The sequence below is a fragment of the Bradyrhizobium sp. ISRA442 genome (genome assembly GCF_038085055.1).
Classification (GTDB): domain Bacteria; phylum Pseudomonadota; class Alphaproteobacteria; order Rhizobiales; family Xanthobacteraceae; genus Bradyrhizobium.
The window spans coordinates 513,288-570,958 of sequence record NZ_JALGCN010000001.1; the positions used below are offsets into that span (position 1 = coordinate 513,288).

Consider the following 57,671-nt stretch of genomic DNA (forward strand, 5'->3'; position numbering starts at 1 on the left):
ATAGGTGGTGCCGGGATTGAGCAGCATGTCGGCGATGCGCGCCACCGGAATGAAATCGGCGACGCCATTGCGGCCCTGCCCCAGTGTCGGCCCCGGCACGTCGTTGACGCGGCGCCCGTAATAGCCGATCGCGCCGAGCGAATAGGCGTAGCCGCCGCCAGGCAGGCCGATCTGGCCGAGAGCTGCCGCCAGCACCATGCCCATCCACACCGGCTGCTCGCCGTGCTCGGCGCGCTGCAGCGAATGCGAGACCGTGATGAGCGCCCTTTTGCCGGCAAGGCGACGTGCCAGCTTGCGGATCATATCCGCATCGACGCCGCAGATCGCTTCGGCCCACGCGGCGCTCTTGGATTGCCCATCCGTCTCGCCGGTCAGATAGCGCAGGAAGACCGGCCAGCCTTCGGTGTAGCGATCGAGGAAAGCCTGGTCGTGCAGGCCTTCGCTCACAAGCGTGTGCACGATGCCGAGCATCAAGGCCGTGTCGGTGCCGGGCACGCACGTCATCCATTCGGCACCGGCCTCCTGAGGCAGATCGTCACGCAACGGGCTGACCAGGATGAACTCGCAGCCGCGCCGGCGCGCCGCTTCCATGGCGCCGCGCTCGACGTGCTTGCTGATCGAACCGCCGGCCACCATGGAGTTCTTCAGCGCCATGCCGCCGAACGCCAGCACGATTTCGCTCTCGGCCGCGATCTGTTCCCAGGTGACGTTGCGCTTGGTGATGTCTTCGTAGCCCGCCAGGATCTGCGGCAGCAGCACCGAGGACGCGCCCGAAGAATAGGTGTTGACCGAACGCACATAGCCGCCCATCGCAATGTTGAGGAAGCGGTGAACCTGGCTCTGTGCGTGATGGAAGCGGCCTGCGCTCGACCAGCCATAGGAGCCGCCGAACACCGCGCCGGGGCCGCACATGTCGCGGATGCGCGCCAGCTCGCCGCCTAAGAGGTCGAGCGCCTTCTCCCAGCTCACGGAGACGAATTCGTCGCGGCCGCGACGGTCATCGGGGCCGGGACCGCGCTCGAGCCAGCCGCGACGGATCGCCGGCTGGGCGATGCGCGCCTGGTGGCGCAACGCGCCAGGAAAATTGTCGATGATGCCGTTCGGATCGGGATCCCCTGCATAATGCCGAACCTCGAGCCCGGCATCGCCATGACGCGCCGAGAACACGCCCCAATGCGAGGTGTGCGGCTTGAAGCCGTCGGACAGGTCGAGGCCGGGCTCGGGGCAGCCAATTGCGTCGTCCATTGCGTGTTCCCTATGGTGGAGTGCCGATCGCCCCGCTGCCGTCGCAATCATCGGGACGATATATTGATGCGCTGTTCCGCATTACCAGAGAAGCCCGCCCCGACAAATGACCGAGGAAGCGAGGACGTCAGATCGCAGATGAACTCTCCGGCGACGGTGCTAGAATCAAGCCATGACTGAGATGATTCTCTTCATGACAACAGCCGGCGTCGCTCTCGTGGGACTGATCATCGGCTTGTTCGAGGCCCGGGCTGCGCTAGAGCGCAGGCGTCTCAAAAGGTAAGGCCGCCCCGATTGGCGCCCTGGCCGAGCGATCGAGCGGGCCCAGGACCAAGACGACCCAAGCCTCACCGGTACTGGTTCCGGACGCAGGGGGCTGTTCAGCGAATGCGCCTGCCGATTGCCGGTTTTCCCGGCTCCTGCCAATCGGTCATCGTTAAGAGACGTTCCAATCCGCAAATCTGAAGAGATTTCGCGAGGCATTGAACCTTGGCACAGCTTATGCAGACCAACCTTTACCGGGATTTTGCATTCCCTCTCGGGGCTGGAAAGCCGCCGCCTGCGGTCATTTAAGCAGGCGGCGTTTTTATTTCGGGAGTGAAAAAAGCCCCAGCTCCTTGGGGGCTATGGGGACGATGAGCTGGGGCCAACGAGCTGCCCTTGGGGAAGGGCACCGGGAAAACCTGGCAACAGCTCCCACGTTCCTGTCCCAATTCGATTCAGCCGACGCCCAAATCAGGACAGCACCAGCGCCTGAGTCCTGTCCCATTTCGGCGCTCTGCGCTCGAAGCTATTTGCGCCGCAGCATTCAAAAATGAGACTACCCGTCAAACCGAACGAGGTGCCCACGCATGCACCGCATCCGACTTCGGTTAGCCTCCCGGCAAAACCACGAGCCTCAAGAGCCACAGGCGGCGCCGGTTTGGCGCGGCGACAAATCGACGACACAGGGAGGAGCACAATGTCGAAATGCAGTGTGGGACTAATCGCGCTGAGCGGCCTGTTTCTTTCAGGCGCCGCACTCGCTCAGGAAAAGATCAAGGTGGGCGTCACCGCGACCCTCGAAGGCACCTACACGGTGCTCGGCGAGGACGGCATGCGCGGCCATCAGACGGCACTGAACGTTCTGGGCAAGAAGGTCGGCGACAAGGAGCTTGAATTCATCGTCGCCTCCACCGATGCAACGCCGGATTCGGCCGTGCGCGCCGTGCGCAAGCTGATCGAGCAGGACAAGGTGCAGATCCTGCTCTCGCCGCTCTCCGGCGATGAAGGCATCGCGGTGAAGAACTTCGCCAAGACCCACCCCGAGCTGACCTTCATCAATGCGGCATCCGGTGCGCAGGAAACCACCTATGTCGATCCCGCCCCGAACTTCTTCCGCTACAACATGGACGGCGCGCAGTGGCAGGTGGGCCTCGGCAAATATGCCTACGAAACCAAGGGCTACCGCAAGATCGCAACCGTCGGCGAGGACTATTCCTTCATTTACACCCAGGTGTTCGGGCTGGTGCTCGAATTCTGCGGACAGGGCGGACAGGTCACGAACCGGCAATGGGTGCCGCTCGGCACCAAGGATTTTGCCTCCGTCATCGCCGCTTTGCCCGACGACGTCGATGCCATCTATCTCGGGCTCGGCGGCGCGGACGCCGTCAACTTCCTCAACCAGTACCAGCAGGCCGGCGGCAAGGCGCATCTGATGGGCGGTTCCATCATGATCGACCAGACTATCCTCTCATCCAAGGGCAACGCGAAGAACGCGCTGATCGGCACCATCGCGGCGAGCGGCCAAGCCGATACCTGGGAGGATCCGGGCTGGCAGAAGTTCGTGAAGGCCTATCAGGACGCCTTCCCGCCCAACAAGCGCTTCCCGAGCCCGTCGCTCCTGGCCACCAACTATTACGGCTCGACCATGGCGCTGATCCTCGCGCTGCGCGAGGTCAATGGCGATCTCAGCGACAATCAGTCGAAGTTCAAGGCGGCCCTGGCGAAGATCGAGATCGACGCGCCGAACGGCAAGATCAAGCTGGATTCCAACCGCCAGGCGATCGGCACCAACTTCGTCACCGAAGTCGTCGACGACGGCAAGGGAGCGCTGTTCAGCAAGGTCGTGAAGGTGATCCCGAACGTAAACCAGACCCTCGGCTACGATCCGGCGGTGTTCTCGAAGATCGGGCTGCCGAGCCGCACCGTACCGGAATGTAAGAAGTACTGACGCATCACGTTTGCAACAGTGCAACCGGGGAGCGACTTGCTGACGCGGACGCTCTCCGCTCTTGCAATCTCTTCCCGGTTGTTGAACGCTGACGGAAAAGACAAGAACATTCGGGAGGGGAAGGCATGAGCCGGGCGCTCGCCGTCTTCCACGGCCGGTTCGGTCGGGCGACGGTTTATCAGTTGAACCGCCCTTTCAACATCCACGCGCATCGCGAAGGTCATCTGATCTTCCATGTCGGCGGCATGCCGGCATGCATCGATGTCTCCGACGGACATTACGATCTCACCGAGTCCTCCGTCGTCGCGGTCAACCCCTGGGAGCCGCACAATTTCCTGCCGAGCGACCTCGAGAGCGGCGCGATCTTCTTCGTGCTCTACGTCAACGCCGAATGGTTTGCGCCCGACGCATCCGGCGCCGACCGGCTGCGTTTCGGCCGCACCCAGTTCAAGCGCACGGTCGCACTCGACAAGCACATCAGGCGGACCGCCGCGCTCGTGTGCGGCGCACCATCGCTCTCCAGCCTCGATTCCGAGCTGCGGCGGCTGATCGACATCTGCTACGACGAAAGCTGGCAGCAGGCCGAGGTCACGCGCGATGCGCGGGCGAACGGCGCGGTGACCGATTTTCGCGTGCGCAAATGCATCAAGCTGATGTCGGAGAGTCCCGGGGCGGAAATGGAGCTCGATACGATCGCGCGGGAATCCGGCCTGTCGCGGCCGCATTTCTACCGGCTGTTCCGCGTCCAGACCGGCGTCACCCCGCATCTCTATCTCAACACGCTGATCATGGAACAGGCGCTCGAAGCGCTGGTGGCCGGTGAGACGCCGATCGCCGATATCGGCTTCGATCTCGGCTTCTCCTCGCAGAGCGGCTTCACCCGCTTTTTCGCCGCCAATGTCGGGATGGCCCCGACAGATTATCGCCGCGCAGCCAAGGTTTTGCGCGCCTGAGCTGTACGCGAAAAGATACTGACGATCAAACGCCTCCCTTGCCGCCCCGCTAGGATGTTGGCAACGCGATCCCAAGATGGTCGCGACCGACAGGGAGCGCATGTTCATGGCGAGGCTTGCAGCCGCCGCGAGGCTGTCTGACCTGCATTCGATTGGCCTTCAGCGTGCCGCCGGGACAAGCGGGCGGCTGCCATGACGCGCTTTGTCGAACGCCATCCCGCCTGGGCGCTGATCGTCATCATTGCCATCGTCATCGTGCTCTGGCTGATCTTCGCGGTCTGGCCGCCAGGCCTCGAAGAGGCGATCGGCCGTAAGCGCGTCTTCCTCAACGCCGTCTTCAACGGCATCACGCTCGGCGGCCTCTACTTCCTCGTTGCCAGCGGCTTTACGCTGATCTTCGGCCTGATGCGCAACGTCAACCTCGCTCACGGCTCGCTCTATCTGTTCGGCGGCTATGTCGGCTACGCCATCAGCGCCTCGACCGGCTCCTGGCTCCTCAGCTTCATCGTCGCCTTCATTCTGACCGCCCTGGTCGGCGTCCTGCTCCAGGTGATCGTGTTCCGCAGGATGGAGGGACAGGATCTCAGGCAGACCATGGTGACGATCGGGCTCTCGATCGTGTTTGCCGATCTCATGCTGTGGGCATGCGGCGGCGATTTCTATCAGATCCAAACTCCGAACTGGCTGATCGGCCCCGTGGATCTGCCGCTGATCACGGCGATCAAATCCTCGGGCGAGCCGGTCTATCTCCGATATCCGCTGGTGCGGCTCGTGATCTTCGCCGCTTCAGTGCTCATCGGTGTAGCGATGTGGCTCGCGCTGAACCGCACCCGGGTCGGCATGATCATCCGCGCCGGCGTCGACGATCGCGATATTCTGGCCGCGACCGGCGTGCGCATTCAGCTCGTCTTCGTGCTGGTGTTCGCGTTCGGCGCAGGGCTTGCCGGCATCGCCGGCGTCGTCGGCGGCACCTTCCAGTCGTTGTCGCCCGGTGAAGACATCCGCTTCCTGCTCGCCTCCCTCGTTGTGGTGATCGTGGGTGGCATGGGCTCGATCCCCGGTGCCGCGCTCGGCGCGCTCATCATCGGCCTCGCCGAACAGCTCGGCTCGGTCTACATCCCGACCTATGCCATCGTCGTGACCTTCCTGATCATGGTGCTGGTGCTGGCAATCCGGCCGCAAGGCCTGCTCGCGAGGCGATGAGATGTCGCTCGCTCACGACGCCCGCGTTGCCGTTCGCCCCGCCGCCATGGCACAGCGTCCCGCACGGGCATGGCCGGAGATCAACAATCCCGCCGCCTGGATCGTCGCGGCCATTCTCCTGATCATGCCGCTGATCGCCAACGGCTTCTTCCTGATCGAGATCTTCGCCACCACGCTGATCCTCGGCATCATGGCGCTGAGCCTGATGTTCCTCGCCGGCTATGGCGGCATGGTCAGCCTGATGCAGCTCACCATCGCGGGCTTCGCGGCCTACATGGTCGCCGTGTTCGGCGTCAGCGGCAACGCCAATATCAGCCTCGGCTGGCCGTGGTGGCTCGCAGTCCCGATGGCGCTGGCGCTGGCGACCGCCTTCGGCACGCTCGGCGGTGCGCTGGCGGTGCGCACCGAGGGCATCTACACCATCATGATCACGCTGGCGATCGGCGCGGCCTTCTACTATTTCACCAACCAGAACTGGGCGATCTTCAACGGTCACACCGGCATCAACAACGTTGCGACGCCGCATTTCTGGGGCGTGAACTGGCGCGCCGACATTCCTTTCTACTATGTCGTGCTCGCGGTCGCCGCGCTGTGCTACTTCGCCGTCGAGTACATCTCACGCGCTCCGTTCGGCCTGGCGCTCCAGGGCGTGCGCGACAATCCGCGGCGCATGTCCGCGCTCGGCTTCAACGTCAATGCGCATCGCGTCGCAGCCTACGCCTTCGCCTCCTTCGTGGCCGCACTCGCGGGCGTCCTGCAGGTCTGGAACTACCGCCAGATCTCGCCGGGCTCGGTCAGCGTCGGCGCCTGCATCGACGTGCTGATCATCGCCGTCGTCGGCGGCATCACGCGTCCGATCGGTCCCTTCATCGGCGCGCTGATCTTCGTGCTGCTGCGCACCTTCGCGCTCGACTTCCTGGTCAAGCTCGGGCTCGATGGCAACCGCTTCCGGCTGCTGATCGGGCTCGGCTTCCTTGCCATCGTATTCTGGTCGTCGGACGGCGTCATTGGCCTGTGGCGGCTCTGGCGCCAGCAGCAGCGCCGCACCGCCGACCGTTCCGGCGGAGGGCACCGCCATGGATAGCGTCGCGCAACGTCTCTCGGCCGTCGGCGCCGGGGCCGCACTCGAGCTGCGCGGCGTGACGCGGCTGTTCGGCGCGCTGGCGGCGCTGACCGACGTCACCATCACCGTGCGTCCCGGCGAGCGGCGCGCGGTGCTGGGCTCGAACGGCGCCGGCAAGACAACGCTGTTCAACTGCATTACCGGTGACTTCCCGCCCACCTCCGGCACCATCCGCTTCTTCGGCGAGGACGTCACGCACTTCCCGCCCTATGAGCGCATCCGCCGCGGGCTGCGACGGACCTACCAGATTTCGGCGCTATTCCCCGGCCTCACCGTGCAGGACAATGTCTATCTCGCCTGCCGCGGGGTTTCGCGCGGGCGCTTCTCGTTCCTGCGTCCCGGGCAGAACGATGCCTTGATGCATGCGGCCAACAACCTCGTGCAGGCCGTGCATCTGGCCGCAGTGAAGGACCAGCGCGTGGCCGAGCTCGCGCACGGCCAGCAGCGCCAGCTCGAGATCGCACTCGCGCTCGCCGGCGCCCCACGCTTCGTCCTGTTCGACGAGCCCGCCGCGGGCCTCTCGCCGACCGAACGGCTGGAGCTGATCGAGATCCTGACCTCGCTGCCGGCGCATATCGGCTACATCATCATCGAGCACGACATGGACGTCGCCTTGCGCGTGGTCGAGAGCGTCACGATGATGCATAACGGCCGCGTCTTCAAGGAAGGCCTGCCGCAGGAGATCCAGTCCGATCCCGAGGTGCAGGAGCTTTATCTCGGGGGCGGCCATGAATGAGGTCCGCCGCACCAATGCCGCGCTCGAAGTCCGCGGCCTCGACGTCTACTACGGTCACTCGCATGCGCTGCAGGGCGTCGACCTCGCGCTGGAGAGCGGCGTGTTCTCCGTGGTCGGCCGCAACGGCATGGGCAAGACCACGCTGTGCAAGGCGATCATGGGGCTGGTGGGCGTGAGCGGCGGATCGATCCGCGTCCGCGGCGAGGACATCACGCGGCGGCCGCCCGCCCACATCGCGCGGCTCGGCGTCGGCTATGTGCCGCAGGGACGGAAGCTGTGGCGCTCGCTCAGCGTCGACGAGCACTTGCAGCTTGCCGGCGGGATGCGGCCAGGCGCTTGGACCGTCGAGCGCATCTACGACACCTTCCCGCGGCTCGCCGAGCGCAAGGATCATGGCGGCGGTCAGCTCTCCGGCGGCGAGCAGCAGATGCTGGCGATTGCGCGCGCGCTGCTCACCAATCCGCATCTCCTGATCATGGACGAGCCGACCGAGGGACTTGCGCCCGTCATCGTGGCGCAGGTCGAGGAGATGCTGCTGCGGCTCGGCGAGGACGGCGACATGTCCGTGCTCGTGATCGAGCAGAACATCGGCGTCGCCACCGCGGTCTCGCGCAATGTCGCGATCATGGTCAACGGCCGGATCAACCGCATCATCGATTCGGTGCGTCTTGCCGCCGATCGCGAGCTCCAGCAGCGCCTGCTCGGCGTCGGGCTTCACGCCGAGCTCGAAGGCGACATCGACATGGCCGCCTCGGCCCCCGAAACGAAACCGGCGCCGCCACGCTCCAACGGGCCGATCCGCATCTATGTTTCCAACCCGACGCCGCCGACACGTTGGTCGCAGCCGGTCCCGATAGCCCGCATCGAGGCCGCAGCCCGCACAGTCTCGACCCAGATCGCGCGGCTCGAAGAGACGACGCGGCACAAGCGCGAGCCGGTGGCGGCGCAGACCGCAGGACCGCCTGTCGTGCTGGTGGTCGGTACGCTCGATACCAAGGGCACCGAGCTACGCTTCATCCGCGACATCATCGCTGCAAGCGGCCTGCGCACGCGCCTGGTCGACGTCTCGACCAGCGGCCGGCATTCGACCTGTGATGTCTCCGCGCAGGAGATCGCTCTCAACCACGGCCGCGGCGGGGCGGCCGTGTTCGGCCCCGATCGCGGCGCCGCCGTAAGTGCGATGGCCGATGCGTTCGCCAACTGGCTGCGGCGCCAGGGCAATGTCGCCGGCGTGATTTCGGCCGGCGGCTCCGGCGCGGCTTCGCTGGTTGCGCCGGGCATGCGCGCTCTCCCCGTCGGCGTGCCCAAGCTGATCATCTCCTCCGTCGCTTCCGGCGACGTCGGACCCTATGTCGGCCCCGCCGACATCACGATGATGTATTCGGTCACCGACGTGCAGGGTTTGAATTCGATCTCGCGCGCGGTGCTGGCCAACGGCGCCAACGCGCTCGCCGGCATGGTCAAGGCGCGGCTCGAAGCGCGTGCTGCGACGGTGCACGAGGCCGGCGGCCTGCCCTCGATCGGCATCACCATGTTCGGCGTCACCACGCCGGCAGTGCAGAAGATCGCGGCTGACCTGCGCGAGGACTTCGAATGCCTGGTCTTCCATGCCACCGGCGTCGGCGGCCGTTCCATGGAGAAGCTCGTCGAATCCGGCCAGCTCGCCGGCGTCATCGACCTCACCACGACCGAAGTCTGCGATCTTCTCATGGGCGGCGTGCTTCCCGCGACGGAGGACCGCTTCGGCGCGATCATCCGCAGCCGGCTGCCCTATGTCGGCTCGGTCGGCGCGCTCGACATGGTCAATTTCGGTGCGCCCGAGACTATTCCCGAGCGCTACCGCGGCCGCAAGTTTCACGTCCACAATCCGCAGGTGACGTTGATGCGGACCACCGTCGAGGAGAACGAGCGCATGGGCCGCTGGATCGGCGAGCGGCTCAACCAGATGGACGGCGTGGTGCGCTTCTTTCTGCCCGAAGGCGGCGTCTCTGCGCTCGATGCGCGCGGCCAGCCGTTCTGGGATCCGGACGCCGACGCCGCGCTGTTCCGCGCGCTGGAGCGCACGATGCGGCAGACCGGCAACCGCCAGCTCATTCGCGTCCCCAAGAACATCAACGATCCCGAGTTTGCCGCAACCATTGTCAGTGCGTTCCGAACCCTGTTCGGCCGTACCGGGGCGCGCCGAAGAGTAGCGAGGTGACCGATGGCCAGGTTTGAACGCGCAGCCCTCCTAAAAAAGTTTCGCGACATGGCAAGGCGCGGCGAGCCGATCGTCGGCGGTGGTGCCGGCACCGGGCTATCAGCCAAATGCGAAGAGGCCGGCGGCGTCGATCTCATCGTCATCTACAATTCCGGCCGCTACCGCATGGCTGGCCGCGGCTCGCTCGCGGGTCTGATGCCCTACGGCGATGCCAACGCCATCGTGCTCGAAATGGCCGGCGAAGTGCTTCCGGTGGTCAGCAAGACGCCGGTGCTTGCGGGCGTCAACGGCACGGATCCGTTCCGCGACATGGACGCCTTCCTCGACCAGTTGAAGGCGCTCGGATTTGCGGGGGTCCAGAACTTTCCGACTGTCGGCCTGATCGACGGCACCTTCCGCGCCAACCTCGAAGAGACCGGCATGTCCTACGCGCTGGAGATCGACATGATCGCGAAGGCGCACGACAAGGACATGCTGACCACGCCCTACGTGTTCAGCGAAAAGGAGGCCGCCGCGATGGCGATCGCCGGCGCCGACATCATCGTCTGTCACATGGGCCTGACGACCGGCGGCACGATCGGCGCGCAGACCGCGCTAAAGCTCAAGGACTGCCCCGCGCAGATCGACATCTGGGCGTCCGCCGCACTCAGCGTCAATCCGGACATCCTGGTGCTGGCGCATGGCGGCCCGATCGCAGATCCTGCCGATGCCGATTTCATCATGAAGAACACCCGCCATTGCCACGGCTTCTACGGTGCGTCCTCGATGGAGCGACTTCCCGTGGAGCGGGCGCTGACGGATCAGGTGCGTCAATTCAAGGCGATCGGCGCGCGATAGCGCCGGAAGGGTCTGAGGGAGGGAAAGATGTCAGGGATATTGGTCGGTGAATTGATCCTCTGGCTGATCGTCGCGATCATCGTGATCGTGGTTGGCGTCTATATCGTGAACTGGCTTTACCACCGCTCCTCCAAGGAGGTCTCGTTCGTCCGGACCGGCTTCCTCGGCGAACGCGTGGTGATCAACGGCGGCGCCTTCGTGCTGCCCTTCATCCACGACTACACGCCCGTCAACATGAACGTGCTGCCGATGGGCATCGTACGTTCCAGGCAGGATGCCGTGATCACCCGCGACCGCATGCGCGTCGACATCGAGGCCGACTTCTATGTCCGCGTGCAGCCGACCCGCGAAGCCGTCTCGATCGCGGCCGCGACGCTCGGCCGCCGCACCATGGAACCCGAGCAGTTGCACGCCCTCCTCGCCGGCAAGTTCATTTCCGCGATCCGTTCGGTCGCCTCCGAAATGACGATGGAAGAGATGCACGAGCGGCGCGGCGACTATGTGGCGCGCGTCAAGACCAATGCGGCGGAGGCCCTCGCCCAGAACGGCCTCGAGCTCGAATCGGTCGCGATCACCGATCTCGACCAGACCGACCTCGAATTCTTCAATCCCTCAAACCGGTTCGACGCCGAAGGTCTGACCCGCCTGATGGAGGACATCGAGGCGAAGCGGAAGCTGCGCAACGACATCGAGCAGGACTCGATGATCAAGATCCGTTCCCGCAATCTCGAAGCCGAGCGGCAGGCGCTCGAGATCGAGCGCGAGAGCGAGACCGCGCGCCTGGAACAGGAACGCGACATCGAGATGCGCCGCGCGCTTCAGCGCACTGAAGTCGCCCGCGAACGGGCATTGCGGGAGACCGAGGCCGAACAGGCGCAGATTTCCGCCCGCGAAGCCATCGAGCGCGCCCGTATCGCCAATGACCAGGCGATCGCTGAAGCCCGCATCGCGTCCGAGCGCGAGACCCGCCAGAAAGAGATCGAGCGGAGCCGCACCATCGAGGAAAAGGAGCTGCTCGCGCGCGAGGAGATCGAGAAGACAAGGATCGCCAACCAGCGCTCGATCGACACCACCCGCATCGCCTCGGAGCGCGAGGTCCGCCAGCGCGAGATCGAGCGGATGCGCACCGTCGAGGAAGCCGAGATCGCGGCACGCGAAGCCATCGAGAAGGCCCGCATCCAGCAGGACCGCGTCGTCACCGACGCCCGCATCGCCAATGAGGAGGAGACGAGGCGCCGCGAGATCGAGCGGACGCGCGCGGTCGACGAAGCGGAAATCGCCGCTCGCGAGGCGACCGAGAAGGCCCGCATCGCCCAGACCATGACCGTCAATGTCGAACGCATCTCCTCGGACGAGCGCACCCGCGCGCTGGAGATCCAGCAGGTGCGAACCATCCAGGAGGCCGAGATCGAGGCACAGCGCGCGGTCGAGGCCGCCCGCATCGCGCGCGAGCGGACGCTCGCCGCCGAGCGCATCGCTGCCGAGCAGAAGACGCGGCAGCTCGAGATCGAGCGCAATAAGGCGCTCGACGTCGCCGGCATCGCCGCGCGCGAGACGACGGAAGCCAGCCGCATCGCCCAGGAGGAGCGGGTTCGCTCTCTGGAGATCGCCCGCAACCGTGCCGTCGAGGAGGCCGACATCGCCTCCCGCGAGGCGATCGAGGCCGCGCGGATCGCGCAGGAAAAGGCGATCGCCGCCGAACGCATCCAGGCGGACCGGGAGACCCGCGCGCTGGAGATCGAGCGTACCGCCGCGATCGAGGCGGCCGATCTGAAGCGGCGCGATGCCATCGAACGCCAGCGCATCGGCGTCGATCTCGCGCTCGAATCGGAGCGGATCAACTCGTCGAAGACACGCGAGGTGCTGAACATCGAGCAGAAGAAGGCGGTCGAAATCGCCGACGAGGACCGCGTCATCGCACTCTCCGCCAAGCGATCCGCGCGCATCGACGCCGATCGCCAGGTCAAGCAGGCGGAGATCGTCGCACGGAAGGACGTCGAAACCACCGACGTGTCACGCGAGCAGGCGCTGGAAGCTGCCCGGATCGAACGCCGGCGTGCGATCGAGCAGCTCGAGGTCGCCCGCGTCCAGTCGCTGCAGGAGGCCGAGATCGCCTCGCGTGAAGAGGTCGAGCGCGCCCGCATCGCCTCGGACCGCGGTCTGGACGAGGCCCGTATCGGCCGCGAACGCGAGCTGCGCAAGCTCGAAGTCAATCGCGAGAAGGAGGTCGAGACGGTTCTGATGGAGAAGGCGATCGCGATCCATCAGAAGTCGCTGGAGGAATCCGCGGCACGCGCCGCTGCCGAAGAGGCTCGCATGCGCGCAACCGAGGCGGCGGAGCGCGTCGTCACCGCGCGCGAGAGCGAAATTGCAAAACGCCGCAAGACAGTCGAGGTACTGCTCGCGGAAAAACAGGCCGAGGAGACCCGCATCGCGGCCGAGGCCGAGCGCGTGCGCGCCGCCGTCGAGGCCGAGGCGCAGCGGATGCTCAACGAGGCCGAGAACGTCCTGACCGATCAGGCGCGCTACTCGCTGTTCCGACGGAAGCTGCTCGACCGCATCGAGGGCATCGTCCGCGAGAGCGTCAAGCCCATGGAGAAGATCGAGGGCATCCGCATTCTCCAGGTCGACGGCCTCAACGGCAACGGTCACGGCGGCGGCAATGGCGGCCGCAGCGCCACCGACGAGGTGATCGACTCGGCGCTGCGCTATCGCGTCCAGGCGCCGCTGATCGACTCGATCCTGTCCGATATCGGCGTCGAAGGCGGCAGCCTTGCAAAAATGCCGGGCCTGATCCGCGAGGCCCGCGACATGCAGGGCATCAAGGATTCGACGCGCAAGAGCGGCGGCAGCGACAAGCCTGCCGCCCCGCCCGCCACCGAAGGTGAGCCGCCGGCCGAGCGCGGGCCGAAGAAGAAAGGTTGAGGTCGCGCCATGGCCCGCGTCTACGTCTCCACCGTCGTCAACGCCCGCAACGACCGCGTCTGGGCGCGGGTGCGTGATTTCAATGGCCTGCCGAACTGGCACCCCGCCATCGCCGAAAGCCGCATCGAGGGCGGCGAGGCCTCCGACAAGATCGGCTGCGTCAGGGATTTCCGCCTGCGCAACGGCGACCGTATCCGCGAGAAGCTTCTCGGGCTCTCCGACTACGACATGTTCTGTACCTATTCGATCCTGGAGTCGCCGATGGGTGTCGAAAACTACGTCGCGACCCTGCGGCTCACGCCGGTCACCGACGGCGACCAGACCTTTGTGGAATGGACCGCGGAGTTCGACTGTGCGCCCGAGCGGGAGACCGAGCTCGTCAACAATATCGGCGGCGGTGTGTTCCAGGGCGGCTTCGACGCCCTCAAGCGCGTGTTCGGAGGCTAGGCGTGCCGCACATCGTCAAGAGCACGATCCTGAACGCACCGACCGACGTGGTGTGGAATGTGCTGCGCGATTTCAACGGGCACGACCGCTGGCATCCCGCGGTTGCGACCTCCTCAATCGAACGCGCGCAGTCCTCCGACAAGATCGGCTGTGTCAGACGATTTAAGCTCAAAGACGGCTCCGAGTTGCGCGAGCAATTGCTGGCGCTGTCCGACCTCGAACAGACCCTCAGCTATTGCCTGCTCGATACCCCAATCCCGATGTTCAACTACGTTGCCCATGTTCGCCTCTTGCCGGTGACCGACGGCGATCGGACCTTCTGGCATTGGGAATCTCGATTCACCACGAAGCCCGAGGACAAGGACCGCATCAGCCACATGGTCGCGGAAGACATCTACCAGGCCGGATTCGAGGCGATCCGCCGGCACCTGAAGGAGGCCGCATAGACATGGCCGTGACAGTGAAGACCTTTGCGAGCTCGAACGAAGCCGCCGCCGCTTTGTCATCGGATCGCGGCGCGCGCTATCTCGGCGGCGGCACGCTGGTGATGCGGGCGCTGAACGAGGGCGACGTCTCGATTTCGACCGTCGTCCGCGCGAGCGACCAGGCGCTGACCCGGATCGACGCATCCGGCCCGCGCATCACGCTGGGCGCCGGCGTCACTTTCGCGAGGATTCTCGGCGAGCGCGATCTTGCCTTCCTGCACGCCCCCGCCCGCTCGATCGGCGGCCCCGCGGTGCGCAACATGGGAACGGTCGGGGGCAACCTCTTTGCGCCCAATCCCTATGGCGATTTCACCGTGGCGCTGCTCGCGCTCGATGCCATGGTCGCGGTGCAAGGAAGCTTCGGCGCCCGCGACATCGCGATCGAGGAATTCCTGCAATCGCGAGAACGGCAATCCGGCGCGTTGGTGTTGTCGGTTTCCTGCACGCGGCCGGCCAGCACGGAGGCGTTTCGCTATCGCAAGGTTGCCCGCATCAAGCCGAAGGGCGGCTCGGTCATCACGCTCGCCGCGCACGTGCCGATCAGCGGCGGGCGCATCGCCGGCGCTCGCATTGCGCTCGGCTCGATGGCGCCGACCCAGATTCGCGCCAGGGCAGCGGAGCGTGCGCTGGAAGGAAGCATCCTCGATGCCGCGACCATCGCTGCGGCCGCCTCCGCGGCAACCGAAGGAACATCGCCCTCCGACAGCGCCCTCGGAAGCGCCTGGTATCGCCGCGAGATCGTGGGCGTGCACCTGCGTCGCCTCTTGTCCGGCCAGGAATAGATAGAGAATAGACAAGGGATAGACCGCCATGTCGAAGACCCCCCTGCAATTTCGTCACAACGGCCGCGACGTCGCGATCTTCGTCGATGGCGGCACCAGCCTGCTGGTTGCGCTGCGTGAGCTGATCGGCGACATGACCCCGAAATTCGGCTGCGGCCAAGGCGGCTGCGGCACATGCAGCGTGCTGATCGACGGCGAACTCCACCTCTCCTGTCTGACGCTTGCCGAGACGGTCGCCGGCCGTTCCGTCGAGACGCTCGACGGTCTCAAGCAGGGGCCGAACCTGCATCCTCTCCAGCGCGCGTTCGCCGACAATTTTGCCGCCCAATGCGGCTATTGCACGCCGGGCATGCTGATGGCCGCAAAAGCGCTGCTCGACCGCAATCCCTCCCCGAGCCGGGACGAGGTCGTCGAGGCCATCTCCGGCAATATCTGCCGCTGCACCGGCTACGAGCCGATCATCAACGCCATCCTCGCCGCCACGGGCGGCCGGGCCAGCGCCTGAGGCCTCACCATGTTGGAACTACGCAAGGACATTTTTGCTGACGAACGCGACGACAATCTCAAGGAGATCGGCAAGGGCACGCAGCGCCAGGACATGCTCGGCCACATCACGGGCACATCGAGCTATTTCAACGACCACAAGCTCCAGGGCATGCTGCACCTCAAGGTCGTTCGTTCGACGCACGCGCATGCGCGGCTCCGCCGCATCGACACCACGGAAGCAGAACGCTCGACCGGCGTGCGGCGAATCATTCGCGGCGCCGACGTGCCGCGCAATCTCAACACGCTGCTCAGCCTCATCAACTTCGGCAAGGACGATGAACCGTCGCTGGCTGTCGACAAGGTCCGCTACAAGGGCGAGCCCATCGTCGCCATCGTCGCCGACAGCGAGCGCGAGGCCTTCGAGGCGATCGCGAAGGTACGGATCGACTACGAGCCGCTACCGACCGTGTTCGATGTCGAAGATGCCCTGAAACCCGGTGCGCCCGTGGTCAACGAGACCTATCCGAAGAACGCTTTCATTTATCACGACGTCTACGATCACCAGAGGCTGCGCTTCGGCGATGCCGATGCGGGGCTCGCGACCGCCGACCACGTGCTCGAACAGCGCTACCAGATGTCGCCGATCGAACACGCGCCGACGGAGACGAATGGCGCGATTGCGGCGCCCGACACCAACGGACGCTATGTCGTCTACACCTCGACGCAGGCGTTATTCTTTTCCGTCGACACCTGCGCTAAGATTCTGGACGTGCCCTCCAATACCTTCCACTTCATCGGCGGCACGGTCGGCGGCGGGTTTGGCGGCAAGGTGGATACCTTGACCGAGCCGCTCGCCATCTTAGGGGCGATGCTGACGGGACGCCCGGTGCGCTACGTGTTCGGACGCGAGGAGGAGATGCAGTACGGTCCGCCGCGCGGCGCCGAGCGCATCTACATCAAGGACGGGGTGATGCGCGACGGCCGCATCGTCGCGCGAAAGATCCGCGCCTATTTCGATAGCGGTGCCTATACGCGGCTGTCCAGCTATGCCGCCGTGAAATGCGCCGCCCATCTGCCGGGCCCCTACACCATCCCGAACGTCTACGGCGACGTCTACTGCGTCTTCACCAACCGGACACCTGCAACCGCAATGCGCGGCTTCGGTGTCACCGCGATGGACTTTGCCATCGAATGCCAGATGGACAAGCTCGCAAATCTCGTCGGCATGGACCCGATGGAGTTCCGCATCGTCAATGCATATCGCGACGGCGACATGAAGGCGCACCGGCGCGAGGCCAAGAACACGGCGCTGATCGAATGCGTTCAGGTCGCGGCCGAAAAGGCCAAGTGGCCGATCCGCGACGAGTTCAGACGCGCTTCCTCGCGCAAGGATGGCGGCGGCAGCCGCGCCGTGATCCCACCGACGCCGACGGAATCGCGCGCGCGGCCGGCGGCGCCCGTCCAGCAGCGCACGACCTATGATCGCGCCCCCGTGACTGCGACGAGAGAGCCGCCGCGCGAGCCGCCTCCGCCGGCACCGCCACCTCCGCCGCCGCGCCCGGCCGCACCATCACACGGCGCGACCCGGTTCTCGTCCGTGTTCGGGACAAGGAGACGCTGAGATGACCAGGCATCGCGGACGCGGCATGGCGTCGATCAATTATCCCATCGGCATGAATCTCGGCGGCGATCCCAGCCAGGCGCTGGTCCACTCCAATCCGAGCGGCAAGTTCACCGTGGCATTGTCGTCGATCGACCTCGGTCAGGGCATGAAATCGGTGACGCGGCAGATCTGCGCCGAGACACTCGGGGTGCCCGTCGAGGACGTCTATGTCGACACCGCGGACTCCGACACCGGCCCGCACTGCATGGGTTCGTTCGCCTCGCGCGGCACACACCGCGTCGGCAATGCGGTCATGGCCGCGGCGCGAGAGGCACGCGGCGTCATGATGGAGGCCGCCGCCGAGGAGCTCGAGGTCAACGCCGCCGATCTCGAGACCGACGGCCGCGGCAACATCCATGTCAAGGGCGCACCGCACCGCTCGATCTCTACCAAGGATGTCGCGATCGCTGCACAATTCAAGCAGGGCAAAACCATTTCCGGCCGCGGCATCTTCCTGGTGCCCCTGTCCGACGTCGACCCCGAAACCGGCGAGATGTCGCCGGCGACCTGCTACGCCCATGCCTGCCTGGTCGCCGAGGTCGAGGTCGATGACGAGACCGGCGAGGTCGCTATGGTGCGCATGGACTCCGCCTATGAGCTCGGCCGCGCGCTCAACCCGCGGCTCGTCGAGCAGCAGCTCGTCGGCGGCGCCTGGATGGGTATCAGCCACGCGCTCTACGAGACGCCCGAGCCCTATTATCCTGACCCCGCTCACGGGCCGCGCGATTTCGTCGAGTATCTCATGCCCGGCCCCGGCGACATCTGTCCGCACGATATCGCCGTGCTGGAGCGTCCTGCGCCCGATGGTCCCTACGGCGCCAAGGGTCCCGGCGAGATGTGCGCCAACCCCGTGCTGCCGGCGGTTGCCAATGCGATCTTCAATGCGGTCGGCGTGCGCATCGACGATCTCCCGATCACCCCCGAAAAGGTGCTGCGCGCAATCAAGGCCCAGGGCGGCGCGCGGCCGCAGGCGCGGCGCTAGAGGTTTCGTCGTGGCGGTTCGCGGCAACATCGTTGGCATCGACAGCCCCGAGGCGCTGGAGAAGGCGCTTCGGGCGGCCTATTACCTCGCAGACGAGGGACTGGCGACCGCGGCCTATCTCGGCCTCGCGCTCGGCAAGCCGCTGCTGCTGGAAGGCGCGCCCGGTGTCGGCAAGACCGAGGCCGCGAAAGCCATTGCGGCCGTGCTCGGCCGCCGCCTCATCCGCCTGCAATGCTACGAGGGAATCGACGCCGCCGCCGCGCTCTACGAGTGGAACTACCCGCGCCAGATGCTCGCGATTCGCCAGGCCGGCGACGAGAGCATCGACATCTATGGCGAGACGTTCTTGATCGAGCGGCCGATGCTGGCGGCGCTTCGCGCGCCCGACTCCACCGTGCTGCTGATCGACGAAATCGACCGCGCCGACCAGGAGTTCGAGGCCTTCCTGCTCGAATTCCTCTCCGACTTCCAGATCTCGATTCCCGAGCGCGGCACGGTGCGCGCCGCCGAGCGTCCCGTCGTCGTGCTGACGTCGAACCGGACGCGCGACCTGCATGAAGCCCTGCGCCGCCGCTGCGTCTATCACTGGATCGATTACCCCACCGCCGAGCGCGAGGCGCGGATCATCATGATGCGCGCCTCCAGCGTGGCCGAAGCCACGGCACGCGCCGTCGTCGCAGCCGTCGAAAGGCTCCGGCGCGAACCGCTGAGCAAGGCGCCGGGGATCGCCGAGGCGGTCGACTGGGCCGAGGCCGCGACGTTGCTGCACAAGGGCGGCGCGCGCTGGCCGGATGCGTTCAAGCGCTCGATCGGCGTAGCGCTGAAGGACGAGGAGGACCTGCATTTCATCTCGCCGCGGCTCGACGCAATGCTCGCAGAGGCGACCGCATGAGCACTGAGCCGCAGCTTCCACGCGCCGCCCGCACCTTCGTCGCCTTCGTTTCGCTGCTGCGCGCGAACGGCTTTGCCGTAGCGCCGGAACAAACGACGACGTTCTTGGCGGCGATCGGGCTACTCGGCCCAGGCAACATTGACGATGTCCGGCAGGCGGCCCTGGCGACGCTGGCTCCACCGCCCGAACGCCGCGCGACCTTTGACCGGCTGTTCGATCTCCACTTCCGCGGCAGCGAGGCGATCGAGCGCGACGATGAGGGCGAAGACGACGAGACGGTCCGTCTCCAGGAAGAAGGCCGCGGCGACGAGGAGCCCATGCTCTCCGACGAGGCTAGCGAGTCAGGCCTGACCGCGAGCCGAACCGAGGCACTGGTCGAGCGCCGCCTTGCCGTGACCTCGATCACCGGCGCCCTGCGCCGCCTCGCCCGCGAGGCGCCGCGACGCCTGCCGCGACGACGCGGCCACCGCCGCATGCGCGCGCGGCGCGGGCCGTTTGCGGATCTGCGCCGCACCTTGCGCGAGACCGTCCGCAACGACGGCGAAATCCTGCGGCTGGGGCACCTGAAGCGACGGCAGCGCCCGCGCAAGATGCTGCTGCTGATCGACGTCTCCGGTTCGATGAAGAGCCGCACCGAAGAGAACATGAAGCTCGCGCATGCACTGGTGCAGGCCGCGTCCAATGTCGAGGTCTTCACCTTCGGCACACGGCTGACCCGCGTCACCCGTCCGTTGCGGCTGAAGCGCCGCGAGCAGGCATTGAACGCCGCCGCGCATCTGGTCAGCGATTGGGACGGTGGCACCCGTATCGGCGACGCGCTGCAGGCGTTCCTGGCGGTGCCGCGATTCGGCGGCTATGCGCGCGGCGCCGCCGTGGTCGTCGTCTCCGACGGACTCGAGCGCGGCGAACCCGACGCACTTCGCGGCGCCGTCGCAAGATTGTCGCGGCGGGCCTGGCGTTTGAGCTGGCTGACGCCGCTCGCGACGAGCCCCGGCTTCCGCCCGCAGACTGAAGCGCTCATCGCCATCGAGCGCTTCGTCGATGATCTCGTGGATGGCGGATCGAGCGCGTCGATCGTCGCGCACATTCTGGCGTTGGGACGAAGGAGAGCGGCGTGACCGAAATTGTCGATGGCCATCATCACATCTGGCGGCAAGCCGACCTGCCCTGGCTGACCGGTCCGATGCAGCCACGGATCTTCGGCCCTTACGAGCCGATTCGGCGCGACTATCCGATCCAGGAGTATCTCGACGACCTCAAGGGCACCGGCTTCACTCGCTCGGTCTATGTGCAGACCAACTGGGCCAATGAGCGCTTCGAGGACGAGGCGGCCTGGGTGCAGCAGACCGCCGATGAACACGGCTGGCCGCACGCGATCATCGCCTATGCCAATTTTGCCGTCGAGGACGTCCGGCCGCAGCTCGATCGCCTGAGCCGCTATTCCCTCGTGCGCGGCGTTCGCATGCAGCTCCACTGGCACGAGAATCCGCTCTACCGCTTTGCAGCCCGCCCGGATCTTTGCGTCGACCCCATGATCCGCCGCAACGTCGCGCGTCTTTCCGACTATGGCTGGAGTTTCGATCTGCAGGTGTTCACGCCGCAAATGCCGGATGCTGCAGAACTTGCCGAGGCTTGCCCCAAGGTGACCTTCATCCTCCAGCACGCCGGCATGCTCGAAGACCTCTCGCCGGCGGGACGAGCCGCCTGGCGCGCCGGCATGGCCCGGCTTGCGACATGTCCGAACGTAGTCTCGAAGCTCTCCGGGCTAGGCACCTTCATCCATCGCAACGATCCCGCACATATCGCCGCCGTGCTCGCCGACACGGTGGCGATCTTCGGCGCGGAGCGCTGCCTGTTTGGCTCCAATTTCCCGATCGAGAAGTTGTGGACCAGCTATCGCGAGCTCGTCGGCGCGTTTCGCGCGGCGGGCTCGCCGTTCAGTGCAGAGCAGCAGGATGCGATCTTCAACGCGACCGCGACGCGCGTCTACCGGCTCGGGCCGTAGCGATCACAGACAAGAAGCGGAAACAGGGAGGGAAACGAATGGCGCTGGAGATCAAGATCCTGGACTATGGCGATATCGAGTTGGAATCGAGCTTTCTGGTTCTCGGCCGCGACTGCGGCCGCACTCGCCGCGTCCTCACCCTCGGCTTCCTGATCCTCGGCGGCCCCTATCCGGTGGTGGTCGATACCGGGTACCGCTCCAACCAGATCATGGAAACGCTGGGCATGCGCGGACTTCAGTACCATGAGAACATGATCGAAAACCAACTCGCGCGTCACGGCGTACGCATGGGCGACGTCCGCTTCGTCTGCCACACCCATTTGCACATCGACCACGCCGGCAAAGACGATCTGTTCCCGATGAACACCACCGTCGTGGTCAACCGCCGCGAGCTCGAATATTCCGTCTCCGGCCTGATGCATCCGCAATATCCGGCACCCGACGTCAAGCACCTGATCGATCGCCTACACACCAGGAGCGCGCTACGCTTCCTGGATCTCGAGATCACGGGGCCGATCGAGCTGATGCCCGGCGTCTATTGCGACGCCGCCAACGCCCACACCGAGGGCTCGATGAACATCATCGTCCACACCGCCGACGGCATCGCGACCATCTGCGGCGACGTGATCTATGACATCAACGACCAAATCGTCACGCCGTTCAACGAAATCCACGATTGGGAGCCGCGCACCACCGGCAACCACGGCACCACCAAGCGTGCGGAGAAGGCGGCGATCAAGAAGCTGTTGAGCAACTCGCGCTACCTCCTCCCCGTGCACGATCGTCCCGCGAAGATCGAAGGCGGCAACGTCGTCGGACGCCTGCACGACCAGGTGCCCGGCCCGATCGTCCAATCCCTGCCGCAGCGGAACTGGTTCCCGGCCTGAGGATCGACCGATGACGCATGTCACTTTGCGAAGTGAATTCGAGGCCCTGATCGATCCATACGCACCGGTCGCGCAGGTCGGCACCGGCTTCGACTTCACGGAAGGACCGATCTGGCATCCGGTCGATCACTATCTCCTGTTCTCGGACATGCCGGGCGACGTGCGACGGCGCTGGGATGCACGGCGCGGCGTCGTGGAGGTCAAGCGTCCCTCGAACAAGTGCAACGGCATGACCTACGATGCCGAGCTCAATCTGATCGTCTGCGAGCACGCGACGTCATCGCTGATCCGCGAACGGCCGGACGGGCGGCGCGAGGTGCTCGCCTCGCATTTCCATGGCCAGGAGCTCAACAGCCCCAACGACGTCTGCGTTCATTCGTCCGGCGCGATCTATTTCTCCGATCCCTGGTATGGCCGCATGCCGGTCTATGGCGTCGAGCGGCCGCGCCAGCTCGGCTTCCAGGGCGTCTATCGCCTCGTGCCAGGCGGCGAACCGAAGCTCGTGGTCGATCGCAACCTGTTCGACCAGCCGAACGGGCTGTGCTTCTCGCCGGACGAGAAGCTGCTCTATGTCAACGACACCGTGCAGACGCTGATCCGCGTCTTCGACGTCGATGCGGACGGCGCGCTCGCCAATCAACGCGTGTTCGCAAGCGGCATCCACTCCGAGCTCGAACCAGGTGTGCCCGACGGCATGAAGTGCGACCAGCACGGCAATGTCTGGGTTACCGCGCCTGGCGGCGTGTGGGTCTACTCACCGAGGGGCGAGCTGCTCGGCAAGGTCCGCGTGCCCGAGCTGGTCGCCAATCTCGCCTGGGGCGGGCCGGATTTCCGCACGCTTTATCTGACGTCGACCCGCTCGGTCTACGCGATCCCCACCAAAGTCGGTCCGCGCCATGAGCCCTATATGAGCGGCAAGCGCAGAGGCGGCACCGACGCGAGCGCCGCGCCTGCGGCACCGATCCTTAACCAGGACGAGATGCGGCTCGATCCCCATCGCTGCGCCATGATCATCCAGGACCTGCAGAACGACGTCATCATGGACGGCGGCGCCTTTGCCGATTCCGGCTCACCGGTTCACGCGCGCCAGCAGCACGTCGTGGACAACGTCCGCCGCCTGGCCGAGACCGCGCGGGCCCGCGGCGTCGCGATCATCCATGTCTGGTTCATCGTCGAACCCGGCGCGCCCGGCGTGACGCTGAATGCGCCGTTGTTCGAGGGATTGGTCGACAGCAAGGCGATGGTGCGCGGAAGCTGGGGCGCCGCGCCCGTGTCCGGGCTCGAGCCGCGGCCCGGCGATTTCGTGGTCGAGAAGATGCGCATGAGCGCCTGGGAAGGCACACGGCTGGAGACGATCCTGAAAGCCACCGGCCGCGACATGATCATCAACACCGGTGCGTGGACCAACATGTCGGTCGAACACACCGCGCGCACCGGCGCGGACAAAGGCTACTTCATGATCGTGCCCGAGGATTGCTGCTCGACGATGAATGCCGACTGGCACAACGCCTCGATCAACTTCGCCATGCAGAACGTCGCGGTCGTGACCAGTGCGGATACCGTCATCAGAGCGCTGGGATGACGGCCGGTGCCAAAACTTCTGCATTTGTCTTGCTCGCCACGCCCCGACTCCGAATCGAGCGCGGGCGCGCGCACCTTCCTTGAAGCCTTCCGCCGAGCGCATCCCGATTGGGACATCGATCTCATGGACCTCTGGCGGGAGCGGATGCCGGAGTTCGCTGGCCCCATCGTCGAGGCCAAGTACGCCCGCATGAAGGGGCAGGCCTTCAACGATCCGCAGCGCGACAGCTTTGCCGAGGCCGAGCGCATGGCGATGCGCATCTCGCTCGCCGATCGGGTGTTGATCTCGACGCCGATGTGGAATTTCGCCATTCCCTACAAGCTCAAGCAGTGGTTCGACATCATCGTCCAGCCCGGGCTCACCTTTCGGTTCGCCCCCTCGGAAGGATACCTCCCGCTGCTGAAGGACCGGCCGACACTGGTGATCCTCGCCAGCGGCAGCGATTTCGCCACCGGAATGAATCGCGGTCGCATCGATATGGCAACGCCCTACCTGCGGGAGATCTTACGCTTTATAGGAATCAACAATGTACGTTTCGTCCTGATCGGGCCAACCACCGGACCGCAGCAACCCATCGAGGCTGCCCGTGAAAGGGCGCATCAGCGCCTTGCCACAATTGCTGCGAACTTCTGACGCGCCTACGACCACTTCTCTTGCCCCAAGTGATCTGCGCAAGTTGACGATTACTTGGCAGCAGTTGTCCGTCCCGCGGGCAAGGGTTGCACCGAGTCCGCCAAATCGATGAAGACTGGCTGATGATCGGAGGCGTCAGTCGTGCCGTTGACACCAACGCAGCGGACGCGATCCGCCAGATCCTCCGTCACGAAAATGAAGTCGCGACAGTCGGGCCCCTCCGTCCACTGCGCATGATCGTATAGTCCGCAAGTCGGTTCGCGCGGCCGGTCGGGACGACCGATCGTCCAGGCATCGCGATAATTGAGGCCACGCCGGCCCGATCGATCGATCAACGCATGTTGCGGGTCGCTGACGTCGAAGTTGAAATCGCCGCACATCACGCTCGACGCCGCGACCGTCTGACTCCCGTACGGCTCCTCATGTTCGGCGGTTGCCACCTTGGGGCTGGTCGACGACTTCTCCTGCAAATCCAGGAGACGCCCGATCTGCGCTTCTCGCTGACCGGCTGAATGATACTCGAGATGCGTATTGACGATGCGCACCGCGCCGAAGGCCGCCTGCACCGTCACCTCCAAGGCATGGCGTCGCATGCTGCGCACGGTGCCCGCTCCCGGCCAGGGCAGTAGGTGATTGGCGATCTGCATGACCGGCAAGCGCGACAAGGTCATGTTGCCGAACCGATGCGGCCGGCCCGCCCGATCTACCGTTTCGATCGCCGGCCGAAATATAGGGGTGTAGCCGGGAAGCAGAGTGGCGAGTTGCGCGCTTTGATCGGCGTTCCCGTCGAGCTCGGAGAAGTTCGAGCTCACCTCCTGGAAGCATAGGACGTCCGCGTCGACAGTCTGCTTTGCAACCGCGACGATTCTCGCAAGATCCGTCGCGCCGTCGCAGCCTTTGCCACACTGAATGTTCCAAGTCAGAAGCCGCATTAGCGGATACCTGCACGCATGAATGATTGAACGAACTGCCGCTGGAAGAGAAGAAAGGCAATCAGCAACGGCGCCATCGTCATGACGGTCGCTGCGGTGATGACCGACCAGTCCACTCCGGTCTCCGGCGCCCCGAACACCGCAAGACCCACGGTGAGTGGCCGAGCTTCCACGGAGTTCGTGACGATCAGCGGCCACAGGAAGTTATTCCAATGGTAGCTGACGGAAACAAGGCCGAAGGCCACATAGGTCGGACGCGCCAGCGGAACATAGACCCGCCAGAGAATCCCGAGCGGCCCTGCCCCCTCGACTCGGGCCGCCTCGACCAATTCCTGCGGGACGCTCTTGAAGGTCTGCCTCAGGAGGAAAATGCCAAACGCGCTTGCAAGGTAAGGAAGCGCGATCGCGGGGATCGCGTCCAGCAGCCCCAGCTTTGCGATCGCGCGATAGTTTTCGACGATCAGCACGTCAGGCATGATCATCAGTTGGAGCAGAACGAGAGCAAAAGCGATACCGCTGCCCCGGAATTTGAAGCGCGCAAAGGCATAGGCGGCGAGCGTCGACAGGATGAGCTGCCCGATCAGGATCAGCGTGACGAGGACGACCGTGTTGAGATAATAGCGGGCGAACGGCGCCTGCTTCCACGCCCGGGCGAAATTCTCCAACGTCCACGGCGCGGACAGGCTGAACGACGTTGCGTAAGCGGCGGGATGCAGCGCACTCCAGAATGCATAGGCCAGCGGCGCGAGCCAGATCAAAGCCAAGAACCACGCTGCGACTGCCTCGAAGGGATGTGTCCGCCCTCTCATTGATAGTGGATCCTGCGATCGAGGTAGCCGAACTTGATCAGCGCAAGCGTGCTCAGCAGCACGAGAAGCACGACCGTTAGCGTTGCCGCGTAGGACGAATCCTGGAATGTGAAGGCGACTTCATAGATATAGTAGAGCAGTAGCGTACTGGCGTTGTTCGGACCACCCTTGGTCATGATCACAAGGTGATCTACCAGCTTGAACGAGTTGATGACCGCGTTTATCGCCACGAACAGCGTGGTCGGCATCAGCAGAGGGAACGTAATCCGGCGGAAAGTATACCATCGGCTCGCGCCTTCGATCGCCGCGGCTTCATCGAGATCAGGTGAGAGCTGCTGAAGGGCTGCAAGGTAGAAGATCATGAAGAAGCCTGCCTCCTTCCAGATCACCATGACGATCAGGCATCCCATCACCGTCGAGGGATCGCCAAGCCAATTCCAACCGGCGAGACCGAAAAGTGCACGCAACTGATCAAGCAGGCCATAATCCGGAGTGTAGAAAAACAGCCAGATGTTGGCGACCGCGATCATCGGCAGCACGGTCGGCGTGAAGTAGGCCAGGCGCAGGAAGCCGCGGCCGCGCATGTTGCGATTGACCCAGATCGCCATCATCAGGGCCAGGGCAATCGACGTCGGAATGGTGCCGAGCGCGAACCAGAAATTGTTGACCAGTGCCCTCCAGAAGATCGGATCGGCCATCATGGCCTGGTAGCTCTCGAGGCCGACGAAGACCTCGGTGCCGTTCCGGCGCGTGATGAAGAGCGAATGCCGGATCGTCGCCAGGATCGGAAAATGGGTGAACGCGATCAACAGGACGGCCGCCGGCAACAGCAGCAGCCAAGCGTTCACGGCATTCCACCACGCCTGCGATCCGGCGCGGCGCGTCGCAATGGGCGATGAGGCGGCGTAATCCGACATTCGTGAGCCGGCGGGCTGGCGGCTGCCCCGCCATCCCGCCATTTCCCTATTTGTAGGCGCGCAAGACGCGGTCGGCCTGCTGCTGCGCGGCGGCCAGCGCCTCCTGCGGCTTCTGCGCGCCGGTGACGGCGGCCTGTACGGCATCTCCGACAAACTTGTAGATGCGGCCGTTTTCGTGGACGGAGAGCTCCGGCACCGCATGCTCGAGCTGATCGCGCGCGACCGTGGCCTGTGGGAAGCCCTTCGCGTACTCCTGCATCGCGGGCGTCTTATAGGCGGCCGGCGACACGGCCACGTAGCCGGTCTTCATGCTCCATTCGGCCGCGCGTTCCGGAGCCGTCATCCATTGAATGAACTTGACGGCCGCCTTCTGCTGTTCGGGTGACGCACTCTTGAAGATGTAGAAGTTGCCACCACCGGTCGGCGAGCCCCGCTTCTCCTTGGCCGGCAGCATGGCAACGCCGAACTGGAATTTCGCGGCGTCCTTGACTGCCGTCAGATTCCCGGTCGTGTGCCACATCATCGCCGTCTTGCCCTCGAGAAAATCGGTGCGCAGCGTGGCCCAGTCGATGCTGCCCGCCGGCGCCACATTATGCTTGCGCGACAGGTCGACCCAGTATTCGAGGGCGGCGACTGTTTTCGGTGCGGTCAGATAAACCTCGTTGCCGGGCTCGTTCATCATCTTCTGGCCGTTCTCGATGGCGAGCGCCTGCAGCATCCAGTAGGCGTAGCCGGTCGAGGGAATTTCGACGCCCCAGCGCGTGGTGTTTCCGGCGCCGTCTTTCTTGACGAGCTTCTTCGATATCTCGACCATTTCGTCCCAGGACGCCGGCGCCTTCTCGGGATCAAGACCGGCCTCCTTGAAGGCCTCCTTGTTCCAATAGAGCACGATCGTCGAACGCTGGAACGGCACGCTCCAGGTCTTGCCGTCGATCTGTCCGTTCGCTATGAACGCCGGATAGAATTCCTTGAACCACGATTTGTCACTGACGAGACCGTCGATCGGCACAATGGCGTTCTCGTCCATGAGCGTGAACACGTCAGTGGACAGCAGCACCGACAGTTGCGGCGGCTGCCCGCCCTTCATGGCCGTCATCGCCTTGGTCATCGTATCCGTGTAGTTGCCGGCATAGACCGCCGTAACCTTGATGTCCGGGTTGTCCTTCTCGAAGCGCGAGACCATATCGTCGATGATCTTCGTGACCGGCCCGCCGACGGCGACCGGATAGTACATCGTCAGATCGACCGCAGCGGCAGGACGGGCACCCACGGACAGCGCAGCGAGTGCGGCCGCCATCAATATCGTTCGTCGCGCAATCATCTTGTCAATCTCCCTCGTTATCCCGTTTTGGCTGAAACAGTCGCTGCTATTGGCCGGATGCCGCCAGCTTGCCCTCTTTGACGATGGTCTCGAATCGGCGCTCCGAATTCGGCTCGAAGCGATGCTCGTGCTCGGGCTCCCACGCTATCCGGATGTCCTCGCCTGGCTGAACCTTGCTGAAACCGTCGAGTCGCACCGAGATCGGCTGACCATCGATCTCGCACAGAACGATGCTGTCGGCGCCGAGATGCTCGACGGCCTTTACGCGCGCGACATGATTCCCACCCGGCACGATGCGGATGTGCTCCGGCCGGATACCGATGAGATGATCGCTCCGGCGCAACAGATTCATCGGAGGCGTGCCAATGAACCGCGCCGTGAACGCCGTCGCCGGACGGTTATAGAGCTCCTCCGGTGAGCCGTTCTGCTCGATACGACCGTCGCGCATCAGTACGACGCGGTCTGCCATTGTCATGGCTTCCGTCTGGTCGTGGGTCACGTAGACCATCGTCATTCCGAGACGCTGTTGCAGCGCCCGGATCTCCGTCCGCATCTCGTGCCGCAGCTTGGCGTCCAGATTCGAAAGCGGCTCGTCCATGAGGCAGACTCGCGCTTCCGCGATGATGGCCCGTCCCAGCGCAACGCGCTGGCGCTGCCCCCCGGAAAGCTGCGACGGCTTGCGCTCAAGCAGATGCGCGAGGCCAACGATGTCGGCCACACGGCGGAGCCGTTCGTCTCGCTCGGCGCGCGACACGCGCCGCACACGCAAGCCGAAAACGATATTCTCGGCCACGCTCAAATGCGGAAACAGCGCATAGGATTGAAAGACCATGGAGATCTTCCGTTGCGCCGGAGTGAGATGGGTCACGTCGACGCCGCCGATGGCAATCGTGCCGGCATCGGCCTCCTCAAGGCCGGCAATCAATCGAAGCGTGGTCGATTTGCCGCATCCGGAAGGCCCAAGAAGCACCAGCAACGAACCCTCGTCCGCCGTCAGACTCACGTCATCGACGGCGCGCATCGCTCCCCAGGACTTGGAGACGTGACTCAGCGTAATCGCCGACATGGCTCGTTCGCTCTTGGCTGCGGAGGTCTGTGCAGGGTGCGGGCGTAACTACGTATGCGGGCCGCGTCTTGCTCCGGCAGAGCAGCCCAAGTCCGGTCATCACAAGCAGACCGATTCATGCCGTCCCTCCCATGACCACGCAATTCATCGGCGCGGCGATTATTATGTTCATATGAACATAGTGTGACGACATATGAAACAGAAAATTGCGCGTTCGGTGTTCAAATGATACTTTCGTTGAAACGGACAGCTCATGCTCAATACCGCCACGTCACGTCAGGCCCACATATTGGAGATCGTGCGCGAGGAAGGCTTCGCCTCGATCGAGCACCTTGCGACGCGTTTCGACGTCACGCAGCAGACCATCCGGCGCCTCGTGAACGCACTGTGCGATCAAGGACTGCTCCGGCGAATCCACGGCGGCGTCAGCCTTCCCGTCCAGAACCAGAATCTCGCCTACGGAAGCAGACAGGGGTTGAACGCCAACGCCAAACGGCGCATCGCGCATGCGACTGCCAGGTTCATTCCCGACGGGGCCTCGCTCATGATCGGGCTTGGCACGACGCCTGAATATGTCGCGCAGGCGCTATCCCGCCGTCAGGATCTGCGCGTGATCACCAATAATCTGAACGTGGCCGCAGCGTTCGCACAAAATCCCGACGTGGAAATCACGATCGCCGGCGGCACGCTCCGCCCGCTCGATCGGGATATCGTCGGCGAAGCGGCCGCACGCTTCTTCTCGGGCTTTCGAGCCGATTACGGGATATTCGGCGTCGGAGGCGTCGATCAAGACGGCACGCTGCTCGACTTTCACGTCGACGAAGTTCAGGCGCGGCAATCCATCGTCGCCAATTCGCGAACAGCCGTGCTTGTCGCCGACACAACCAAATTCGGCCGCAATGCCACGGTGCGAGGCGGTCATCTCGAAGACTGTCACCACCTCTTCACCGATGGCCCGTTACCGCCGGCCTTTCAGCCGATCGCCGCCAGCTTCGCCGATCGCATTCACGCAACGGGCGAGGCTCGCGCTGATTCCGAGCGACTTCGCGACACCTAGCCGACCTCGGCAGATCCTACGCTCTTGCCCAGATCGATCGCCCGCTCTCATGCAAGTGGGTGCTCGTCATCGGCCCCGCGCCCTTGCCGATGATCGCGCGGAACGGGCTCCGCATGGTCCACTTTGCCACGGTTGACTGGGGCTTTCCGGTCAACGCCGGCGCTGCCGGAGAAGAAAAAGAAGGCGACTTGGCTGTTATCCAGTGAGCTCGAACGCCGAAACCAGGAACTGTGTTTCCGGTGAGGCCACCGCGCTAGGGGCGAAGATCCATGTCGATCCGCACGAAGTCGCCCCGATAGGTCACTTCGCCGAGATAGATGACGGTGCGGTCCTTGGTCGTGAAAACCCGGCGGACTTCAGCAACCGGCGAATTCAGGGGAACGCGGAGCAGCCGTGCCGCCTCGATATCCGCGGTGCCGATCGTAAGCGTCTGACGTGCGCTGGCGATCGCCGGATCCTTGAGGTCATTGAGGATCGGGATCACGGTCTGGTTGCGAAAGCGCTTTGGATATCTGCGGAAGATCTTCTCATCGAGATAGATGGAAATCACGCAATAGGGCTGCTTCTCGCGCGAATGAAGACGCCGCATGAAGACGTATTTCTCGGCGGGCCTGCCGTCTTCCGGAAACAGCGGCGCATCGCTGCGACTCTCCGAGATATTGATGATCTCCGGCGACGTGTCGCGGTACATGTCGGCGAGGTCGGACAGGGTCGTCTCGACCTTGAGCCACCGGTCCTGCCGCACGGTCCCGGTCACGAACGTGCCGCGCCCCTGCTGCGCCTCGATGACTCCATCGCGCGAGAGCAGGTCGACGGCCTGCCTGATCGTGACGCGCGAAACGCCAAACTCGGCCGCCAAGTCCTCATTGGCCGGTAGGCGAAAGCCCTTGGTCCAGATGCCACGTGCGATCCGCTGTCGGAAGATATCGGCAATCTGCGCGTATTTTGGGACGTGACTGTCGGAACTCAATTCCATCTCGCCCTCCCAGGATCAGGCCGCCCGGTCACGACATGACAAGCGCGGCGCCGCGCTCGCCAATCATCAGGCTGGTCGCATTGGTATTCGCCGAGGTGATCTGCGGCATCACCGAGGCATCGATCACACGCAGTCGCTCGACGCCGCGCACCCGAAGCTGAGGATCGAGCACCGCCCGCGCGTCGCGGCCCATGCGACAGGTGCCCACGCAATGAAACACCGTGCCACCGGTGTTGCGCGCAAACTCCCATAAGGCGGCGTCATCGCGCGCGGCTTCGCCGGGGACCATTTCAACGTCCCAGAGCGGACGAAATGCCCTCTGGCTATAGATCTCGCGCAGGATCTTCAGGCCGGCAACGATCGTCTTGCGATCCAGCTCCTCGGCAAAATAGTTGGGCGCGATCCGGGGCTGGTCGAAGGGATCGACCGAGCGGATCGCAAGTTGTCCCCGCGATCGGCCGTGGCACTGCCAGACCGAAGCCGTGAAGCCGGAATAGCGGTGCAGGGGATCGCCCGGCTTGTCGACCGAGAGCGGCATGACATTGAACTGCACGTCGGGACGGCCATCGACCGCGTACTCCGTGCAAGCCGCGCCCCCCACCTGTCCTGCGCCGACCGTCAGCGGGCCGCTGCCGGCCAGCATCCATTGCAGCCCCATCTTCGCTAGCTCGACGGGATGGCGGACCTGGTCATTGAGCGAAATCCGTTCCTTCAGGCGCACGATCAACCGCGCCTGATAGTGATCCTGCAGATTGGCGCCGACTTCAGGAGAATCCACAACGACGGGAATACCGAGTTCACGAAGCAGACCGGCCGGACCAACACCAGAGAGCTGGAGGATCTGCGGCGATTGCAGCGCACCTCCGGACAGGATGACCTCGCGATCGGCCCTCGCACCGTGCATCTGTCCCTTGCTGACCCACTCGACGCCGGTTGCCACCCGTCCCTCGAACGTGACCTTGCTGACTTGTGCCTGCGTGATCATCGTGAGGTTGCGACGGTCTGCGATCGGGCGAAGGAAGGCAGATGCCGAGCTGGTCCGCCAATGTCGTCCGATGCCGAGTTGATAAGTGCCGACGCCAAAGGTGGTTTCACCATTGAAGTCTGGGTTGCGCGGCAGGCCGAACTGTACGCCGGCCTCCACCCAGGCGGCCGAAGCAAGATTGTCGTTGCGGAGGTCGGAGACCTCGAACTCGCCGAGACCGCCGTGAAACTGGCTCTCGCCGCCCCTGTAGCGCTCGTAGCGCCGGAAGTAAGGCAAGACGTCACGATAGCTCCAGCCATCGGCGCCGAGACGTTGCCAATCGTCAAAATCCTCGTGCTGACCGCGGATGAAGATCAGCCCGTTGATCGACGACGATCCGCCCAGCACGCGGCCGCGCGGCCAGATGATCGCACGACCGCCGCTCCCTTCAGACGGCTCGGTCTCGAACAGACGCGAGAAGCGCTCGTTGTAGATGGTCCGGTAATACCCGACCGGAAGCTTGAGCCAAAAGTTCCGATCCGATCCACCTGCTTCCAGCAACAGCACGCGGCAGGACGGATCCGCCGACAACCGGTTTGCGACCACGCAGCCGGCAGACCCCGCCCCGACGATGATGTAATCGTAGGCGCGACGTGACATCAGGCAGTCCGATATTGCTCGATCGACGCAAGATCAGGCACAATCCCGAGACCCGCCTCGTCGCCAAGCTCGATCATTCCATCCCGGACATTCAGCACGGGACCGCAAAACCGATCCCGCAGCGGATTCTCGTTGCAATCGACCTCCAGCAGCCCGTCTCCCCCGACGCCGGCCAGCAGATGCGCCGATGCCAGCAGGCCGATCCCAGCCCCCAGATAGTGCGGACAGAACATCTTGCCCGACTTCAGGATGTCGCGGGCTATACCTGCGCAAATCGACAGCCCGCCCCACTTCGCAATGTCGGGCTGGACCACACCGAGAACTTGCTCGCCGAGCACCTCGGCAAAGCCGGCACGGCTTGCGATGTTTTCGCCGGCCGCAAGCGGAAAGCGTATGGCCTGACGCAAGGTTTTCCATTCCTGCTGCGGGCGGTCCGCACGGATCGGCTCCTCGAGCCAGGCAAGGCCGAACGGCTCGAGCTGCGGCGCAAGTTCGAGAGCCTGTGCGATCGTCCAACCCTGGTTGACGTCGGTTGCAAGCATCCCTTCGCCCACGAGGCGCCGCAGCGCTGCGAGATTGGAGCGGTCAGCCGCCGGATCGAAGCCGATCTTCAGCTTCAATGCGCGGTAACCGCGGCCAAGGGCTGCTTCCGCCGTTCGCTCTGCGCCGATCGGATTGATGCCACTGGCGTAGACCCTGATCCGGCTCCGCGATCCACCAAGGAGCTTCCACAACGCGACATTCTGCCGCCGTGCGTGAAGGTCCCAGACGGCAAGATCGATTCCAGCGATTGATTGCGCAAACGGTCCCGCTTCACCTGATTGCAGCGCAAGCACCGCGGTGCCTTGCGTGAGGCGCTCGAAGGCGGCTGAAGGCTCGCAGGCTCGAAATCCAGCCAGCGCCGGCGCGAGCACCTCGTTGACAAGCCGAACGCGATGCTCAGCGCCCGGCGCGGGGAAATTGCACCACGCCTCGCCCCAGCCGACATTGCCGTCCATGTCTTCGACGCGGATGAAAACCGCCGGCCTGTCTGCCATTCGCCCGAACGAAGTGATGACGGGCGTCGTCAGGGGGTACCGGTAGCCAAAGGCTTGAACGCTCCGGATCGTGAAGGGCGGCGATGTCATGCGAGGAAAACCTGCGGCTCCGGCGATGGAGCGCGCCTCTTGTATGGTCATCCTATTTATAATATGACTTCCGTAAACATCAACCGTAATCTGGGTGGAAGCGTCGAATGGATGGAGCTGGCGTGAGACGCTTTCTTCTCGGCTTGGCGCCATGGGTTGGTGCCGTCGTGCTATGGTATGCCGTCCGCTGGAGCGGCTTCGTCAACGCCTCGCTGATCCCCGCTCCGCATCAGGTTGCGGCAAAGTTCTTCGAACTTCTGACCCGCGAAAATCTCCTGCTCGACATCTATGCCTCGACGCGGCGCGTCTTTCTCGGCGTCTCGCTCGGAATTCTCGCCGCAGTACCGGTCGGCTTCCTGCTGGGCTGGTATCGTCCGGCCCGCACTTTCGCCGATCCCATGATCAACTTCTTCCGCGCCCTGCCGCCGATTGCGCTGATCCCGCTGGTGATCGTCTATTTCGGCGTGGATGAGCTCGCCAAGCTCGTCATCCTGTTTTACGCCGCGTTCTTCTCCGGCGTGATCGTCATGTACGAGGGCGTGTCCCAGATCACGCCGCTCTACATTCGCGTGGCGCAGACGCTCGGCGCCAACCAAGGCGAGATATTCCGGAAGGTCATCATTCCCCTCACCGTCCCGCACATCCTCACCGCGCTTCGCGTCGCCCTGGGGGTGGCCTGGGCAACGCTGGTCGCATCCGAGCTGATCGCGGCCCAGCGCGGACTTGGCGCCATGATACAGAATGCCTCGACCTATTTTCTGCTCGACATCATCTATGTCGGGATCATCTGCATCGGCCTGATCGCACTCATCATGGATATGATCCTGCGCAAGATCACGGCGCGGCTGCTCGTCTGGCAGGATCGGGCGATCGCATGACAAAGCGCGCACAGTTCGACCGGGTTTCGCTTGCCTTCGACACCCCGAAGGGCCGCCTCAACGTCGTCGAGGACGTCAGCTACGACATCAACGATGGCGACTTCATCGCGGTGATCGGTCCGTCCGGCTGCGGCAAGACCACGATGATGAGCATGCTCGCCGGATTCCAGAAGCCGACCACCGGCAAGGTGCTGTTCGATGGAAGTCCCGTGGCTGGTCCCGGCCCCGAGCGCGGCGTCATCTTCCAGGAATATGGCGTATTCCCCTGGCTGACGGTGAAGCAGAACATCGCTTTCGGCCTGACGCTCAGGGCGAACCACGTCGCGGCCGGGGAACGCGACGCGATATGCGATCATTATCTCGGCCTGATGGGACTGTCGGACTTCGCCAACTCCTATCCGAAGCATTTGTCCGGCGGCATGCGCCAACGGCTCGCAATCGCACGGGCTTATGCCGTCAAGCCGCAGTTTTTGCTGATGGATGAGCCGTTCGGCGCACTCGATGCCCAGACCCGGTCCAACATGCAGAACCTGCTGCTCAAGGTGCTCGAGACCGAAGGCAAGACGGTCATGCTGATCACCCATTCGGTGGAGGAAGCGATCTACCTTGCCTCCCGCATCCTGGTGGTTACCGCACGGCCGGCGCGGATCAAGGAGATCATCGACGTGCCGTTCCCCTACCCGCGCGACGAATCGATCCAAGAGCGACCCGAATTCGGCGAGCTGCGAGGCCATATCCGCCAGCTCGTGATGGACGAATACCGCGCCCAACAGGCGCAGATGCGTCCGGTCTCATTCTCGGAATAACAACATGACGGAGGACGACACCATGGATCGCCGACAATTTCTGACGACGACGGCCGGGCTTGCCCTGGGGACCTTCACGGCCGCAGCACCGGCAATCGCGCAGGTCAAAACGAGAGTTCGCGTCGGCTATCTACACACCGTCGCCGTCGACGGCCAGATCTGGACCGGCATGGACCGCGGCTCCTTTGAAAAGCAGGGCCTCGATCTCGAGCTGCGGCAGTTCAACACCGGCCTGGAGATCTTCCAGGCGCTGATCGGCGGCAGCCTCGACGTGCTGGCGACCGGCGCTGTGCTCTCGAACTTCCCCGCCCGCGGCCAGGGCAAGGTGTTCCTCATCAACGATATTGAGGTCGCGACCGCACAGCTTTGGGTCCGCTCGGATCAAGGCATCAAGTCGTTCGAGGACCTGAAGGGCAAGCGCATCGCGACCGCGACCGGCACGACCGCTCATGTGTTCCTTGATCGCGCCCTTCGCGCCAACAAGATCGACCCCAAGGAGGTCGAGCTCGTCAACCAGACCATGCCGGCGGCCGTGACCGCGTTCGTCTCCGGAGCGGTGCCCGCCGTCGCCCTCTGGGTGCCATTCAACGTCACGGTTCGCGACAAGGTGCCGGGCGCAGTCAAGCTTGCCGACGCATCAGCCTACTATCCGCAGGCCGCAATCATCGGCGGTTGGGCGGCGGCCAACGACTATTACGAACCGAACAAGGAAACGCTCGCAAAGCTCATCAAAGGCTGGGCCGATGCGAATGACTACATCATCGCGAACAGCTCCGAAGCGATGGAAAAGCTGCAGAAGGGTCATTACAGTCAGACGCCGCTTGCCGACATCAACGAGTCGTTCAAGGCTCAGAAGATGTTCTCGTCCAAGGACTGGAAGCGCATGTATTCGGACGGGACCGTCACCAACTGGCTGCAGCAATCGACCGATTTCTTCATGGCCAACGCCGGCATCAAGGACTTCACGCCGGCTAATAAATACTTCGATCCGAGCCTTTATCTGAAGACGATTGCCTGACCTCACTCCGCATCGTGCGGAGCTGCGCTCTAGCTGGATGAATTGACGGCGTTCAGGACGGACTTGCCGGATACTCCGTCAAATATGTGGGCTCGCTCCGCATTCACCCTGAGCTTGATCTGCGACCCGGGTGCCGCTGATCCGGACGCACCCGCGCTGTCATTGACGTGCCAAAGACATTGGTGAAGACGCGCCGCAGATCCTGCTCGGCCTGCGCCTTTCGTGCGGCGGGTCGGGCGCGGCCAGAACATCCATGGTTTCGTCATAGGCGGGGTGCACGGCCAGCAACTGGCCGGTGCGCTGCGCCGCGATCTCGCTGACGACTAAGCCCGCTGTCGACATGACGGATTCGATCCGGGCAAGCGCGTCTTGCTCGGGCAGACCCGCCAGATCCTTGAGGCGCGGGTCAGACAGGGGAATTTGCAGTGCCTTGAAGCCGAGCCCCCGCGCCCATTCGGCGAGACCGGAGAGCGTGTCGAAAGGCGGCTGCGCACCGATGAATTGGCTGATGAACAGCCCAGGCCCGCGCATTGTTCTTGGCGTCATGAGCGCTTCCGGCAGTGCATGATGTTCGAAACTGTATATCCCGGCGGTGGAGACGGCTCAACCGGTTGTCCCTCGCGACACTTTGGTCTGCGTCAACTCGCCCCGACCGCCAAATCGATCCGACCGGTGACGCCCAGGCTGCAAGGTTCTGTTGCGATGATGATCTGAAGCAGACGCAGTATCTCGTTCTCGCGGCCGATTTCGCCCGAGCTTTGCTTGATCTCTCCACCCTCTGAGCCATGGTGCGGAAATTGCGCGCCATCAGTCTCGACCGCCTAACGGTAGTCGAACCCGACAGCGCGAATGTCGCCAATCGCAGCTTTGCGCGCGCGTGTCGCGGAATACCATCAATCGTATTGTCTCATTCCGGACACCCACTGCCCAGCAGCCCGGAATCCCAACCTGCCGCGGCCGCGCCAGCGCTGTAGGTGGATTCGAAGAACGTCAACAAGTCGCGGTGGGGATCATCGGATTGGCGCAGGTCATCATAGTCGAGAAGGAACTCGCCCATGTTGGCATCCCATCGTGCGACAGTTGGACTGATCTCTGCGTTCTCGATCCCTGCGGGCTGAGGATAGGTGAACGAGTAGAATGCGGGCTTGAAATAGGAGGCATTGCCTGACCACCATCCCATCTCGATCAATTCCGCGTTCATCGCGTTGCGTCGAATGTAGTCGGCCTTTGCGCCGGGCGAAGCCAGCTTGCCGTTGTAGAACGCTACACGAATGTCCATTGTCCCCCACATCAGGCCGATCGGTTGCGTCTTGCCTGTGAAGCGCCCTTGAAACACCTGCAAGGCGCGCTGCGCGCTGAGCAGGATGCGCCACCACCTGTTGACCAGGTCGCGATCGTACGGGCGGTGCTCCCTGTCCTCGTTGAACGGAATAGGATCCGGCACTTCCTGCGGCTTTGGGTTGATAGACACGTTGATTCCAGCCTGGTGAAGCTGATCGAACAGAGTGTCCACGAATGTGGCAACGGATGTCGGGCCCAAAGGCAAATGTCCCGACGCGCCCGCACTCGTAATCCACTGCACTTCGTGCGAGATGAAGTCGGTACGGAGCTCGTAAACTCCGTCAGCATGGAAAATCGGGCCGGAGGTCAGCCCCCTCGCATTGAGCCACAACGGCACCTCAGCCCACTGCGCTTGAAACGGCTCGGACAATTTGAGCTTGCCTATGGCCTGCAACATCATGTGGAGGAGATATCGCGTGGATTCGAACGCTGTGTAGGAAAGATCCGGCCACTGAGCGGAAAGAGACTTCATGGCGTTTCCTCACAAAATGTAAGTATGCTGACCGACCGAGGAATGCCTCGTGCAGCGCCTACGCATTCGGTGAATGTAACACTTAATCTCCCGAACGGCAGTCCTTCCCGGGCGCCAGGCGATCGTCTGTCCTGTTCCAAACGGAGCAGGCCGACTATCGCGTGGAATCTCGGTCAGCTTGGCCCGAAGCTGTTGCTACTCGCAAACCGTACACTATTCGGGAGATGGTCTGCTTTAGGAGCGTCTTTGTGCGGGGGCACGACGAGCAATCTGGCAACCTACACCACTTAAGGGGGCTACCTAGCCCACGTGCAGTTTCAGTTGGCGCGCCGAGCGCGCGACTGTTTGACGTTGCGCGACACAACCTGATCGTAGGCCTCGAGCGCAGCGTCCGTCGCCAGCTTGACCATTTCCCGGTAACAGGCGTCGTTCACCTGCGTGAAGCTGTTGCGGATCGCTCCCGCCAGCTCTTCCTCAGTCACCGACGAGCGTCTCGGGACTGTCCGTCCGGTGAGGTGGGCATAAAGATTGAGGCGGTAGACCTCGGCTGCAAGTTGCCAGGCCCAATCTTCGAGGTTTCGTTCTTCGATCATCGCTCAGCAGAAGGCAGGACGCGAGGGAAACAGTGACGCACCGGATCAGTCAGATAGCCGATGCCGGATGAGGAAGAAAGCAACCCAAGGTCGGGACCTACCTCACTCTGGTTGCGCCCCCTAACCGGTCCGCGTTCTACCGGTCCGAGTATTACTCTTTCCCTGCACGCTCATGAGCATCAGATTTGCCCTGCATCCCGGTCGAGAGCTGTTTCCATCCTTATCTGGCTTCCGATCACCAGTCCGGTGAGAGAGAGCAGAAGGCCCAGCGCCGGCGGCGCGAACAAAGCCTCTTCCTGAAACATCCCATTCAACAGCACGACCATGACGCCGAACCCGGCGAGACCCTGCGTCAGGTCTCCAGAGACGGCGTACAAGCGCCAGGCCTTCAGAGCCACCGCAAAATAGAAGCCGAGAGGTACAAGGGCGGCAATGCCCATTTGGTACAGCAGGACGCCAATCGCACTTTCTACCGCGCCATCGATCGTTCCTGCCTGCTGCGCAGCGCTCCAGTCGATCGAGAAATAGCCCTCTGACAGATTTCCGCCAATTCCCAAACCGCGACCCAGCGGCTTTTCAAGAAATCCGTTCCAGCCTCCCATGAGGCCAATGACGTGATAGTCGCCGATCTGCAAGCCGACATGGATCGCAACGACCGCAAACGCAATCAAGGCCAACAAGCCGAGCAATAGCGTCATCACGGCGCCGAACAGTCGAGTCGACATCCAGGCCGTGGCCACGAATACCACCATGATGAGCGCTCCCTTGACGCTGCAAACAACCAGGAGCGGCAGCGCAGCGAGGGCCAAAAATGGACGCCCAACGGAGAAAAGGAAAAGCCCGAAAAAAGCGATCCCGTACCCGAAGCTGATCGCGCTCATATTCGGCCCGTGAATACGCAGGAGCTTCGAGAGCCCAAACCCCTCGAGCAGAGGAGTATTCAAGAAGTCAAAGCTGAAACGGTCCTTCAGGTCGACGGGTACGTTTCCGGTGGCTCGCATCTCCGCTTCCCACACCCCCGAATGCGTAGCCTTGAGCTCATCAAATCCCCAGAACGTATAGCCATTCGTGATGGCCAGCCAGAAGTCGCGGAATGCAAACTCGATGTAGCCGCAAAGGATCAGAATGGCCGCAAGCGTCACAAGGAAGGGCGTGGTCCGGATCTCGTACGTCGCTGCCGTCAACAATGAGAGCTGAAACAGAAATAGGGGCAAAACGATATTGCGCAGATAGACCGATGCCGCCTGACCGTTCTGGATGAAGCCGATCGCGAAATACAGCGCCGCCACCGTCAGGGTAACGATGCCCCAGCGCATGATTCGATTGACTTCAGTCGACTGATTCCTCCGACCCAGCACGTAAAGCGCAAACATCCCCAGCCACATGACCGAGCAGGCAAGAAAATTGTAGCCCTTGATGAAGTCCAGATCGGACGGGGCAGTCACCAGGGGCGACAGGAGCGAGACGAACAGGTTCTGGAAGAATAGGACGAAAATCGCGATTGCCGGCGCAAGCGTCGGAACCGCCAGGACAATGGCGATGCCGATGAGCGTCTCGACCGCAATGGCCAGAATCGGGCTCGCCATGTGCAAGATGGGAGCAAAGCCGATCGATGCTATGGCGATGCAGATCGTCGGGATCAGTTCGCGCAACGCCTCGGGCAATTGCTCGGCAATTCCAAGCCGCACGGTCGGATACTGCGGCGAAAACCGGACGCTCATACGTGGGACCTTTGGCATCGAGCGTAGATCGAAATAGCGCGGAATGTGTAAAGATCCGTTAACGCTAATGGAGTCTTGCACGGCGCCGGTCCGAGATCATCAACGCGCACTCGCGCCACCCGAGGATAGCCGGCAGGCGGCGCTTGGATGCCGGAAGGGGTGCTCGTTAATACAAACCGCATTCCGTCGGTGTCTGCAGCGCTCCGGCTCTGCTATAGGAAGTCGGCTCCGGCTCGACCGGCTCTTGGCAATTTCCCGGTTGTTTGGTTTCAGGAATGAACAAAGACAAGGACGCGTTCGATGTCAGCATCGACGACGCATTTGACTTTTTGTCTCAGGAGTACGTCGAGCTGTTCGATCGGTCGGCCGCGACTGCATTTCAACATCCGTTCTGGCTGGATTCGCTCTACCGCAAGCTCGCGCCTGCCGCAGCGGCAAAGCGCCTCGTGGTCGTCGTTCGCGATCGAGCGACCAAGAGGCTGGCGATGGTGCTGCCCTTGCTGCGGGTGCGGCGAGGTCCGATCCGGACCGTCGAATTCGCCGACCTTCGCGTCTCGGACTACCTGGCTCCGGTGTGCACCGCCGAGACATTTTCCGACCTGCTGCAGGACGAGAATGCTTGCCTGACGATTCAACGCCTGGTCCGGCCGTTCGATCTACTGCGGATACCCAAGTTACCGGACGGGAAACTCCCGATCGAGTCGCTTCTGGCGACGCCGCGGCGAACGCCGATCGACACCAACGCCTACTCAACCCTCCTGGTTGCGCCCTTCGACCAATGGCGCGCCAGCGCGCTGAATCGCTCCTATCAAAAGGAGCTCAACAAGAAATGGCGTCAGCTCGAGAAGAAGGGCGAGGTTGGATTTTCATGCTGCGACGGCCGCGCATCCGTCGTTGCGGCGATGGAGCAGATGAAGAAGTTTCGCGGCCCGCGGTTTCAAGCTCAAGGCGACGGCGATCTGCTTCAACGCCCCGAATACTTCGATTTCTATTTCGACGTGACGGTCCGCAGCATCGGCGGCTTCGTGCGGCTTTACACGATGACCCTGGACGGCAACGTGATTGCCACCGTGTTGGGACTGTGCCACCGGGACAGCTTCCTCATCATCATGAGCGCATTTGATCTTGCGAGATACAAGAGCCAATCTCTCGGTGCGCTCATGTTTGAACGTGTCGCCAGGGATTGCATCGAGCGCGGGGACAAGATCCTCGACTTCACCATCGGCGACGAACCCTACAAGCGGCTGTTTGGCGCACAACCCTCGCCGATGTGGAGCGTGACGCGGACCGGAAGCGTCGCCGGTTCGTTTGCTTTGCTCGCGTTGAGACAAGCCCCCTGGATCAAGCTGGCCGCCAAGAAGGTGGCCGAATTCAAACTCCTCAAGGTCCGCAGCTCAGCCGGCGCAGGTTGATCGGCAGCCCACCTCTTTGAGGCTGCTGCCGGGTAATCAGGCGCGCAGCGCACCGTGCAGGCGGGCGATCCATCCCGGCTTTATCTGGTCCACCCGATGTGTGAGATTGCGCCGCAAGAAATGCAGGCGACGCTGCACAATCCACCTGACATCGTTGTTCGACGTCAGGGCTTGCCGAAACCGCGCCATATTCAGCGAACGCTGGTCGGCTGCGACCTTGTCGCGGTCGGAATAGAATTGCGAGATCTTTTCTTTGCCCATGCCATCGGTTTCGAGCCAACGCGGCACATACTCGGTGCACAGACGCTCCACGTCCACCAGCAGGCGACTTACGCCGGTCCCTGCTGCAGGGCAGTTGGTCTGAAACGCGTCGCCGATGAGCACGACGCCGGGCTGCAGATGTCCTTCGACGGCGAACAGATCCATAACCCAATTTTGCACCTGATCGACGACGCGGAAATCGCCGAGATGGCGGTGCAATCCAGGCATCAGGCGCAGCAGTGTCGTCTTCGTCTCCCGCCGCAGCTCTCGCATGACCGGGTCGGATGGATCGCGGAACATGAAGAGGTTCGCCCGCATTCCGCCAGGTGTGGGGAACAGACTGAGATAATCGATACCGGAAGCCGGGTCGCCATAGCAGGTCAGCGCCTTGAATGCGAACGGCGCGTCGTCGGAGGGGGCAATGGTAAAGCCGAACGAAACAGAGTGATGTTCGGCCAACACGCGTCGCTTGATTCCGAGATCGTAACCGAGAACGCCGGCCATGCCGGTGGCGAGAATGACGAGACGCGCCGAGACGCGCCTGCCGGATGCCAGCACGACCTCCTGGAGGTCGTCGCTGCAGCTCACGCCGGTAACCCGATCTACGATGAAACTCGAGGGGGCGCGCATCAGACGGCGCGCCATTGCAACAAGGTCGGCATAGGGAAGCCCGTAGGCCTGACCGACGCTGACGTCGACGACCTTTCCTGCCCTGATGTTGGTCACGCGGTCATACGAACAAGCGACGGCCGCGAGCTCGCCGATGAATCCCAACCGCCGAAGAATATCGAGCTGCTGGCCAGCGATCTTCTCGACGCGGAATTCGTCCGGATGGACGGCGCGCCGATCGATCAGGGCGATGCGACATCCTGCCCGTGCGAGGACTGCCGCCGCCAGCGATCCTGCCAGGCCGCCGCCGACGATTGCGACGTCTGCGACGATCACTTCGGGCGCATGGGCTGCGATCGGTTCAGCCACGCTCTCTTCAATTGGCATCTGTCGACTCCGGCGGCTAATCCCAGCGGAACTGCAATTTTCCTGCCTGATATCCACTTCCCGAAGCAGGAACGATCATTTCCGGAGATCGCGGTTAACCGCTGACTGCGCGGCCTAGACGGAGCAAGCGCGGACCGATGCCTTTCAAAGAGGACGGCGGCGATCCCGGCACACGCTTTACACGGCGTCGTAGTGCTCTCCCCCAATAGCTCGGCGGTAGCGTGAACGATTGATTACCGTCGGCGATTGTTTCGTTCGGGGACACCCGAGACAAATCGCCCCAGTAAGAACCAGGGCCTGTTCGCCTGGTCGACATTCACATCGAGCGGATGCCCAGCCGCAAGCAGCACAAGCCAGCATTAACACACCTGGTGCGCGGGCGTGTTACGCTGGGCACCATGTTGCTGCGAGCATCTTGGAAGGATAGATGCGTTGTAGGTGTCATGATCGATTTAGTTCTTCAGTTGCTACAGCGTGACGTAACGCGCGGCGTTGCCGGAACCATTTTCCTGAAGGTCGGCAGCGGCGGTCTTGCGTTCGCAATGTTTTCGCTGGCGGCACATGCGATGTTGCCCGACGCGTTTGGCAATTTCGCCACATGGCTTTCCGTTGCCCAGATCGCATCGGTGGTGGGTCTGCTCGGCCAGGAATTGCTTCTGGTTCGGTTCCTGAATGAGTACCAGGTGAAGGGGCGAACCGGCCTCACCAAGGGAGTCTTGCTCTCCAGTCTGAAAATCTCCTCCATTGCGATGTCGATCGCAATCTGCGCAATCGCAGCAGTGGCGAGCGTCAGGGGCGAGTGGTGGCTGTTGACAGTCGCGGTGTGCGCCTTCACCGCCGTGAATGCCGGATTGATGCTCGGCAGCCAGATCGCGCGATCGCTGGTGGGCATTCTGATGGGAGAGGGCAACCGGGAATTTTTCTGGCGTATCGCTGTCGTCCTGATCCTGCTCGCAGTGGTGTTTGGTCATGGACGTATCGAGCCGGCCGAACTGTTCGGATTGATGGCGATTGCGATGGGGCTCGCGCTGGTCGTGCAGATCGTTTCGATTGTGCGGGCCTTGCCGAACTTGCGCGATGTGCCGTCCAGGTCCGAGCCTGCCCGTTGGCGGTCGAGCGCGCTTCGTTTCTGGCTCGCCTCGATCCTCGAAGCGGCAAACCAGTATTTCGACGTTATCCTGGTCTACTGGATGTTGGATCCGGCGACCGCCGGTGTCTATTTTGCCGCCTCGCGTTTGGCCAATATCTTCGCGATGCTGTCCGCGGCTCTCTATACCTTTGCGGCGCGCCGCCTGCCTTCGCTTTACTTCAGCAAGAACCACCGGGAATTCGAGCGCACCCTGCAGCTCATGGCCGAGGTCACTGCGGTGTGCGTCATCGGCGGGCTTGTTGTCATCTGGGTCGGCGCTCCCTATCTGCTCGGCTTGTTTGGCCCCCATTTCGCCGACCAGCAATGGGTGCTGGTCGTATTGTCGATCGGCACGGCTTTCCAGGCGGCTGGCGGTCCGGCTGCGGCCATCCTCCAATTGACCGGTCACGAAGGCAAATACGTGCCCGTGGTCGCCGCCAATGTGGTGCTTCGCCTGCTCGGCTTTGTCGTTCTCATTCCCTGGCTGGGTGTACTCGGCGCCGCCATTTCGGCGACCGCTTCGCTTGCACTTGCCACGATCGTTCTCAATGTGCTTTGCAGCCGGCGAACCGGTGTTGATCCTTCGATCCTCGTGCTGGCCCGTTCTTTCAGATCACCCAAATCCGCAACCTATGCGGTCCGGATAGCCGACACGAACGACTGAGGACATCTTGTCCCGCAGGCCGCGGCCAGGCGCAGTCTCGTTGTTGAACGCCGGGCTCTCTAAGGAGAACCTAATAGCGCCCGCAAGACGTCGGCATCGGGCCTGCCCGTGTTGTTGTCGAGCAGACCGAACCCTTGCGCCAGCTCCCAATGCGCCCAGCCCCAGCAATGCTCGCGGGCATAGGCGGTCACCAGCGAGAGCCAGCGCAACCGGCTCTCCTTGGGAGCGCTGGCTTTCAACACGCCAAATTCGTTGACGATGATCGGTCGCGAGAACCGCTGCTGCCATGCAACAGCGGGGTTAAGCCATCGGTCGATACTCGATTCCTCATTGCCGATGACAATCGCCTTGTCGAGCATACCGAGCGCCGCCGTCGCGTTCCCCTCTTTGAGCTCCCGGCGGATCGCCTGAACCCGGGGATCCCTTGCCCTGATTGGGTAAGGCAGCCCCTTGATCCGATGAAGTGGCTCTTGTGCATCCCAGTGACCCTGATGGGTAAACACCATCGGATCATAGAAGTGGATGGCGTACACTATATTTGGATCGGGCAACGGACGGAGTTCCGGAAGCGAGTCGGCCCGCTGCCAGTTAACCGGTCCCACAATCAGGGTGGTGGCAGGAAGCAATCGGCGCACGAAGGCTGCGAGCGCTTCGACTTCGATTTGCCACCTGTCGGCTTCCAGATTGGGCTCGTTGAGCAACTCGGCGAAGACACGATCAACCGGATATGATTGAATGACCCCGGCGAGAGCGCTCCACGCATCCTCAATCTCGTGCAACGACGCGTCCGGATCCTCCCGATGCAGGCGATTGAAACGCTCGCCGGGATGAAGATCGACGGAGATGGAGTAACCAAGCGATGTGAGTTGCTTCAACGCCTGATCAAGCGACCGCAGTGCCTCGTCCCGCTGCGCCTGCGAGGCGAAATGACGCATCACCTGCTCTGCGGGCACCGGCAGCCGGACATGGCTCATTCCCGCCTTGCGAAGCTGTCGAAGCAAGTCCGAGCCTGGAGGTGCGGACTTCGGACCGTTGATCCAACCGTCGGCATTGAACCCGCGAGACAATGCGACAAGTCTGTCCTCTGGGACCGTATGCGGCAAAGCCACACAGGTGCGCGCCGATGCCGACTGGCCGAGCGAAATCGATAGGAAGATCGCAGCAACGAGCAATTTTCGCCTGTCGGCCACGGCAATCCACCAAGGTTGAAGACCGGCATGATGTTGCCGGCCTGAGCCAATATGCGCCTGTCGGCGACGAGCTTGTGATCGTCAACCCGCCAATTCGGTGAGTTGGGCCGCTGAGCCCGCGGGTACATGATTGATGACCAGACCGCTCGGCACACCGTCAAACCTGCCCAGCGCCGCGGTTATCCTTCGCATTGCCGCCGAACCAAGCTCGGCATCGCGCACCACCAGCATGACCAGATCCGCGTGCGCGGCCAGCGCAAGAGCGTCGGGCTGCAAGGCGAGAGATGTCGCATGTACGATGATGAGGTCGAACTCCGAACGAATATCGTCCGCAGGCCTTGAACCGGCTGTTCTGCCTGCACCCAGGAGCTCGTTTACGGACTGAACCCCTGCGATGGTGGCGCCCCCCTGCCAATCGGTCACTGCGGACGCGGCGCCGCCGAGTTCCGGCTTCACTTGTATCAGGACGCTCAGCATTCCCTTGTTCACGGCCGAGCGATTCAGTGAGCGCGCAACGGTATTGCCGCCGGCACTCTTGCCGACCGATATGACGAGCGCGACCTTGCCGCCAAGTCCGGGCGCGCCATCGATCTTTTCGAGAAGCGGACGGAGGTAAGGTCCCAAGTCGATCTCGGCGGCCGCAGTTGTCGGCTTCTGCCATACGGATTTGGCAAATTCGGGTGCCAGGTCTGGGATGCGGACCCACACAGGGACGCTCGGCAGCGCGGCCGGTTGCGGCAAAACGGAAACCCGGCGCAGAGGTTGCTGATCAGGTGTGCCGCCCGTGGCGGCATCCGCGGGAGAACGGGCGGGAGCAGGCTTCTCTGACACGCTCTTCGTCACCGCAACAGCGGCTGTCGACGTCAATATCGAGGCGATTGCAAGAGCCGCGAGGAGCAAAGCGAGCGGTGGACGCGTTGAGCGAAGCGGAGGAATGGCGGGCGAAGCGATCTTGGTCTGGGAGTTCTGCAGCAGGCGCTGTTCATTGGTCGACTTGAACCGGGACAGGAACTGCTCATAAATGTTCTTGTTGGCCTCGGCATCCCGCTGCAGCTCCTGCAGCCTGACGACCGCCTGACCGTCGACCAGCATCTGCGTCTCGACCGCCTTGAGCTGCTTTTCCAGCGAGTTTTGTTGCTCGAGCTGCGCCTCGTATTCGGATTTCGCAGTGTCGATGTTCTTCTTTCGCTCAACCTCGATTTGCCTGTTGAGGTCGCTTAGCTGGCTGTAAGATATCATCAGGTCAGGATGGCGTTCGCCGAACACCGCTTTTTTTTGCGCGATTTGATCGTTCAACGCCGAGCGCTGCGCTCGCAGGACGCTGAGAAGGTCCTGCTTGACCGGCCCGTCGACATTGGCCTTGAGATCGCGTTGCGCTTGCTCATAGCGAGACTTTGCTTCCGCGGTGCGCGCGCGGGCGGCTGAGACCTGCTGCGTGAGATCGGTCACACGCAGTTGCTGGGTCGTGGAATCCTTGCCGGCATTGACGATCTTGTGCTCGAGCCGGAAGGCGGCGACGGCGTCTTCCGATGCCCGCAGGCGCTCGTTCAATGTCTTCAGACGGTCCTTGAGCCAATCGGCCGCCTCATCGGTAGCCTCGGTGCGGACGCGGCCTTGATTGGCGACGAACGCCTCAGCGACGGCATTGGCGTAATACGCGGCTCGCTCCGGGCTGTTCGACGTGAATGAAATGGCAATGACGTAAGTGAGCCCGCGGCGTGAAATGTCGAGACGACCACGGAATTTTTCGAGCAGACGCGTCGTGTCGGTTTGACCACCCGCGACATCTTCATCGCTCGCGATCTTGAGCTGCTCGATCAAGGGCCGGAGAAAACCGTCCGACTTGGCGATTTCAATCAAGCTCTGAAGCGCTGCGGCATCCTGGCCGATGCCTGGAAGCACATCTTGATCCGTGGTCACACGCTGCTCTCGAGGATCAACGACGACCAGCGCGGTCGCGGCAAACCGGACCGGGAGAACCATCAGAACTGCGATACCCAAGGCGAACATTGCCAACGCCAGTATTGCAATGCGTCGGCCATTCTCCCGCAGGAAAGACATTGCACCGGAGACGGTCAGCGATCCCTTGATAAAAGCTGTGCTGGTGCGACCCGGCAGTGCCGGCGCGACCCGCGGCGCCTCCCACGAGGCCATGGGCTCTGTCGGAGCGGAATTTCGCGGTGATGCGCGGCTACCGAACGTCATGGATGGACTCAAATTCAACTGGCAGTCACTGTTCAGTGGCCTGCCCGATCGTAAATATCCATGGTTAACCTAGGGTTGACGCCTGTCTCGCCGTTGCCGAGAAAGAAATTTTAACCATTCGGCTATCGCCTGGGTCATCATCTCACTGCTTTGCGAGAAATCCGGTCGCAACGTCTGTATTAACTCCGTTGCCAGCTAGTCGATGTCCGTAGGACCGTCGCGTGATAGGTGATTAAGAAATGGGTAAGCATCCCCCGCGCACAGACGGCGAAGAATGCCTGCTCTATTTCAGCTAAGCACCAAATCCCGCGGAGCAGCGATGAGGTCGTCCACCGCCACACATCTGACAAACAGAGATGCGCCCAAGCGGCGAGTGGTTCTGTTGCAGACCCAGGCCGAGAATGCCGGCGCCCAGGAGATCACACGACTCCTGGGAAAAGGTCTAAACGCGCGTGGTTACGAAGTCCTTAATCTGTTCTTTTACCGCAAGTCGGATTCCTTCGAGGAGCCGCTGAATACGCTCTATTGCTCCTCCGGCCGGCCGGAGACCCCGTTGGCGCTGCTGCGGATGCTATGGACCCTCGGCCGCCATCTGGCAAAGGCAAAGCCGGATGCGGTCCTTACGTTTCAACATTTCGGCAACGTGATCGGCGGCGGTGTCGCGCGCCTTGCTTGCCGAGCCCCCGTCATCGCAAATCAGGTGTCGTCTGCGATGTCGATGAGCTGGCCCGTCCGCGCAGCCGACATCGTCATGGGCAGCCTCGGGTTCTTCAATTTCATAACCCTCAACTCCCAGCATATGCAGGGCGAATATGCGCGCTACCCCGCCTCCTATCGCTCGCGCATGAAGCACGTCGCGCATGGCTTCGACGACAAATCGCTCGATCTGCCGAAGAGAATTGCGCGGCAACGGTTCAGTTTGCCCCTCGATCATGCCCTTCTTGGCTGCGCCGCAAGATTGCATCCTCACAAGCGGCTCGATGCCGCGATCCGTCTCCTGGCCGGCGAGCCGTCCTGGCATCTTGCGCTGGCCGGTCAGGGCCCGGACGAGGAGCGGCTGAGACTTCTGGCGGATGAATTGAAAGTATCCGACAGGCTGCATTTCGTCGGCGAGATTTCCCCGCAAGAGATGGCGGGCTTCCTCGCCTGCCTGGATGTCTTCGTGTTCCCCACGCAAGCCGAAACCTTCGGCCTTGCGGCAGTCGAGGCGGCGAGCGCCGGCGTCCCTTCGGTCGTCAGTGATCTGGCGGTCTTGCGCGAGGTCCTGTCGGTTGACGGAAAGCCGGCGGCACTCTTCGTCGATGCCGCGGACAATGCGAAGCTGTCGGCCGCCGTTTCGAGGATCCTGACAGACAAGGCTCTGAGCAACGAGCTGCGGCAAAACGCCAAAGGCCTGAGGTCGCGTTATTCGGTAGAGACCATGGTTGATGAATACGTTCAAATTCTCGAACAGGCGATTTGATCGTGAATAGCGATGGACGGACGCGCGAACATGATTATCGAGTTCCGTTGCGAAACTGAACATGCTCGGCTCTGGATGAACTGCGAGAGCCTGCCCGTCAACGGCCGGGATATTCCAGTTCAGATTGAATGGTCGGCCACGACTGACGCTCGGCCCGCTGGCCTTGAGGTGCTGTTCGAGCTTGAGCGTCTGATATTGCGCAAGGGAAAACGCGGTGCCGCTGACAGACTGACGGCCATCCCGCAACAATTACGCCAGCGTATCGGCACGGCAGACGTGATCGTTGATTTTACAGGTGCCGAGCGGGATCCTCACTGCTCCGCCCGGCTTTATCTGCGGCCGTTGTTTAACGGGGTCGCGGGAGAAAATGCCGCATTGGCAGCTATCCTGGCGGGAGACCTGCCGGTGATCGAAATCGTCAACGAACTCGACGGCGCGGTGCTGGATCGCGGTCATCCTTCCGCAGAAGCTGCCGCGGGCCTGAGCGGCGCGCTTGAAACCGTCATGGCGCGCACTCTGACCATGCTGACTGCAGTTCTGACGGGAGCCCCGAGGATACTTCCCCAATTGGCGTATTCCGTTGCAAGGAGGGCGCAATCACAGCCGGCAAGTTACGTGCTGCGCGGCTTGACCGTCTCGATCGCGAAGGAAATATATCGACTGTGCTGCTACGCGCCGCATTGGCACGTGGGATGGCGCTATAGTCCGACGACCAATGTTTGGCAGACAGGGAATTTGTCAGGGCCCGGCTGGAACGTGCTTGGAGACCCCGGACATCGGTTCTACGCGGATCCATTTCCGGTCGAGTGGCAGGGACGTACATTCGTCTTCTTTGAGGATCTCGACCATCATGTGGGCAAGGGGATCATTTCCGCAATCGAGTTCGATGGAACGGGGCCGGTTGGAGAGGCCGTACCCGTGCTGGAAGAGCCTTGGCATCTGTCTTATCCGTTCCTGATCGAGGATGGCGGCCAACTGTGGATGATCCCGGAAAGTACGGGGCATCGGGACGTGGCGCTGTACAGGTGCGTTCGATTTCCAGACAAGTGGGAGCGTCACTGCACGCTGCTGTCGGGGCTCGAGCTGGCTGACGTCACCATCACGCGGCACAACAGCGTGAATTATCTGTTCGGTGCCTGGCGGGACGGCACCGGCGGATACTCCGATACATTGTCGATCTTCCATGCCGACAGCCTGTTCGGTCCCTGGTTGCCCCATGCGAGCAATCCGGTACTGATGGATCGCGCAAGCGCGCGGCCGGCGGGACACTTCGTGCGAATCGACGGGAAGCTGTGGCGTCCGGTCCAGGATTGCACGCACGGATATGGCTGCGCGCTTGGGCTTGCGGAAATTCTCGAGCTGTCGCCGACGACGTTCAGGCAAGTCGTTCGGCAGGTCTTGAAGCCCGGACCGGCATGGCTTGGCAGAAAGCTTCACACCCTCAATCGTTGCGGCCATCTCGAGGTCATAGACGGATCGCGAGTTCAGCCAAAGAACGCTTTTCTGCGCAGGCCCGCATCGGCCATGTCCCCCGCCGGAATGTCTCCCGCTGTGTCGCGGTGAGCCTTCAGGGAGTCCGGTTCGCATGTCAGACAGCGCACAACTTCGCGTTCTCGCGGCGCAATCCACCCGAGCTTTGGTTCGTCTCTCCACCCTCTTCTAGTCAAGAGGGCGCAGGGAAGGCCGGGTGCCCGGCTGGCACCTATAGGTCCGCTGTGCGCCTGTAGCGCAAAAAAGAACTGCACAGCGGCAGACAGGTGAAGCCCAACACACGGCCTTCCCTGCGCAGTGGTTTGACGGCGTATGCCGTGCTCTCCCGGGAGCCGATTTCCCTCTGGCCTCCCTCGCTCCCTGCGAATTGACGGTGCCGTCCGCCCGGTTGGGCTCGCATGCACCTTCGCTAGAGCTTGACCGTAGCAACGACGGCCAGGACCACACGGTTTTGCCGTACGCACGGCTCGCTTGCTCGCCACAAGTCACCGGCAGTGTGCACACGCGCCGGAGAGTGTTGGCGAGACGAACCTTGCAGCGCCGCTCGTCTGCACGCGGCCTCGGGCTCACAGGGACTACCCGCCCTGCCCGAACCTCTCGTGCCGACGCTGCCGCGTCCACCGCAACCCGGTCCGCGAAACGTGACGACGTACGATCGCCCCTCTTGGTGGACCAAGATGGGCAAACACATACGACAAATCCGAAGTTCGGTAAAGTAGAATATTTTTGTAGGGAGGGATTGACCGGACGGTGGAACGGTGCGTGTTTTGCCCGACGGGCAAATCCTTTGACTCCACGGGGTCCGACGTCGCAAGCTGGAGTGCATGTAAATCACAGCCGGTGGCAGCTTTTCTTTGTGAGGGTGGAGGTCATCTGATGAACGAAAACGACATCCGCGGTTTGATCGCGGAGGTGAAGAAAGGCACGCTATCGCGACGCTCGTTCATCCAGAAAGTGGCTGCGGTCGGAATCGCAGCGCCAGTCGCGAGCCAGCTCCTGGTCTGGAACGACGTGGCGATGGCGGACGCCACGCTGCAATACAAGCCGACCAAGGCCGGCGGCGGCGGCCCGCTCAAGATCCTGCTCTGGCAGGCCCCCACCCTGCTCAATCCGCATTTCGCGCTCGGCACCAAGGATCAGATCGCCTCGCGGATCTTCTTCGAGCCGCTCGCCGGCTGGGACAAGGAAGGTAACCTCATTCCCTGCCTCGCCGCTGAGGTCCCGACCAAGAAGAATGGTGGCCTCTCGGCGGACGGCATGGGCGTGACCTGGAAGCTGAAGCAGGGCGTGAGGTGGCATGACGGCAAGCCCTTCACCGCCGACGACGTCGTCTTCACCTGGACATACGCCGCAGACCTGGCAACCGCGGCCTACACCACGGGATCCTACAAGGATATCAAGGTCGAGAAGATCGACGACCACACCGTCAAGGTGAACTTCAGGGCCCCGACGCCGTTCTGGGCCGACCCTTTCGTCGGCTCGGTCGGCCAGATCCTGCCAAAGCATCATTTCGGCGACTATGTCGGCGCGAACTCGCGCGAAGCGCCCGGCAATCTGAAGCCGGTCGGCACCGGCCCGTACAGGTTCGTCGAGTTCAAGCCGGGCGACATGATCCGGGCCGAACGCAACCCCGACTATCACGTCAGGAACCAGCCGCATTTCGACACGCTCGAAGTCAAGGGCGGCGGCGACGCCGTCTCCGCGGCGCGCGCCGTGCTGCAGACCGGCGAATACGACTATGCCTGGAACCTGCAGGTGGAGGAGGAGGTCCTCAAGCGCATGGAGACCGGCGGGAAGGGCAAGGTCGATGTCACGCCCTCCGGCAACGTCGAGTTCATCATCCTCAACACGACGGACCCTTGGACCGAGGTCGACGGCGAGCGTTCGAGCATCAAGACCAAGCACCCGACGCTCTCCGATCCGGCCGTTCGCCAGGCGATCAACCTCCTGATCGATCGCGAGGCGATCCAGAAATTCATCTACGGCCGCGGCGGCATCGCGACGGCGAGCTTCGTCAACCAGCCCAGGCAATTCAAGTCGAGCAAGCTGACATACGCGTTCGACATCGACAAAGCGAACAAGATCCTCGACGAGGCCGGCTGGAAGAAAGGCGCGGACGGCATCCGCGAGAAGGACGGCAAGAAGCTCAAATACGTCTTTCAGACCTCGATCAACGCCCCGCGCCAGAAGACGCAGGCCATCATCAAGCAGGCTTGCCAGCGCGCCGGTATCGAGATCGAGCTCAAGTCGGTCACCGCGTCGGTGTTCTTCTCGTCGGATGTTGCCAACCCCGACACTTACTCGAAACTCTATTGCGACATGGAGATGTACAATACGACGCAGCCGCAGCCCGATCCGGAACGGTTTTTGAACCAGTGCGTCTCCTGGGAAATCGCCACGAAGGACAATAAATGGCTAGGCCGAAACGTCTCGCGCTATTCCGATCCCGAGGCTGACAAGGCCTACAAGGCTGCGCAGAACGAGCTCGATCCGGTCAAGCGTGCCGCATTGCTGATCAAGGTCGGCGAGATATTCTGCGAGGCCCATGTGTTCCTGCCGCTCCTCTCGCGCCACATCGTCGGCGCCGGCGTCAATAACCTCATGGCCGACATTTCGGGATGGGACGTCACGACGTGGAATCTGGCGAGCTGGTATCGGAGCTGACGGCGGAAGAGCTGACAACCAAGCATCGCGGTCAGTGCAATTCGCGCTGGCGGGCTCCGCCATCTTCAGGCGTGTGGAAAGGCCCAACTGCCAAGAGCGACCGTTAAGGTCAGCCCGGCCTCGTTGGACCCATCATCCTTACTTGCGCGGGGCAGGATCGTGAGCGGCTCTTGGTCAATCTGGCATTCTTGAACTTCGACTCAAAGACACAAGCTCTGGCATTCCAGGAATGACGATTTAGGCGAGGTTGCCGCGAAGACCGCAATTTGCCACGTCACAATCCGTGCGTTGATCTATGTCAAACAACCGCGTCGTTGATCAAAGGTCATCGCTGGCGCGCTCTTTTGCGGCATTTGCCGGAGTAAGTGTCGGCCACAATTGTGTCGCAAACACCACATTGATCAGGGGTAGTGGTGGCGCTAGAGTGCTACGTCCTAAGAATGGGCTTGATCCACGCCGTTCTATGAAAAGCTGACGAATTCATTTTGACGAACTGATTGTGTGTAACCGTTACGTGTAGCAGCGCACTTTTTCGCCTCGGGGGAGGCCGAAATGCCCTGGAGTAGAGTTCTTTCCTTTTCAGATCCGTTGGATTGCCAGGCGGCGATCCTAGCTGCCGATGTCGAGATACTACCAACCACGAAAGATGATTTTGAAGTCGAGATCACGCAGATCGGCGCCAACCGGCTCTGGGTGCAAGGTCTTCACGCATCCGCGCCAACAGTCTGCACTGTCGCCTGCAAACCCGAGCGGCGGTCGATCGGTTTTCTGACCGAATCTAATTCGTCGCCGCTCCAGCACTGCGGGTTGGACGTCTCGCCCGGCGACATCATCGTCAACAGGTCCGACGTCGTCCATCGGCGATCAGGCCACGATTTCAACTACGGCTCGCTCTCTCTACCAACCGACGAGCTGAATCAAGCAATCGAAGCGATCATAGGCCGAGAGCTCGTAGAACAATCAGATCCGCGCATTGTTCATCCACATCCTCAATTGATGTCACGGCTTTTGAAGCGGCATTGGGCGATCAGACAGCTCGCCCATCACACTCCAGATGTACTCCAAATCCCGGAGGTGCTTCGCGCACTGGAGAATGAACTCATCCACGTCATGGTCCGATGTCTCGCCGACGGCATCGCCCTAGAACCCACAACGGGTGACCGCCACCACGATGCGATCGTCGCGCGTTTCGAAGAGTTCTTGGCGGCAAATCCCGACCGGCCGCTTTATCTCACCGAAATCTGCGGCGCGATAGGCGTCGCGGAGCGAACACTTCGCGCCTCCTGCGAAGAGCATCTGGGCATGGGGCCGATCCGTTTTCTCACCCTGCGCCGGATGCACCTCGCGCGTTACGCGTTGCTGCGGGCAGATCCGTTGAAGTCGACCGTCACGCGCATTGTCGCCGATCATGGATTTTGGGAGCTTGGCCGCTTTTCGGTCGCCTATCGCGCGCTGTTCGGTGAATCGCCATCCGAGACGTTGCGGCGCCCGGCGGAGAGGATTGCCGTCCACCTTAATCGGCCATCGTCGCTTGCGGTCACCGAACCTGGATTCGCCTGAGTTCATGGGGCGCAAGCAAGCCCCCGTATGGGAGCTTCCGTAGCTTCCCGATGCCTACCGCGCTCTCTTTTGACGAGTCGCCGTCTGAGACATTGCGCAGCCCACCCGTCCGGCTGCAACGCAGCCCCGTCGTCTCTCGCCCCTGCCGCCGGCTACCGGTAAGCGCGTCTTGTCGTCACCCCCCTGGCCTACTTGAACCTTGCGCAGGAACCAGTGGGCGACGACCAGCTTCAATCGCCAGTCCCGTGGATAGCGCGCCATCAACTTAGGAACGCCGTGACTTTCCTGGCGTTACTCGAGCAGATTGCAAACCGGAATAGGTTGCTCCGGCTGGCTGCTGACACGGGAGATTCTCGACGCCTGTGATAAAGGCGCGACACCGGCCGCGAAACTTTCCGCGCCTTGGAAAAAGCTCCGGATAAGTCGGTCCGCTCTGTTGCCCGGCTACAGAGTCGCTCGTCCACTGCGGCGGGATGCGGAGATTCGTCAACATGCATGGACGTGCCCATCGTCTGGTGTTCGTTTCTTTCCTTCTGTTTGCGACCACCCAGCATGCTCGTGCCGCCTGCATCGATCCCGCACAGCTCGCGCACTCGACCGTCAGCATCATGCGCCATTTCGACGACGCCGAGCGCGAAGCGCGTCCGGATCTCATCGGCGTGCGAGGCACCGGTTGGTTCCTGTCTCCAACGACGATCGTCACCGCCGAGCACGTGGCCGCGGGAATGAAGCTCGCGAAGGAGGAGTGGAAGCCGCTTGAGATCGCGGACGGAGATGGCAGCCAGTCCATTGCTGCTCGGATTCAGCGCCTGGCGGGAGTCCAGGCGGAAAAGCTCGCAGTCATCGAGCTCGAACATGCCGCTTCCGCCGCGCGGAGCGTCGCCATCCGGAGGAAGCCGCTCGTGCCGGACGAGCAGGTCATGACGCTGGCGTATCCGGCCGGCAGCCTACATCCCGTGGGAGGACGGTTCGTTCGTTTCGGGGATGACGGGAAGCTCGCCGGCATGGCACTCCTGGAATTCTATGAAGGCGAGAACCGCTTGGTCATCGACCATGGCGCTTCGGGGGCACCAGTGATCGATTGCGACGGCCGGGTCGCGGCAGTCATCAGCAACGTGCTCACGCAGACTATCGTATGGGCGTCCCGTCAAATACGGATCTCGACGGCGTGGGGAATGCCCAACGTCGTCTCCGTGCCGGTCCAAGCGCTGGATGAATTTGCCCAAGCCAACTAAGACCAAAGTGCAGAACCAACCTTGTTCGCTCGTCTTGGGCGGGACGTAGCGACGAGCGACACCCGTCGTCCGCACGCGCAAGCTACGCAATGCTGTTGATCGCGTGATAAGCTGGGAGCACCCGCCGCAAGCAACCCCGCGTTCGGTCGGTTTGGTAGTCTCCTCTCACCGTCGACCGTTCAGCAAACAATTGCGTATCCTTGCCGTAATTGCATAGCCGCTCCCGCTCCGCCCCCAATATCGTTTCACAGGCGGGCTGACACCTCTCCGGGCACCGCTCGGCGTGCCGGCGAGTTGCCTAGTGTTCGTCGAGGAGGCAAATATGTTCTGGATGCGAACGGCCTTTGCTATCGCTTTACTCGTTCCATGTCTTTCAACCTCACTGCAGGCGCAAACGGCAAAAAAGATGGACGTCAGAGCGGCACGTGCTGAATGCTTCAGGCAGGCTAATGCCGCAGCAAACAAC

48 protein-coding genes (2 of these 48 cut by a window edge) are annotated in these 57,671 nt (G+C 62.9%); 32 read left to right on the forward strand and 16 right to left on the reverse strand.

The window, feature by feature from the left end; translation table 11 throughout:
- Positions 1-1,245 carry the 5' portion of a molybdopterin guanine dinucleotide-containing S/N-oxide reductase gene (locus MTR72_RS02375; RefSeq protein ID WP_341510042.1) on the reverse strand. Its footprint begins 1,077 nt before the window's first position, so 1,245 of the gene's 2,322 nt are visible here — the first part of the coding sequence; the start codon lies at positions 1,243-1,245; its stop codon lies beyond the left edge, outside the window.
- A 961-nt stretch (positions 1,246-2,206) separates the two neighbouring features.
- Here MTR72_RS02375 and MTR72_RS02380 point away from each other — a divergent pair.
- The 20 genes from MTR72_RS02380 (at position 2,207) to MTR72_RS02475 (ending at position 24,278) form a co-directional block, all read left to right on the forward strand.
- The gene (locus MTR72_RS02380) at positions 2,207-3,457 is read left to right on the forward strand and encodes an ABC transporter substrate-binding protein (RefSeq protein ID WP_280966122.1); all 1,251 of its coding nucleotides are present in this window, start codon (positions 2,207-2,209) and stop codon (positions 3,455-3,457) included.
- Between the two features lie 125 nt (positions 3,458-3,582).
- Positions 3,583-4,410, forward strand: a complete 828-nt coding sequence (locus tag MTR72_RS02385; RefSeq protein WP_280966123.1) for a helix-turn-helix domain-containing protein — start codon at positions 3,583-3,585, stop codon at positions 4,408-4,410.
- 192 nt (positions 4,411-4,602) lie between these two features.
- Positions 4,603-5,613, forward strand: coding sequence for a branched-chain amino acid ABC transporter permease (locus tag MTR72_RS02390; RefSeq protein ID WP_280966124.1), 1,011 nt, complete (start codon positions 4,603-4,605; stop codon positions 5,611-5,613).
- Between the two features lies 1 nt (position 5,614).
- Positions 5,615-6,697 (forward strand): branched-chain amino acid ABC transporter permease, encoded by a 1,083-nt coding sequence (locus tag MTR72_RS02395; protein WP_341510043.1) that lies wholly within the window; start codon positions 5,615-5,617, stop codon positions 6,695-6,697.
- The gene (locus MTR72_RS02400; protein ID WP_341510044.1) at positions 6,690-7,472 is read left to right on the forward strand and encodes an ABC transporter ATP-binding protein; all 783 of its coding nucleotides are present in this window, start codon (positions 6,690-6,692) and stop codon (positions 7,470-7,472) included. The genes MTR72_RS02395 and MTR72_RS02400 overlap by 8 nt, the downstream gene beginning before the upstream one ends.
- Positions 7,465-9,672, forward strand: a complete 2,208-nt coding sequence (locus tag MTR72_RS02405) for an ABC transporter permease (RefSeq protein ID WP_341510045.1) — start codon at positions 7,465-7,467, stop codon at positions 9,670-9,672. Before MTR72_RS02400 ends, MTR72_RS02405 begins: the two co-directional genes overlap by 8 nt.
- A gap of 3 nt (positions 9,673-9,675) precedes the next feature.
- Positions 9,676-10,509: a phosphoenolpyruvate hydrolase family protein gene (locus tag MTR72_RS02410; protein WP_280966128.1), complete on the forward strand. Its 834-nt coding sequence runs from the start codon at positions 9,676-9,678 to the stop codon at positions 10,507-10,509.
- A gap of 27 nt (positions 10,510-10,536) precedes the next feature.
- Positions 10,537-13,434 (forward strand): flotillin family protein, encoded by a 2,898-nt coding sequence (locus MTR72_RS02415; RefSeq protein WP_280966129.1) that lies wholly within the window; start codon positions 10,537-10,539, stop codon positions 13,432-13,434.
- 9 nt (positions 13,435-13,443) lie between these two features.
- Positions 13,444-13,881, forward strand: a complete 438-nt coding sequence (locus MTR72_RS02420) for an SRPBCC family protein (protein WP_280966130.1) — start codon at positions 13,444-13,446, stop codon at positions 13,879-13,881.
- A gap of 2 nt (positions 13,882-13,883) precedes the next feature.
- Entirely contained in the window at positions 13,884-14,327 is a 444-nt protein-coding gene (locus MTR72_RS02425; protein WP_280966131.1) for an SRPBCC family protein, read from the forward strand.
- Between the two features lie 2 nt (positions 14,328-14,329).
- Entirely contained in the window at positions 14,330-15,148 is an 819-nt protein-coding gene (locus MTR72_RS02430; protein ID WP_280966132.1) for an FAD binding domain-containing protein, read from the forward strand.
- Positions 15,149-15,176: 28 nt separating this feature from the next.
- Entirely contained in the window at positions 15,177-15,653 is a 477-nt protein-coding gene (locus MTR72_RS02435; protein ID WP_280966133.1) for a (2Fe-2S)-binding protein, read from the forward strand.
- 9 nt (positions 15,654-15,662) lie between these two features.
- Entirely contained in the window at positions 15,663-17,255 is a 1,593-nt protein-coding gene (locus MTR72_RS02440) for a xanthine dehydrogenase family protein molybdopterin-binding subunit (protein ID WP_280966134.1), read from the forward strand.
- 1 nt (position 17,256) lies between these two features.
- A complete protein-coding gene (locus MTR72_RS02445; RefSeq protein ID WP_280966135.1) occupies positions 17,257-18,279 on the forward strand; it encodes a xanthine dehydrogenase family protein molybdopterin-binding subunit in 1,023 nt (340 codons plus the stop codon).
- 10 nt (positions 18,280-18,289) lie between these two features.
- On the forward strand, positions 18,290-19,171 hold the full coding sequence (locus MTR72_RS02450) for an AAA family ATPase (RefSeq protein WP_280966136.1): 882 nt from the start codon (positions 18,290-18,292) through the stop codon (positions 19,169-19,171).
- Positions 19,168-20,289 (forward strand): vWA domain-containing protein, encoded by a 1,122-nt coding sequence (locus MTR72_RS02455; RefSeq protein WP_280966137.1) that lies wholly within the window; start codon positions 19,168-19,170, stop codon positions 20,287-20,289. Before MTR72_RS02450 ends, MTR72_RS02455 begins: the two co-directional genes overlap by 4 nt.
- The gene (locus MTR72_RS02460; protein ID WP_280966138.1) at positions 20,286-21,176 is read left to right on the forward strand and encodes an amidohydrolase family protein; all 891 of its coding nucleotides are present in this window, start codon (positions 20,286-20,288) and stop codon (positions 21,174-21,176) included. Before MTR72_RS02455 ends, MTR72_RS02460 begins: the two co-directional genes overlap by 4 nt.
- A gap of 38 nt (positions 21,177-21,214) precedes the next feature.
- Positions 21,215-22,063: an MBL fold metallo-hydrolase gene (locus tag MTR72_RS02465; RefSeq protein ID WP_280966139.1), complete on the forward strand. Its 849-nt coding sequence runs from the start codon at positions 21,215-21,217 to the stop codon at positions 22,061-22,063.
- Between the two features lie 10 nt (positions 22,064-22,073).
- Positions 22,074-23,645 (forward strand): isochorismatase family protein, encoded by a 1,572-nt coding sequence (locus tag MTR72_RS02470; protein WP_341510046.1) that lies wholly within the window; start codon positions 22,074-22,076, stop codon positions 23,643-23,645.
- Positions 23,646-23,651: 6 nt separating this feature from the next.
- Entirely contained in the window at positions 23,652-24,278 is a 627-nt protein-coding gene (locus tag MTR72_RS02475) for an FMN-dependent NADH-azoreductase (RefSeq protein ID WP_280966141.1), read from the forward strand.
- A gap of 50 nt (positions 24,279-24,328) precedes the next feature.
- Here MTR72_RS02475 and MTR72_RS02480 read toward each other — a convergent pair whose 3' ends face one another.
- Genes MTR72_RS02480 through MTR72_RS02500 form a run of 5 tightly spaced genes read right to left on the reverse strand, consistent with a single transcriptional unit; the run spans position 24,329 to position 29,323 of the window.
- A complete protein-coding gene (locus MTR72_RS02480) occupies positions 24,329-25,210 on the reverse strand; it encodes an endonuclease/exonuclease/phosphatase family protein (protein WP_280966142.1) in 882 nt (293 codons plus the stop codon).
- Positions 25,210-26,019, reverse strand: coding sequence for a carbohydrate ABC transporter permease (locus MTR72_RS02485; RefSeq protein WP_280966143.1), 810 nt, complete (start codon positions 26,017-26,019; stop codon positions 25,210-25,212). Before MTR72_RS02485 ends, MTR72_RS02480 begins: the two co-directional genes overlap by 1 nt.
- Positions 26,016-26,936, reverse strand: a complete 921-nt coding sequence (locus MTR72_RS02490; RefSeq protein ID WP_280966144.1) for a carbohydrate ABC transporter permease — start codon at positions 26,934-26,936, stop codon at positions 26,016-26,018. Before MTR72_RS02490 ends, MTR72_RS02485 begins: the two co-directional genes overlap by 4 nt.
- Before the next feature lie 46 nt (positions 26,937-26,982).
- Positions 26,983-28,257: an ABC transporter substrate-binding protein gene (locus MTR72_RS02495; RefSeq protein WP_280966145.1), complete on the reverse strand. Its 1,275-nt coding sequence runs from the start codon at positions 28,255-28,257 to the stop codon at positions 26,983-26,985.
- Positions 28,258-28,303: 46 nt separating this feature from the next.
- Positions 28,304-29,323: an ABC transporter ATP-binding protein gene (locus tag MTR72_RS02500; protein WP_280966146.1), complete on the reverse strand. Its 1,020-nt coding sequence runs from the start codon at positions 29,321-29,323 to the stop codon at positions 28,304-28,306.
- Between the two features lie 253 nt (positions 29,324-29,576).
- Here MTR72_RS02500 and MTR72_RS02505 point away from each other — a divergent pair, with 253 nt between their 5' ends.
- The gene (locus MTR72_RS02505; protein WP_280966147.1) at positions 29,577-30,380 is read left to right on the forward strand and encodes a DeoR/GlpR family DNA-binding transcription regulator; all 804 of its coding nucleotides are present in this window, start codon (positions 29,577-29,579) and stop codon (positions 30,378-30,380) included.
- Between the two features lie 253 nt (positions 30,381-30,633).
- On the opposite strand, the gene MTR72_RS02510 is transcribed toward MTR72_RS02505, so the two are convergent.
- From MTR72_RS02510 to MTR72_RS02520, 3 genes are read right to left on the reverse strand one after another with little or no spacing between them, the layout of a single operon-like run.
- Entirely contained in the window at positions 30,634-31,356 is a 723-nt protein-coding gene (locus MTR72_RS02510; protein ID WP_280966148.1) for a GntR family transcriptional regulator, read from the reverse strand.
- 28 nt (positions 31,357-31,384) lie between these two features.
- Positions 31,385-32,980, reverse strand: a complete 1,596-nt coding sequence (locus tag MTR72_RS02515; RefSeq protein ID WP_280966149.1) for a GMC family oxidoreductase — start codon at positions 32,978-32,980, stop codon at positions 31,385-31,387.
- Positions 32,980-34,107 (reverse strand): mandelate racemase/muconate lactonizing enzyme family protein, encoded by a 1,128-nt coding sequence (locus MTR72_RS02520; protein WP_280966150.1) that lies wholly within the window; start codon positions 34,105-34,107, stop codon positions 32,980-32,982. The genes MTR72_RS02515 and MTR72_RS02520 overlap by 1 nt, the downstream gene beginning before the upstream one ends.
- Positions 34,108-34,229: 122 nt before the next feature.
- Between MTR72_RS02520 and MTR72_RS02525 the strand changes: the two genes are divergently transcribed.
- From MTR72_RS02525 to MTR72_RS02535, 3 genes are read left to right on the forward strand one after another with little or no spacing between them, the layout of a single operon-like run.
- Positions 34,230-34,985 carry an ABC transporter permease gene (locus tag MTR72_RS02525; RefSeq protein WP_445819542.1) on the forward strand — a complete coding sequence of 252 codons (756 nt, stop codon included), beginning with the start codon at positions 34,230-34,232 and terminating at the stop codon, positions 34,983-34,985.
- Positions 34,982-35,791 (forward strand): ABC transporter ATP-binding protein, encoded by an 810-nt coding sequence (locus MTR72_RS02530; RefSeq protein WP_280966152.1) that lies wholly within the window; start codon positions 34,982-34,984, stop codon positions 35,789-35,791. Before MTR72_RS02525 ends, MTR72_RS02530 begins: the two co-directional genes overlap by 4 nt.
- Positions 35,792-35,813: 22 nt before the next feature.
- Positions 35,814-36,809 (forward strand): ABC transporter substrate-binding protein, encoded by a 996-nt coding sequence (locus MTR72_RS02535; protein WP_280971088.1) that lies wholly within the window; start codon positions 35,814-35,816, stop codon positions 36,807-36,809.
- A gap of 159 nt (positions 36,810-36,968) precedes the next feature.
- Here MTR72_RS02535 and MTR72_RS02540 read toward each other — a convergent pair whose 3' ends face one another.
- The 4 genes from MTR72_RS02540 to MTR72_RS02555 form a co-directional block, all read right to left on the reverse strand.
- On the reverse strand, positions 36,969-37,355 hold the full coding sequence (locus MTR72_RS02540; RefSeq protein WP_280966153.1) for a hypothetical protein: 387 nt from the start codon (positions 37,353-37,355) through the stop codon (positions 36,969-36,971).
- Between the two features lie 361 nt (positions 37,356-37,716).
- A complete protein-coding gene (locus MTR72_RS02545) occupies positions 37,717-38,622 on the reverse strand; it encodes a DUF5996 family protein (RefSeq protein ID WP_280966154.1) in 906 nt (301 codons plus the stop codon).
- 317 nt (positions 38,623-38,939) lie between these two features.
- Complete coding sequence (locus MTR72_RS02550; protein ID WP_341510047.1) at positions 38,940-39,215, reverse strand: hypothetical protein; 276 nt, start codon at positions 39,213-39,215, stop codon at positions 38,940-38,942.
- 179 nt (positions 39,216-39,394) lie between these two features.
- Entirely contained in the window at positions 39,395-40,936 is a 1,542-nt protein-coding gene (locus tag MTR72_RS02555; protein WP_280966155.1) for a hypothetical protein, read from the reverse strand.
- A gap of 275 nt (positions 40,937-41,211) precedes the next feature.
- Here MTR72_RS02555 and MTR72_RS02560 point away from each other — a divergent pair, with 275 nt between their 5' ends.
- A complete protein-coding gene (locus MTR72_RS02560; RefSeq protein ID WP_280966156.1) occupies positions 41,212-42,348 on the forward strand; it encodes a GNAT family N-acetyltransferase in 1,137 nt (378 codons plus the stop codon).
- 36 nt (positions 42,349-42,384) lie between these two features.
- Here MTR72_RS02560 and MTR72_RS02565 read toward each other — a convergent pair whose 3' ends face one another.
- On the reverse strand, positions 42,385-43,605 hold the full coding sequence (locus MTR72_RS02565; protein ID WP_280966157.1) for an FAD-dependent oxidoreductase: 1,221 nt from the start codon (positions 43,603-43,605) through the stop codon (positions 42,385-42,387).
- A 443-nt stretch (positions 43,606-44,048) separates the two neighbouring features.
- Between MTR72_RS02565 and MTR72_RS02570 the strand changes: the two genes are divergently transcribed.
- Positions 44,049-45,398, forward strand: coding sequence for a lipopolysaccharide biosynthesis protein (locus tag MTR72_RS02570; protein WP_280971089.1), 1,350 nt, complete (start codon positions 44,049-44,051; stop codon positions 45,396-45,398).
- 59 nt (positions 45,399-45,457) lie between these two features.
- Here the strand turns inward: MTR72_RS02570 and MTR72_RS02575 are convergent, their stop codons facing one another.
- Entirely contained in the window at positions 45,458-46,588 is a 1,131-nt protein-coding gene (locus MTR72_RS02575; RefSeq protein WP_280966158.1) for a glycoside hydrolase family 5 protein, read from the reverse strand.
- 81 nt (positions 46,589-46,669) lie between these two features.
- Entirely contained in the window at positions 46,670-48,793 is a 2,124-nt protein-coding gene (locus MTR72_RS02580; protein WP_280966159.1) for a GumC family protein, read from the reverse strand.
- A gap of 319 nt (positions 48,794-49,112) precedes the next feature.
- On the opposite strand from MTR72_RS02580, the gene MTR72_RS02585 reads away from it, so the two are divergent.
- The 6 genes from MTR72_RS02585 to MTR72_RS02610 form a co-directional block, all read left to right on the forward strand.
- On the forward strand, positions 49,113-50,255 hold the full coding sequence (locus tag MTR72_RS02585; RefSeq protein WP_280966160.1) for a glycosyltransferase family 4 protein: 1,143 nt from the start codon (positions 49,113-49,115) through the stop codon (positions 50,253-50,255).
- Between the two features lie 30 nt (positions 50,256-50,285).
- Positions 50,286-51,818 carry a glucosamine inositolphosphorylceramide transferase family protein gene (locus MTR72_RS02590; RefSeq protein ID WP_341510048.1) on the forward strand — a complete coding sequence of 511 codons (1,533 nt, stop codon included), beginning with the start codon at positions 50,286-50,288 and terminating at the stop codon, positions 51,816-51,818.
- A gap of 804 nt (positions 51,819-52,622) precedes the next feature.
- Positions 52,623-54,410, forward strand: coding sequence for a peptide ABC transporter substrate-binding protein (locus tag MTR72_RS02595; protein WP_280966184.1), 1,788 nt, complete (start codon positions 52,623-52,625; stop codon positions 54,408-54,410).
- Between the two features lie 552 nt (positions 54,411-54,962).
- Positions 54,963-55,970, forward strand: a complete 1,008-nt coding sequence (locus MTR72_RS02600; protein WP_280966185.1) for an AraC family transcriptional regulator — start codon at positions 54,963-54,965, stop codon at positions 55,968-55,970.
- Positions 55,971-56,578: 608 nt separating this feature from the next.
- Positions 56,579-57,205, forward strand: a complete 627-nt coding sequence (locus MTR72_RS02605; protein WP_280966186.1) for a S1 family peptidase — start codon at positions 56,579-56,581, stop codon at positions 57,203-57,205.
- 322 nt (positions 57,206-57,527) lie between these two features.
- Positions 57,528-57,671, forward strand: partial view of a hypothetical protein gene (locus MTR72_RS02610; RefSeq protein WP_280966187.1) — the 5' portion only. Its footprint extends 96 nt past the window's final position; only the first 144 of its 240 coding nucleotides appear in the window; its start codon is at positions 57,528-57,530; its stop codon lies off the right edge, out of view.

Bases quoted from the DNA above. Each gene is read 5' to 3' on its own strand.
- MTR72_RS02380 (WP_280966122.1), top strand. From the start codon at position 2,207: ATGTCGAAATGCAGTGTGGGACTAATCGCGCTGAGCGGCCTGTTTCTT.
- MTR72_RS02385 (WP_280966123.1), top strand. From the start codon at position 3,583: ATGAGCCGGGCGCTCGCCGTCTTCCACGGCCGGTTCGGTCGGGCGACG.
- MTR72_RS02390 (WP_280966124.1), top strand. From the start codon at position 4,603: ATGACGCGCTTTGTCGAACGCCATCCCGCCTGGGCGCTGATCGTCATC.
- MTR72_RS02395 (WP_341510043.1), top strand. From the start codon at position 5,615: ATGTCGCTCGCTCACGACGCCCGCGTTGCCGTTCGCCCCGCCGCCATG.
- MTR72_RS02400 (WP_341510044.1), top strand. From the start codon at position 6,690: ATGGATAGCGTCGCGCAACGTCTCTCGGCCGTCGGCGCCGGGGCCGCA.
- MTR72_RS02405 (WP_341510045.1), top strand. From the start codon at position 7,465: ATGAATGAGGTCCGCCGCACCAATGCCGCGCTCGAAGTCCGCGGCCTC.
- MTR72_RS02410 (WP_280966128.1), top strand. From the start codon at position 9,676: ATGGCCAGGTTTGAACGCGCAGCCCTCCTAAAAAAGTTTCGCGACATG.
- MTR72_RS02415 (WP_280966129.1), top strand. From the start codon at position 10,537: ATGTCAGGGATATTGGTCGGTGAATTGATCCTCTGGCTGATCGTCGCG.
- MTR72_RS02420 (WP_280966130.1), top strand. From the start codon at position 13,444: ATGGCCCGCGTCTACGTCTCCACCGTCGTCAACGCCCGCAACGACCGC.
- MTR72_RS02430 (WP_280966132.1), top strand. From the start codon at position 14,330: ATGGCCGTGACAGTGAAGACCTTTGCGAGCTCGAACGAAGCCGCCGCC.
- MTR72_RS02435 (WP_280966133.1), top strand. From the start codon at position 15,177: ATGTCGAAGACCCCCCTGCAATTTCGTCACAACGGCCGCGACGTCGCG.
- MTR72_RS02440 (WP_280966134.1), top strand. From the start codon at position 15,663: ATGTTGGAACTACGCAAGGACATTTTTGCTGACGAACGCGACGACAAT.
- MTR72_RS02445 (WP_280966135.1), top strand. From the start codon at position 17,257: ATGACCAGGCATCGCGGACGCGGCATGGCGTCGATCAATTATCCCATC.
- MTR72_RS02455 (WP_280966137.1), top strand. From the start codon at position 19,168: ATGAGCACTGAGCCGCAGCTTCCACGCGCCGCCCGCACCTTCGTCGCC.
- MTR72_RS02465 (WP_280966139.1), top strand. From the start codon at position 21,215: ATGGCGCTGGAGATCAAGATCCTGGACTATGGCGATATCGAGTTGGAA.
- MTR72_RS02470 (WP_341510046.1), top strand. From the start codon at position 22,074: ATGACGCATGTCACTTTGCGAAGTGAATTCGAGGCCCTGATCGATCCA.
- MTR72_RS02480 (WP_280966142.1), bottom strand. From the start codon at position 25,210: ATGCGGCTTCTGACTTGGAACATTCAGTGTGGCAAAGGCTGCGACGGC.
- MTR72_RS02485 (WP_280966143.1), bottom strand. From the start codon at position 26,019: ATGAGAGGGCGGACACATCCCTTCGAGGCAGTCGCAGCGTGGTTCTTG.
- MTR72_RS02490 (WP_280966144.1), bottom strand. From the start codon at position 26,936: ATGTCGGATTACGCCGCCTCATCGCCCATTGCGACGCGCCGCGCCGGA.
- MTR72_RS02495 (WP_280966145.1), bottom strand. From the start codon at position 28,257: ATGATTGCGCGACGAACGATATTGATGGCGGCCGCACTCGCTGCGCTG.
- MTR72_RS02500 (WP_280966146.1), bottom strand. From the start codon at position 29,323: ATGTCGGCGATTACGCTGAGTCACGTCTCCAAGTCCTGGGGAGCGATG.
- MTR72_RS02505 (WP_280966147.1), top strand. From the start codon at position 29,577: ATGCTCAATACCGCCACGTCACGTCAGGCCCACATATTGGAGATCGTG.
- MTR72_RS02510 (WP_280966148.1), bottom strand. From the start codon at position 31,356: ATGGAATTGAGTTCCGACAGTCACGTCCCAAAATACGCGCAGATTGCC.
- MTR72_RS02515 (WP_280966149.1), bottom strand. From the start codon at position 32,980: ATGTCACGTCGCGCCTACGATTACATCATCGTCGGGGCGGGGTCTGCC.
- MTR72_RS02520 (WP_280966150.1), bottom strand. From the start codon at position 34,107: ATGACATCGCCGCCCTTCACGATCCGGAGCGTTCAAGCCTTTGGCTAC.
- MTR72_RS02530 (WP_280966152.1), top strand. From the start codon at position 34,982: ATGACAAAGCGCGCACAGTTCGACCGGGTTTCGCTTGCCTTCGACACC.
- MTR72_RS02535 (WP_280971088.1), top strand. From the start codon at position 35,814: ATGGATCGCCGACAATTTCTGACGACGACGGCCGGGCTTGCCCTGGGG.
- MTR72_RS02540 (WP_280966153.1), bottom strand. From the start codon at position 37,355: ATGACGCCAAGAACAATGCGCGGGCCTGGGCTGTTCATCAGCCAATTC.
- MTR72_RS02545 (WP_280966154.1), bottom strand. From the start codon at position 38,622: ATGAAGTCTCTTTCCGCTCAGTGGCCGGATCTTTCCTACACAGCGTTC.
- MTR72_RS02550 (WP_341510047.1), bottom strand. From the start codon at position 39,215: ATGATCGAAGAACGAAACCTCGAAGATTGGGCCTGGCAACTTGCAGCC.
- MTR72_RS02555 (WP_280966155.1), bottom strand. From the start codon at position 40,936: ATGAGCGTCCGGTTTTCGCCGCAGTATCCGACCGTGCGGCTTGGAATT.
- MTR72_RS02560 (WP_280966156.1), top strand. From the start codon at position 41,212: ATGAACAAAGACAAGGACGCGTTCGATGTCAGCATCGACGACGCATTT.
- MTR72_RS02565 (WP_280966157.1), bottom strand. From the start codon at position 43,605: ATGCCAATTGAAGAGAGCGTGGCTGAACCGATCGCAGCCCATGCGCCC.
- MTR72_RS02570 (WP_280971089.1), top strand. From the start codon at position 44,049: ATGATCGATTTAGTTCTTCAGTTGCTACAGCGTGACGTAACGCGCGGC.
- MTR72_RS02580 (WP_280966159.1), bottom strand. From the start codon at position 48,793: ATGACGTTCGGTAGCCGCGCATCACCGCGAAATTCCGCTCCGACAGAG.
- MTR72_RS02585 (WP_280966160.1), top strand. From the start codon at position 49,113: ATGAGGTCGTCCACCGCCACACATCTGACAAACAGAGATGCGCCCAAG.
- MTR72_RS02590 (WP_341510048.1), top strand. From the start codon at position 50,286: ATGATTATCGAGTTCCGTTGCGAAACTGAACATGCTCGGCTCTGGATG.
- MTR72_RS02595 (WP_280966184.1), top strand. From the start codon at position 52,623: ATGAACGAAAACGACATCCGCGGTTTGATCGCGGAGGTGAAGAAAGGC.
- MTR72_RS02600 (WP_280966185.1), top strand. From the start codon at position 54,963: ATGCCCTGGAGTAGAGTTCTTTCCTTTTCAGATCCGTTGGATTGCCAG.
- MTR72_RS02605 (WP_280966186.1), top strand. From the start codon at position 56,579: ATGCGCCATTTCGACGACGCCGAGCGCGAAGCGCGTCCGGATCTCATC.